This window comes from Nonomuraea jiangxiensis (genome assembly GCF_900099965.1).
Lineage (GTDB): Bacteria > Actinomycetota > Actinomycetes > Streptosporangiales > Streptosporangiaceae > Nonomuraea > Nonomuraea jiangxiensis.
This window is the reverse complement of the sequence record NZ_FNDJ01000009.1, coordinates 321,601-377,993: the sequence shown is the minus strand read 5'-3', so window position 1 is coordinate 377,993 and position 56,393 is coordinate 321,601. Positions and strand designations below refer to the sequence as shown.

Below are 56,393 nucleotides of genomic sequence, written 5' to 3'. Positions count from 1 at the left end.
GCCGCCCGTCAGGGAACCGGCCCGCGACCTGGTGGGCGACGTGCACGGCCAGCGCCGATTTGCCCACCCCCGCGGCGCCCGTGATCGCCGAGATGGCGGTCGCGCCGGAGGCCGAGGTCAGCACCGTGCGCAGGCGGGCGATCTCGGCGGCCCGGCCGGTGAAGGCGGCCGAGCCGATGGGTAACTCGGCCGGTACCCGGCGGGCGGCGACCGCCGGCGGCGGCGTCAGCGCGGGGTCGTCGGCGAGGATGCGCTGGTGCATGCGGATCAGGTCCGGGCCGGGGTCGATGCCGACCTCGGCGGCCAGCGTCAGCCGCGCGTTCTGGTAGACCGTCAGCGCGTCGGCCCTGCGGCCGGAACGGTACAAGGCCAGCATGAGCTGTGCCCGCAGCCGCTCGTTCAGCGGGTCCCTGGACGTCAGGGCCTCCAGGTCGGCGAGCATCTCGCCGTGCAGGCCGAGCGCCAGCCGGGCCTCCAGCGAGGCGTCCACGACGGTCGCCCGCAGCCGCTCCAGCCGCGCAGCCTCGCAGCGCAGCGGCGCGGGCAGGGGGAGCTCCTCCAGGACGGACTCGCCGCGCCACAGGCAGAGGGCCCGGGTCAGCCGTTCGAGCGCGACGTCGTGGCGCCCTTCGGACAGCGCCCGCTGCCCCTGCGCGGCGAGGTCCTCGAACAACGTGACGTCGACCTCGCCGGGCGTGACATGCAGCACGTATCCGTTGGAGCCCGCCTCGATGCGGGAGGGGGAGCCGAGCACCTTGCGGAGTGCGGAGATATAGGTGTAGAGGTTCGACTCGGCAGTGGCCGGAGCGCGCTCGCCCCACAACCAGTCGAGCATGCGCCGGCTGGGGATCGCCTTGCCCGGGTTGAGCAGCAGGGCCGCCAGCAGGATCCGCTGTTTTCGGCGTCCGAGCGCGATCGGCCTCCCCAGAGAGGTGCGAACCTCGATCGGCCCGAGGATCTTGAAATCCATACGACCACCCTGCAGTGCGCGGCTTTTCACCAACAGGAACCGTACGATTGCCCACAGATCTTGATTTGCCGCGACCAATGATCGACGGAAGCCGCCTTGGAACGGTACTTCCTGGAACGGAATAAGAAGATTACGCGTCCGGAATGGCTGGGGCCAGTGCGGTGAGAGCGGTTCCAGGCGTGCTGAAATTTACTTCCGCGTGATATGCGGGATGCGAGAAATTCGCCTCGACCGGCGCGAGCAGGTCCTTAACCCCGGGTGCCGGGCGTGAATCGCCATACGGCCCTCATGCCATTCTCGTGCGGTACAGCACCTACCTGTCATGCTCGCCGAAACCCGCGCCCCCGCGGGGGCACGGGAGCGCGGGTGCTACTGCTGGAACTGGCCCGGGCCGAAGACCTGCCAGGTCGGGGTGTCCGGGTCGCTGATCGACCGGAACGGAACGGTGAAGCTCAGCGCCTGCGAGGTGGACCGCTTGATCGCCCAGAGCTCGGGCGTGTGGTCCGAGCGGTCCCAGGCGATGCCCTGGCCCTCGACGCTCGGCAGGGCGACGGTGGCCACCCACTGGAGCTCCGCGCCCGCGGAGGGCGGCTTCATCACGTACGCCTCACCGAGGTCGTGGCCGGTGAGCCAGAGCCGGCCGTCGGGACCCCACGATCCGCCGGAGTTGCTCATCGGCTTGAAGCGGTCGAGGATCGCCTTCGGGATGTTCCACGACTCGACGACCTGGAAGTCGTCGTTCAGCTTGACGATCTGGGTGTTGTCGGTCCCGCCGTACGGCTCGGTCTCGCCGTCGGGCACCACGTCGTAGTTGGCGAAGCCCGCCCACCACGCGCCGTCGTGGCGGTCCAGCCAGGTCAGCGAGCCGCGGTAGACGCCGAAGCTGTAGGTGTCGATGTGCTTCAACGTCCTGGTGTCGAACACCTCGATCGAGCTCTGCATCGGCGACCGGTCGTAGTTGGAGTGCGCCGCGTACAGCTTGTCGCCGACCACGACGGCGCTGTCCATGTGGATCATGGGGCCGGCGGGGTCGGACACGAACTGCAGCAAGGGCTTGCCGGTCTCCTTGTCGTGCTTGGTGATCTTACGGTTGTCGACCACGTAGAAGTACTTCTTGTCGACGGCGACCGCCTGGTTCGCGTCGAACGTGTCGTACGACCTGGCAAGGGTGGCGGTGAAGGCCGGCGGCTCGGCGACGGCGGCCACGCCGGCGGCGGAGCGCGCCTGCGCCGGCTGAGCCGCCTGCGCGGGGGCGACCATGCTCAACGCCAGGGCTCCGACGGCGATCGACGCCGCCACACCTGCTGCGACACTGACACGGGTCATCATCATTTCCCTCCAAGGGCACACACAGGTTGGGAAAGGCGCGCGGATCCGGGTGCGCTGGACGCCCTTCCCAACTCCCGTGGAGACTCTGGCCGTCGTGGAGATCATTCACGCGAACTCGACCGAACGTACCGATGAACCAGACCCTAAGGGCGAAAGATCCCATAACACCTGATCGGATTCGCCCCGGTGCATCGTCTCCTGCGGCACCGAAGACGCGTGGACCATGGACCTGTGAACGCGCCCTCGCCATGGTGCCGCCGTCTGGCTTAGTAGACGCCGGTGCCTTCGACACCGATCCGGTTCAGCTGTCCGAAGGCGCGCATCCGACCCGGCCGACCGGGTCGATCACCGCTGCGGTGTGGGTGTCCTGGTGGGTGTCCACGCCGCCGGCGACTTCGGTGAGCGGCGCGGTCTGGGGTGTAATGGAGGTCATCGTCGTCCTGTCGTCTTGACCGGGGGCAGGGCGGCACGCACCAGCCGGGCAAGGCGGACATGACAGTGATGGGGCCTCTGGCCAGGCTCCTATGAAGTCACAGGCGCGGGAAGCGCTCATCTACATCATCACTGTCAGCCGCAGGACGCCGGAGACCGCCTCCAGCACCTGGTCGGAAACGTTGCCGACCCGCCCCTGCTCCAGGCGGGTGTAGTAGTCGACGCTGACCCCGGCGGCCAGTGCGAGCGCCTCGCGGCGCAGGCCGGCCACCCGGCGGCCGTCGGATCGCCGGGGCAGACCCACGTCCGGCGGGGTCAGGAGGCGGGGGCCAGGGGGAGCCGGAGCAGGAGACGCGAGCCGCCGCACGGCGTGCCCTGAACGGTGAACGCGCCATCCAGCGCGTGCGCGATGCCCCAGACGCTCCCCAGACCGAGGCACCTGTCGGTCCTCGCCGTGTCCAGCCGGCAGGTGTCCGACGGCATCCGTCCCTCCGGGGCAGGTCCGGCGGCGAGGCTGAGCTCGGCGATGCCGCCGGACTGACGCACCCGTACGTAAATCGCGCCTCCGGTGTGCCGCCTGGCGTGTCGCAGCATGATCGCCAGCGCCCTCCGCAGCCGGCAACGGTCGGCGGTGACGAAGACGCCGGTGCCGCCCGACAGCACCAACGGCCGGGTGCTCACGCAGCGTGAAAGCTCGGTTTCGACCAGTGCCGCCAGATCGACGGCGTCCCCGTCGCCGCTCGGCTTCGGCGGGTCGGCGAGCAGCCGCAACTCCCTGATGACCTCCTGGAGCCGGTCCACGGCGCCGAGCGTACGGCTCAGCAGGCCGTCCAGGTCGGTGCGGCCGGGGTTCATGCGGGCTTCCTCCAGCTCCGCGCGCAGCGCGGCGACCGGCGTACGCAGTGCGTGCGCGGCATCCGCCCCGACCCGGCGCTGCTCCTCCAGCGCGGTCCTGGTGCACCTTTCGGCATCGTCCAACCGGCCGAGCACAATGTTGATCTCGCGGGCCAGCCGGGACACAGCGGCATCCGCCGTCTCCGTCATCCGTCCACCGGCACCGCCGATATTGATCAGTTCAAGCTCGTCCGACATGGCATCGAGCAGGACCATGTCCGAACGCGGCTCCGGCGTGGCCATGATGCTCACTGCTGTACCTCCTTTCAGCGGCCCGCGACGACTTTCCAGCGGCCGTACACCAGCCAACCGCCGGACGGGCGAGAGCACGAGGTCCCAGCCGGCCCTGTCAAAAACTAGGTCTCGCCAGTACCACCTTCATCAGTTCACCCCCGCGCGCAGACCCTCCTGTACGCCGGACCCCCAGGCAGGAGGCGCGACCACTCCTCCCGGGTCAGGGGCCTGGCCGAGGCCGCGCATACCGCTCGGTCGGGATGCGAAGGAATCGAGACCTCCCACAGGCGAACCGTTCCCTCCCGACCGGCGGAGGCGAGCACCGTGCCGTCCGGACTGAACTCAAGGGACAGGACCATCTCGCCATGATCGGTGAAGGGTGTGCCGATCTGCCGGCGTGCCTCGACGTCCCACAGGCGGACCGTCCCGTCGGCGGAACCGGAGGCCAGCAGGGAGCCGTCGGGGCTGAACGCGAGCGAGAGGACCGAGTCGCGGTGACCGGTGAGGGCGCTGCCCTTTTCCCGGCCCGTCCGCACGTCCCACAACCGCACCGCGCCGTAGTCGGCGCCGATGGCCAGGATCTGTCCGTCAGGGCTGAACGTCACCGCGCTGCCGGGGCCGTAGGGAAGAGGGTTACCTACCTGTTTGCGCGCGCGCACGTCCCACAGCCGTACCGTCGCGTCAGAGCCCCCGCCGGCGAGCGTCATGCCGTCAGGGCTGAACGCCAGAGCGGTGACCACGTCGCCGTGGCCGGTCAGCGGAGGGCCGGAGCGCCGCAGGGTTCTGGTGTCCCACAGCAGCACCGCGTGGTCGACCCGTCCGAGCGCGAGCATCGTGCTGTCGGGGCTGAACGCCATTCCGTAGATCTCGCCCGTGTCGAAGCCGTTCTCGCGCAGCGGCCCGACCCGCTCATGCGCCGTCATGTCCCACAACACCGTCGTGCCCCTGGCACTGGCCGCCATCAGCCGGCCGCCGGCGTCGAGGTCCATCACGTCGACCCGGTCGGGCAGGCCGATGATCCGGTGGGAGCTGACCTGCCGGTAGGTCGGCCGGTCCCAGACACGCGCGGTGCGATCGGACCCGCCACTCCTCAGCGTCCGTCCGCCGGGGCCGAACCGGACCGCCAGGACCGGGCCGGTGTGGCCGGTGAACGGGCCGCCGATCTGCCGGTGGGTTCGCACGTCCCACAGCCGCGCGGTGCCGTCGTCGCTTCCGGTGGCCAGCATCCCGCCGTCAGCGATGAAGGTCAGGGCCTGGACGGTGCCCGTGTGGCCGGTGAGCGGGTCGCCGACCTGGCTCTGCGTCCGCACGTCCCACAACCGTGCCGTCCCGTCGTCACCGGAGGTCGCCAGGACCTGCCCGTCGGGACTGAAAGCCAGGGCCACGACCTTCCCGGTGTGGCCGGCCATCGGCTCGCCGATCCGCGTGCGGGTGCGGACGTCCCACAGCCGGGTCTTCTTGTCGGAGTCGGCGGTGGCCAAGGCGTCGCCATCGGGCGAGAAGACGGCGGCCAGGCAACCGTCATCTCCCACTTTCACCCGCTCGCGGGATCTCACCTTCCACACGTAGGCGGAGCCCTCGCCACAGGACGCCAACCGGGTGCCGTCGGGGCTGAACGCCAGGGAAACGGGTGCGTCGTCTCCGCCGCTCAGAGGCGCTCCGATCTGGCGCCCGGTCCTCAGGTCCCACAGTCGGGCGTCGGTGCTGTACCTGATGCCGGTCGCCACGGTGCTGCCGTCGGGGCTGAGCGCGAGATCGCTGACCACGGCGAAGTCGGAGTCGTTCAGGGGTACGAAGAGCGGCTCGCCGATCCGACGGCGGGTGCTCACGTCGTACACGCGAACCGCGCCGTCCCCGCCCCCGGTGACGAGCATGCGACCATCCGGGCTGAACGCCACCGCCTTGACCGACCCCATCTCCTCGTCGATCATTCGCCCGGTGACGGTCAGCGGAGCACCGACCTGGCGGCGCGTGGCCAGGTCCCAGAACCGTACCGTGCCGTCCTCGCCGCCGGTGGCCAGCAGCCTGCCGTCCGGGCTGCCCGCCACCGAGACGACGGCACCGGTGTGGCCGGCGAGCACCGCCCTGGCCGGTGTCGCGAGGACGTCCAGCAGTTGGGCTCGGCTCTCCGGGGACGGGTCGAGCTGCCAGGCCGCGACGGCCACTCCTCCGGAAAGGGCCGGGTCGCTGCGGTGGAGCCTGCTCAGGGCGTGGAACTCGCGTGCGGCGGCCAGGTCGCGTTGACGGTCGGTGTCGCGCTGGCGTTGAGCGGCGAGACCGGCCGCGCCCAGCGCGGCGACCAGGAGGAGCGCGAGGGCGGCGACGATCGTCCTGTTCCGCCGGGCGGCCCTGATCCTGGCACGGCCGCTCATGAGGAGGAAGTGACGCTCGGTGTCGTTCAGCGCGGTGTGGTGCCGGGCCGCGGTCCAGCGGGTGGCGGCGTGGAGCTCTTCGCGGTTGAGCAGCTCGCGCGGCTGGGCCCCGCCCTGCCAGGCGTGGGCGGCGAGCCTGATCGTGTTGAACTCCAGGAGGTCGAGGCCCTCGTCGTGCAGCCAGGCCCGCAGCCTCGGCCACGTCGCCAGGACGGCCGAGTTGATCCGCATCGTGGGCCCGCCGACGACGAGGCCCTCGTCCGACATGTGGCGTAGCAGGTCATCCAGGGCGAGGGCGTCGAGGCCGACCGTGCCGTCGAAGTCCTGGCGGGTGACCGATGCCGTCCCGTAGTCGAGGTCGCCGCCGCCCGCGCGCCCGCTGGGCACCCAGGTGGGGGTCACCATGCGTAACAGGATCGCGGGCAGCGCGTCCTGCTGGCCGGGGCTGAGTGCGTCGTACACGCGGTCCGCGGTCGCGGGCGGGGCCGTCCATCCTCCGGAGTCGGCGTACGGGCCTGCGCCCTGGAGGGTGTTCATGAGCAGCGCGGACGTGGGACGATCGCGCGGCGACTTCGCCAGGGCCGACTCGACCCACGGACGTAGGGAAGCGGGCAAGGCGGACAAGTCAGGGTTGTGAGACCGGAGGGCGTCGATGATCGCGGCGGGCCGGTCACGGTCGAAGACGTGCCGTCCGGTGGCGGCGAAGAGCACCAGGGCTCCCCAGGCGAACACGTCGGCGGCGGGTCCCTGCCGCCCCTGGCCGGGGGTGAGGAGCTCGGGGGCGAGGTAGGCGAGGGTGCCGGGCTGCCCGTGCCCGTCCGTCTGCTGGTGGTCCACCATGCGGGCGAGGCCGAAGTCCACCACCCTGGGGCCGTCCGGGCCGATGATCACGTTCTCCGGTTTGAGGTCACGGTGCACCACTCCGGCGCCGTGGATCGCGGCGAGCGCGGACGCGACGGCGGACGCGACACCTTCCAGGTGGGCGCCGGTGAGCACGCCGTCGCGGGCGACCGCCTCGGCCAGGCTCGGCCCTGCGATCAGCTCGCTGGCGATGTACGCGGGCGATCCCGCCAGATCGAAGGCCAGGACCTTCGCGACCCAGGGGCCACCGATCCTGCTCGCCGCCTCCACCTCGCGTCTTGGCGGCGGTGTCACGCCATCGGCGCGCAGCACCTTCAACGCGACCGGCGTTCCGGAGGCCGGGTACGCCTCGTAGACGACGCCCTGCGCTCCGGCGCCCAACCGCCGCCACAGGTGGTAGGCCCCGATCCGCGAAGGGTCCCGCGCGGTGAGACGTTCCTGGGCCATGCGCGACTCCGTTCAGGACGGTGACCACCACGTTAGCGATTGCCGACAACGCTGTTGTCCGGCTTACCGGAGTGCAACATGATGGGAAGGTGCCCGAGCTGATCTACCTGTCCGCGGCCAAGCTCCGCAATTTCCAGCCGCGGGGTCCGAAACCGTGGTGGAAACGGCTGTGGTCCGCGCGTGGAATCACCATCAAGGCGCCTTTCGTGGAGCTGGCGACCGAGGCCCAGGGCGCGGTGCCGGAGCGGCGCCTTCCCCTGATCGACGAGGTCATCGCCGATCTGACGAGGTCAGGAAGGAAGCCGAGGCCGGTCACCGAGCCCGGCCTCACGGCGGGACAATGGATCGAATTCAGGACCAGGTTCAATGTCGTCGTGCCGCGGGACGAAATCTTCCATTCGGCGGTCTTCTTTCTGCAGACCGCTGACAACGTACCGGACAATGGACCGTCCACCAGACTTCTTCTGCACGGTTCCACGCACAACATGAACACCGGCGTGCCGGACGACGAAAGCGGCCTCCCGCGGCTGGCGTCGAGCGCGAATCTGTTCGAGCGGATCGCCGCGGACGTGGCCGGCGGTGCCCGGGTGCAAACCGTGGCAAAGGATATGAACCAACTTGAGGGCTCGTCGACGGGGGCCGACGGCGTCGCCGGGTTCGGCCTCGCCCACCGGGCGCACGACTGGTTCACGGCCGTGGTCCTGGAGATCGTACGCGGCTTGGAGCGCCAAGTAAGCCCGGCCACGGCGGTGTGGATGAGCGGCTACGCGCGGATTACCGCGGTCTGCGGACACGGACCCGGACAGGCACAGCGCCTGCTACTGGCCAGCCCCCTGTCCGTCGAGTACGTCGAGCCTCTCCCGTACACGCTCTGACCCCCGCCGGCGAGTGCGGCGGTGGGTGATGAACGGCACCGGGGGCGGGAACCTCGGGCGCGGGCGCCACGGTGTCGCCGCCGGGCCGGCGGTCAGCGCTTGACGGCGATACCGCCGAACATCAGGCGCTGCCCCACGGTCAGCTCCTCGGGAACGGCCGTCTCGGGGCGCCACAGCGGCAACGGTACGACGCCCGGCTCGACCAGGTCGCACCCGTGGAAGAAGGCGGTGATCTCGGCGACGGTGCGGAACCGGCCGGTGCCGAGGAGCGCGAGATATTTCTGCTCCGCCTCACGGGATTCGGGGCTGGAGTCGCAGAAGTGGGTGATGAAGAGGTGGCTGCCGGACGGGACCGCGGCCATGTACGCCTCGACGATGCCCTGCGGGTCCTCGTCGTCGTGCAGGTGGTGCAGGATGCCGACCAGCAGCACGCCGACCGGGCGGTCGAGGTCGATGAGCTCCTGCACGGCCTTGTCGGCGAGGATCGCCGCCGGGTCACGCAGGTCGGAGGCGACCACCGCGGTGCGCTCGTTCTCGGCCAGCAGGGCGCGGCCGTGCGCCAGCACCATCGGGTCGTTGTCGACGTAGACCACGCGCGATGCGGGGTCCACCTCCTGCGCGACCTGGTGGGTGTTCTGCACGGTCGGCAACCCCGAGCCGAGGTCGAGGAACTGCGTGACACCCTGATCGACCAGGAACCGGACGCCCCGGCCCAGCATCTGCCGGTTGTAGGCCGCCACGTCGTAGATCTCCGGCACGACCTTGGTGATCTCCGCGACGAAGGCGCGATCGACCTCGAAGTTGTCCTTGCCGTGCAGGACGACGTCGTAGGCCCTGGCGATGCTCGGCCGGGTCGTGTCGATCGCACTCGTCCACTTGTCTGTCTGCTCGGCCACAGGGGTCCTTCCTCGCGGAGTTGATCACCCAAGATCCTAGACGCTCGGCATGGACCGAGGCCGCTTCCTTGAAAATGATCGCCCGGGCGACGAGGTGCCGCTGTCCTGTCAGGGCTTGCGGCCCCATGCCTGCACCAGCAGGCTTTCGCGCACGACGGTGGCGGGGTGGGCGAGATGGTCGCCAAGTTCGCGGGTCAGGGTGGCCAGAGTGTGCGGGTCGAGGCCGCGGCCGTGGAGCCTCTCGCCGAACAGGCCGGCGAAGTGCAACAGCAGCCTCTGGTACGGATTGACGGCGCGCCAGTAGAAGGTGTGTGCCATGGTGTGGACGTACGGGCAGCCCGCGACGTCGCGCAGCAGGCTCGGCAGCCGGGCTCCGATGTGCACGTCCCCGCCGAACACCGAGGCGAGCAGGGTCTTGAGCGTGTCCCAGGCCGGGTGGGGCGGGTCGCACTGCCAGGTGGCCCAGTCATATTCCTGCACGGCGATCCAGCCGCCGGGGCGAGTGGCCGCCGCCATCGAGGCGACGATCGCCTCCGGGTCGGCGCTGTTGATCAGCAGGAGCCGGCAGTGCGTCAGGTCGAAGGCCGGCTCGCTGTCGCCGGAGAGGGTGCCCAGCGTGGTGGAGACGTTGGGCAGGCTCAGGTTCGCGATGGACTCCCGCGCCCAGGTGATCATCTGCTCGTCGTTGTCGAGGCCGACGACGGTGCCACGCGGGCCGACCTTGTCGCTGAGCAGGTCCAGAATGCCCTGGGGGCCGCAGCCCACGTCGATCGCGCGCGCCTGGTCGGGGAGCGGAAGGCGGCTGAGCAGGCTGCGCGCGGCCTCGCGCAGGAGGTCACCCTGGGCCAGCAGCCGCCGGTGTTCCGCGGTCGAGGAGCCGAGCAGGTAGGTGGAGCTGTGTGGCGCTGGAGCAGATCGGGTCACCTGGGTCCCCTCGCTGTGGTCGGGCTGGTCGTCGCGGATGGACAGCCACCTGTCGATTACTTAGAGTATCCATACCATTACTTTGAGCGAGGGGCCGGGTGGCGGAAAGGGTGTGCGGCCCTGACCACCTCCCTGGCCACTCCTTCCTGTCTCAGGAGGAGACACGACATGTCGATGGACGCCACGTCCCGCCTGACCCGCCTTCGGGCCCGCTTCTCGCTGCTGGACGCCAACGGCGACGGCCAGCTGCAGGCGGACGACTTCGACCTGCTAGCCGACCGCGTTCTCAACGCCGTCAAGGCGGACCCGGCCAAGGCCCACGCCCTGAGGGAGGGATGCCGCGCCTACTGGCAGGGCCTGGCCGCGGACACCGACCGTGACGGCGACCGCGTCGTCACCTTCGAGGAATACGCGGCGGCCATCCCCGACGCCGTTCACTTCGACCAGTACGGTTCGCCCTACGCCCACGCGCTGGCCGCCGTGGCCGACCCCGACGACGACGGGGAGGTCGAACGGGCCGACTTCGTCGCCTGCATGACGGCCATCGGCTTCGCGCCACCGCAGGTGGCACAGCTCTTCGCCGAGCTGGCAGGCGACAACGACCGAGTCGCCACCCGAGACTGGGCGGCGGCCATCAGGGACTACTACGTCAGCGCCTCGGCGGACATCCCCGGGCAACTGCTGGCCCCGCGGTCGGCGTGACCCATAGCCGATCAGGGCTGCTTCGCCCCGGCCAAGCTCCCGGCGGTGCGCCCGGTCCGCAGGACGCGCCCGCCGGGCAGCAAACCCGGACGGACCGGCCGCAACCCTCCCTTCCGGCCTACCGGCCCGAGGGTCTGCGGCCGGTGCCGGTCGGCTCCTTCACCAGTGCGCTCACCCGCATGCTGCTGGCCGGCGACGGCTCGACCACGCTGCTGCTCCAGGCGCTGACGGGCGGCCCGATCAGCGTCGGCCCGCAGCACGTGGCCGACCAGCGGGCCGACCGCATGCCCGCCGACGTGCGCGCCCTGCTGCAGCTCGCCGACGGCGCCACCGTAGCCGTCCGCAGTTCGCTGCTGCTCGATCGGCACGGCACGCCGGTCTCCCGCAACAAGGTGATCGTCTCGCTGGGCGTCCCCCTCATGCAGCGCATCGCCGCCGACCCCGCCCGCCCGCTCGGGCTCGCCCTCATCGCCCACGACATCGATCACGAACGCCGCCGGCGCTCCAGCGGCCTGGCCCGATGGAGCACGCGCCAGCGCGATGCCGCGTCCAAGGCCTACCTCATCCGCGCTGCCGCCACACCCCTCATGCTCGTCTGGGAAACCTTCAACCCAGACGTCGTCCCGCCCGGCATCATGACCTGAACCGGCCTCGCGCACGGCCCGCCTTCCCTGAACAAGGTCTTGGGGCCTCGCCACGCCCATCGCACAACTCAGACCCGCTGAGGCCGGTAACGATGCACGGCTGTGTGGTCGTGGTCGCGGTCACCAAGCGGCCACGAGCCGCTGGCCCGCCTTGAGCGGGGGTGTCCTGATCGGGGTCAGCCGTGAGCCGTCCAGCCGGGCGAGCCCCGTACGGGTGGCGCCCAGCAGCGCCTTTCCCTTCGCGTCGTACCCGATGGGGTCGAACCAGCCGCCGACCGTCAGTTCGCGCAGCCGCTTGCCCGTTTTGGCCGAGAACTCCCCAAGGAGGGTACGGCCCTCCGTCCTCGACGTGACCACCACGAAGGCCGCCGCCCCCCGCCTGCCGGCGAGCGAGCCCCCGGACTGTGTGACCACGCGGCTGGATCGCAGGTCGCCGGTGCGCTCCTTGCTGAGGTCGAGCGCCCTGGCCTGCAGGGTCGTCCGTTCATACAGGCTGAGCGCCAGCGTGTGACCGTCGCCCAGCCACGACATGCCCACCACGGGCGGGAACTTGTCGACAGGAGCGGTATAAAGCGCGCTCGCCCGCGACCTGACCACGTCCCAGACCCTGAGCTCCCGCCACGACGCACAGGCGCGGGCGCAATCGACCTGGGTCGACTTCATGCTGAACGCGAACGAACGTCCGTCCGGTGCGGCGGCCATGGACTCGATGGGCTCCCAGGACGGGAGGGCCATGATCTTGTCAGCGGAAGCCTGTCCCCGGTCGTTCAGGGTGATCCGGTAGAACGTCGTCCTCTTGTGCCTGGCATCGGTGTTACGTCCGGCCAGGAAGAACGTGCGACCGTCTCCCACACCCGCGACACGGGCGTGTGACAGCTGGGGCAGGGTCGTGGCCACCCGTGCGCCGGTGGCGGTGGCGTACACCTCCCACGGCCCGTAGGACACGTCCGCGTAGTCCGTGACGACGGAGCCCACGTAGAAGGGCGGAGTGGCCGGGATGGAGGCCGGCTGTGGGTCCGCCATACGCTGCTGGACGACCACGGCGATCCCCGCGATCAGGGCCGCGATCATCGCCGCGACGGCCACCGGCGCCAGCCGGCGCCCGCGCCGGGGTGGTTCGGGCAGGGACAGGTCGGACAGGTCGGGTGGCAGGTGGTCCGGCACGATGGCGGCGCGGGCGGTCAGTGTCTCGCGGAGGCGTTCCTCGATGGTGTTCATGCGTTGCCCTCCAGCTCCTTCTGCAAGCGCGCCAGCGCCCGCGCCACCGTGGATCGCACGGTGCCTTCGCGGATCCGCATGACCTGCGAGATCTCGGCGTCGGAAAGGTCGAGGTAGTAGCGGAGCACCAGGGTCTCGCGCTGCCTGCGGGGCAGTCGGCCCAGTGCCGTGAGCATCTCCCGCCGCTCCTCGCCGAGCAGCGTGGAGACCTCCGCCGACTCGGCCCGCGCGCCGCCGTCCCGTTCCATCGATCTCGACACCATCTTGCGGCGGCGCAGCAGCGAACGGGAGCCGTTGAGCACGCACGTCCTGACGTAGGCGAGGGATATCTCCTCCGGGGCGCGGCCGCCGTACAGGCGGGCGAAGACGTCCTGGACGACGTCCTCGGCGGCCTCCTGGTCGCCGAGCAGCAGCACGGCGAGCCGTACCAGGCTGAGGCGGTGATCTCGATACAGGCGGCCGAGTTCGACCTCGGCGGACGCCTTCCAGGCCGTGGCGGGCGAACCGGAGATCCGCTCCTTCGGCCGAAGCACTTCAGCTTCCATGCCCAATGAACGCGCGCACCCGCCGATCCGCAGCTTCCTGTGGCCGAAAATTTCACGACCGGCCCGCCCTCTGGTTCAGCGGAGCAGGCGGAACGGCTCCCGCTCGGGCGGCCGTCCGCTCGTGGAGGGCCGCCCGTTCAGACTGCTCTCATCGGGAGTACGAGGGCTCCAGCTTGTCGTCGTGGCAGCCGCGCGGCGCGGCCACCGGGTTGCAGCGGACCGGGCCGCCGTCGGGGAGTTCGGCCACGAAGTCGCTGTCGTAGCGGGCGGTCATGCCGACGCTGGGGAAGTCGGTCGTCACCATCTGGGCGCCGCTGGCCAGGGCGGTCTGGACCCGGGCGAAGTCCTTCTCGGTGATCGTCTTGAGCGGCTCGTCCGAGCGGGTGCGGACGATGTAGCCGCGCTTGACCAGGTCCCGGATGGTCGCCTCGTTACCGCCGCGCGGGTCGTTCACCATAGTGATCGCAGCGTCGGCGTCGCCGGGGTTGCCTCGGGTGAAGACCGCGCGGCCCTGGAGGCTGGGGTGTCCGTCGAGGTACATGTCGCGAATCGTGCCGGGGCCGCCGTTGTCGAAGAAGAACATCACCTTGCCGCGCGCCCAGTCGAGGTCCGGCCAGCCGTACTTGAGGATCGACTGCTCCAGCGTCAGACCGGGCCGGCGCAGGTCGTCGGCGGTGATCAGCTGCGACTCGGAGAACACCGAGCGGATCTCCTGGTCGATGCCGTCCAGCAGCGCGCGGTCCCAGGGCGGGCTGACCGCGCCACCCAGCCGCTCCCAGCGGTCGTCGGTCTGCTTGAGCTCCAGCTGCAGGATGACCGGCACGTGCTCGGGGTGAGCCTTCGACCAGGTCTTCACCTGCTGGAGGCAGAGCACCAGAGTACGGCAGGTGGAGTTGTAGTCCTGGTCGGCGACGTGCATGACCTTCATGCCGGGAGCGGCCATGGCCGGGTCCTCGATCGGGCCGAGTCCGGCCTGCTTGCGGGCGAGCGGATGCCGGTAGAGGCCGCCGTCGGGGTCGGGCAGCAGGTCGAATTCGAGGGCGCGAACGTTCTGCCGGCCAAGGAGGGTGTCGATGGAGGCGTGTGAGTAGAACCCCCACGACGGGTAACCGGGGTCGATCTTGAGCGACTCGACCAGCTCGGCGCCCTGCATCTCACGATGGAACGCGTTGTGGGCGCCCATGAACTGGATCTCGTTCATCCGGATCTTGCCGGAGTGCGTGGTGGCACTCGCCGACGTCTCGGCCTGGTTCGACTGCTGAGCCAGGACCGCGGCGGGGACGACGGCGCTGGTGAAGACCGTGGCGAAGGCGGCGGCGAGTAAGATGCCCACGCGGGCGCGAGTGATCATGAATCCTCCGTAGGTGAACAACCCGCCGCAGGTTAGAGAGGCGCTGTGTCCCCCCAGTGCCTTTCACCCTCCGAAAGATCACCGGCAGCATGAACCTTGCCTGAATCAGGCGAAGTCGGCGCTATTCGGGTCCGGCGGTGCTCTGGTCGAACAGGTGAACAGGGTTGCCGTCCGGGTCCAGGAAGGTCGCACCCTTGCCACCCGGCACCTCGATCTCGCCCTGCCAGTCGAGCTCCGGATGCGACTGCCGGAAGGCGTCCACGCTGTCGACGGCGTAGAAACCGCCGAAGCTCGGTCTCTACTTGACCGTCCGCGAGGACATGGAGAAGCGGATCGTCGAGCGGATGGAGGGAGCCGCCGCGGCGGCGGGAAACCGGGGGCGCCCCGCGGTGCGCGCCGCGCTCCTGGCCGTCGCCGCGGGAGCTCCCTCAGCGGCGGTCCGGGCGTCCCTCGTGTACGTCCTCGATCCCGACAGGTAAGCGGCCGCCGACGATCCTGGCCGGTGCGGACGCCCGGGCACCCGACGAGGGTTCACGACATTCGCCGGCGATCACCTGGTGGTCTGGAGCAGGGCGGCCAGGTCGTCGGGCAGCGGCATCGGCTGGGTGAGACCGACGCGGGCGCGGCCGGTGTTGCCCTCGGGGTAGCGGCCGAGCGCGGAGCCGGGCGCGGCCACGATGATGCGGACGACCTGGCCGAACGCCTCGCGCCGGTCACGCTGACGCACGGCCAGGGCGAACATGGCGATGTGGTTGGCGGTGTGCGGCCAGGGCCAGGGCTGGGAGAGAATGTGCGCCCGTTCGAGGTGCCGCCAGCGGGCCACGTTGTCCGTCGCGGTACGGGCGGCGCGCATCTCCGCACGCAAGGCGGTGCGTACCGGGGCGGGCATCGGGCGGCCGATCATCGCGACTCCCCGGCGGCCGGTGCGCGGCAGCTTCCGTCCGCGCAGCCGCAGGTTCCGCCGGTCCGGCCGGTCTCGTTCTGAACGGTGGCGCCGATGGTGACGGGCAGGAGCGTTCTGCCCGCCGGCCGCCGGAGGGCGGCTGCGTCGTGCGCGCGGGTGGTGGCGTGCGGCGCGGCGTGGTGGGGCAGGCGGGTGCGGCGGCCGGCGCGGATGCCGTTGGCGATGACCAGGACCTCGGCCAGTTCGTGCGCCGCCACCACGGCGGCCAGGCCGAGGACCCCGGTGGCGGCCAGCGGGACGAGGGTGATGAGGATGCCGCCGGACAGCAGCAGGTTCTGGGTGAAGATGGCGCGGGCGGCGCGGGTGTGGGCGATGGCGTCGGGCACCCGGCGCAGGTCCTCGCCCATGAGCGCGACGTCGGCGGCCTCGATGGCCACGTCGCTGCCCATGACGCCCATCGCGATGCCGGCCTCGGCGGTGGCCAGGGCGGGGGCGTCGTTGATGCCGTCGCCGACCATGGCCACCGCGCCGCGGGCTTTGAGCTCGGTGACGATGCGGGCCTTGTCGGCGGGCAGCAGTTCGGCGCGCACGTCGGTGATGCCCGCGGCGGTGGCGATCGCGGCGGCGGTACGGGCGTTGTCGCCGGTGAGCATGACCACCTCGACACCCTGCCGCGTGAGCCGGGCCACCGCCTCGGCCGCCGCGGGGCGGATCTCGTCGCGTACGGCGACCGCGCCGAGCAGGGTGCCGTCGTGTTCGACGAGGACCACGGTGGCGCCGGCGTCCTGCAACCTGGTCACCTCGGAGACGAGCGGGCCGGGGTCGACGAAGCCGGGCTTGCCCAGCCGGGCGGGACGACCGCCGATGGTCCCGCGTAACCCGTTGCCGGGCACGGCCTCGACCCCGCCGGCCGCCTCGGGAGCCGGGCAGGCGGCCAGGACGGCCGCGGCGAGGGGGTGCTCGCTGCGTGCCTCCAGGGCGGCGGCCACCGCCAGGACCTGGTCGCGGTCGTTGCCGGGGGCGGGCACGACGTCGATGACGGCGGGTTCGTTGCGGGTCAGGGTGCCCGTCTTGTCCAGCGCGACGATCTTGACCTTGCCCAGCGCCTCGACCGCGGCGCCGCCCTTGATCAGTACGCCGGCCTTGGAGGCGGCGCCGATCGCGGCGACCACGGCGACCGGTACGGACAGGGCGAACGCGCACGGGGCGGCGGCGACCAGGACCACCAGCGCGCGCTCGATCCATACGCCGGGGTCGTCCAGCAGGCTGCCGGCGGCGGCGATCAGCGCGGCGAGCACCAGCACGCCCGGCACCAGCGGGCGGGCGAAGCGCTCGGCCAGGCGCTGGCCGGCGCCCTTGCGTTCCTGGGCCTCGTGCACGATGTGGACCAGCCGGGCCAGCGAGTTGTCGCGTGCGGTGGCGGTGACGGTGATCTCCAGCGCTCCGGCGCCGTTGACCGTGCCGGCGAAGACGTCCGTGCCGGGGCCGGCCTCGACCGGTACCGACTCGCCGGTGACGACCGAGGTGTCGAGCGCGCTGCGGCCGGAGGTGACCACGCCGTCGGTGGCGATCCTCTCCCCGGGCCGTACCGTCAGCACGTCGCCGACGCGCAGGCCGGCGACGGCAACCTCGGACTCGGTGCCGCCGGGGAGCAGCACGCGGGCGGTGGGAGGCACCAGGTCCAGCAGGGCGCGCAGGCCGTGCCGGGTGCGGGCCACGGCGTGGCCTTCGAGCCCTTCCGCGATGGCGAACAGGAACGCCAGCGTGGCGGCCTCGCCGTACTCGCCCAGGGCCACCGCGCCGGCGGCGGCGATCGTCATCAGCAGGCCGACGCCGAGCCTGCCGCGCCGCAGCGCGCGCAGGGTGCCGGGGACGAACGCGGCCGCGCCAGTGAGCAGGGCGGCCAGCTCCAGCCCGGTGCCCCAGAGGCCGGGGGACAGGAGACCCGCGAGCAGGAGCGCTCCCGACAGGGCCGCCAGCCGGAGTTCGGGCACCTGCCAGATCGCGGCCGGCGGGGCCGCCCCGGTCTCCGGTGCGGCGGTGGGCGCGTCAGGGGCGCAGCAGGCGTCAGACATCGCGTTCGGCGTAGTCGCCGGGTGCGCAGTGCTCGCCTTCGGGGGTGTGCTCGCCCTGGTCGACCAGCAGCACCAGGGAGGCCAGCTCGGCCAGGGCGTGTGCGAGCTTGGCGTCGGCCAGCTCGTAGCGCACCCGGCGGCCCACCGCGACGGTGCGCACCAGCCCGCAACCGCGCAGGCAAGCCAGGTGGTTCGACACGTTGCCGCGCGTCATGCCGAGCCGCTCGGCGAGGTCGGCGGGGTAGGCCGGTTCGTTCAGCAGCTCCAGCAGCAGCCGTCGCCGGTTCTCGTCGGCCAGTGCGGTGCCGACCCGGGCCAGCGCCTCGGCGTTCACCGCCACCGCGAGACCGTGGGGGTTGGGCGTCTCCATGCCTCCCGACGGTACAGCCATCGCTGAATCAAGCCAAGGGTTAATTCAGCAGTGGCTTTATCATTCTTGGATTCCGCCCGCGCGGCTCCCGTTCAGAGGGACGAACGCCGTCCCACCCGGGGCCAGAACTTCCGCTGGATCAGGAGCGTCGCGGTGCCCGCGATCACCATGCCGAGGATGTTGACCGCGAGCTGCGAGACCGAGCCGGCGACCTCTGGCCAGTCGGCCAGGGCCAGCGCGACGGCCACGTAACCGGCCGCCGGGACCGTGGTGACCGAGATGAACACACCGACCAGCGCCGACGACTTTCCCGCCGTGACCGACAGCACCCCGGCCGCGCCGGCCAGCAGCGCCACGATGAACGACCAGCGGTCCGGCTTGACGATGAACTGGACCTCCTCGTTCCTGGTGAGGTTGCCGAGGTCGATCCAACCCAGCCAGACGGAGACGAGCGCGCACGCGTACGTGATCGCGATGGCCACCATGAACCCGAGGACCAGCGTCTTGAACGAGCCGGCGATCAGGCGCCACTGGCGGTGCAGTAACCCGAAGCAGATGGCCGCGACGGCGCCGAACTCGGGCCCGAGCACCATGGCGCCGACGATCAGGATGGGGGAGTTCTGCAGGATGCCGATGCCCGCGATCTGGGTGGCGATGGCGAGGAAGGCCAGGAACGCCCACGTCATGCGGGAGTCGGCCTGCACCTTCTGGGAGAGCTCTTCCCAGACCACCGCGTCATCGGGCTCGCCCGGCGCCTCCTCCACCGCGTCGTCCGCCGCCTTCGACAGCGCCAGATCGACCTGCTCGACGGCGATGGACCCTTCGTCCTTCAGCCACCTGAGCCTGCTCAGCACCTCGTTGGCCGACTCCCTGGCCGCATCGCACAGGAGCACGTCGCCCTTCGGCTCGCGGGCCGCACCGGGCAGCACCACGATGTTGGTGATCCCGGGGCACTCCTCCAACACCGTCGTCACCTCGTCGGTGCGCGCGGCCGGACTGATCAGTCGCAGATGTAGCACGCGGCCATTGTCGTCCATCGGACGTTGACGTGGTTGTGACGCCGGTACGCGAACCGCCTGCTGGGCTTCAGCGGCACCGGTCAGGGACGCAGGACCAGGCGGATCGGATCGCCGTCTTTGCGGGCCAGCCGGTCGAGGGCGGCCGGCGCCTCCGCGAGCGGCAGCACGTCGCTGATCGAGGCGGCCAGGTCGAGCCGCCCGCGCACGACGAGCTTGACGAGCTGCTGCAGGTGCTCGGGATGCGAGCCGTAGCTGCCACGCACGGACTGCCCGAAGTACGCCAGCGCTAGGTCGTTCGGCACGGCCAGCGGCTCGTTGGCCAGCCCGACCACGACCAGCCGCCCGCCCCTGCCGAGCAGCGACATGGCCTGCTCGCGCACCGAGCCGACGCCCGCGAAGTCGAAGGAGGCGTCCACCCCGAGACCTCCCGTCAGTCCCCTGACGGTGTCGCGCAGCCCGGGGTCGGCCGGGTCGAGCGCGGCGTCGGCGCCGAGCCCGAGCGCCCGCTTCCTGGCCGCGGGGAGAGGGTCGATCGCAATCACCGGGGCCGCGCCGACGAGGCGCAGAAGCTGCACCGCGTGCGCGCCCAGCCCGCCGACGCCCCAGACCGCCGCCGCATCGCCCGGCCGCGTGGCCGCCGTGGCGGTAATGGCCGCCCAGGGCGTGGAGACGGCGTCGGGAATGATGCAGGCCTGCTCGAACGGCAGGCTGTCGGGGATCGGCACCATCGAGTGGGGCGTGGCCAGCGTCAACTGGGCGTAGCCGCCGTCGTAGTCGACGCCGCGGGTGTGGACGGTGCCGAACCGGTCGGCCTCGCCGGCCTGCAACAGGACCCGGTCCCCCACCGCCCAGTCGGTCACACCCGCGCCGAGGGCGTCCACGACACCGGCCACCTCGTGACCGAGTGTCACCACGTCACCCTTCAGCAGGAGTGGCGTGAGGGTGCCATCGGCGAGGTGCACGTCGGACAGGCAGACGCCGGCCGCGCGCACCTCGACACGAACCTCTCCCGGGCCGGGCTCCGGTAACGGCACCTTCTCCACGCGCACCTCGCGGGAGGGTATGTGGAGCCGGGCCGCGAGCATCTCCGCCATGGTCACCTACCTTCGATCCGTACCTGTTCGACCAACAGTAAGCCCCGTCGAGGCGGTGCTGCCGGTTCGGCCGATCGGTGAAGGTGTCATGAACCCATGGGGTGAGCTGTCAGGGCTTCTTGCCCATCACCTGGCGGATGACGTCACGAACCCGGTCCATCATCGCGACCGGCGTGCCCACCAGGACGTTCTTCGCGGCCGACTCCGTGCCCGGGTGCGGATGCGTAGGAGCCATGGCCTCGGCGGCCTTGACGCCGACGGCCATGGCCCGGCGTTCCGCATCGCTGGTGTGAGCGCGCAGTTGAGGGAACTCGTACCGCTCCTCGCTGCGGGCGTGGGCCTCCACCGCGGTACGCAGAACGGCGAGTTTGTCGAAGAAGTCGGCCGCGTCCGGGCCCGCCGCGTCCATCTCCGACAGCAGCTGTTTGGCCTGGTTCTCCTCCGCCAGCCGGTCTTCGATGATGGCGTCCCCGCCGTCGATCTTCCGGCGGGCGAAGGGGTGGACGATCTCCTCCTCGGCGGTCTCGTGCACCGCCAGCAGCCGTACCAGCCGGGTGAACGCCTCCCCGCACCGGTCGGCCGGCGCCTGCTCGACCTCGTCGAACAGGTTACGGATCATCCCGTGCTGGGCTATCAGCAGGTCGATGACGTCCGTCTCTTCCATCGTCTCCGGCCTCGTGCCCTTGTCAGCCATGGCGAGTCCTCCTTCTCGTAACGGCCCGCCGCTACCCGGCGGAAGAGGGGGCACGCCAGGAAGGCCGAAGGCTGCCCTGCTCCTTACCGAATGCTGGGAATCGAGTGGGGGCCCGCAGAGGCCGGCCCGGGAAGCCTCAAAAAGGACAACGTGTACGAGATCAGCGCGAAGGAGCGCAGGCATATGACCTTCAACCCACTCCAGGAGCGGGGCATCCCGCTGGACAGGCAACTGCGCAACTGGCGCGAGCTGAACGTCACGCCCATCGATCCCGATCACGCGGACCCGTACACCAGGTGCCGGATCATCACCATGAACGGCATCGAGACCGAGGCGATCTTCTTCAGCCACCACCTCGCCCGCCACTGCCCCGACATGGAGCTGAAGCAGCAGCTCGCCCGGGTGCGCTACATCGAGGCCCAGCAGCAGAAAGCGGTCAACTGGCTGCTGCCTGGCGTGGCCTCGGTCCTGGAGACCACCCTCGCCTACGAACAGGTCGCGGTCGACCTGACCGCGTGGGTGGCGCGCATGGAGCCGGACCCCTACCTGCAGCAGGCCTACCAGTTCGGCGTGCTGGAGGACTTCGACCACCTCTACCGCTACGCCAACCTGTACGAGATGATCGAGCGCCGCAAGGCCGAGAAGGTCGTCGACCAGCTCACCGAGGTCATGCCGGGACGCCCGACCTACCTGCACCACCGCAACCCCATCGACAACGTACGCGAGCCCTACGACAGGAGCTCCGCCGCGCCGATCTCCAAGCTGCACGCCCTGACCATCATGGCGGCCGAGCAGCAGACCATGAACTTCTACATGAACGTCGGCCCCACCTACATGGAGCCGATCGCCCGCCAGCTCTACCAGGAGATCGGCATGGTCGAGGAGGAGCACGTCACCCACTACGAGTCCCTCGTCGATCCGGGCGAGAGCTGGTGGGAGATGCTGCTCAACCACGAGTACAACGAGTGCTACCTGTACCACTCGTTCATGGAGACCGAGTCCGACCCCAAGGTGAAGAGCATCTGGGAGCTGCACCTCAACATGGAGCTGGAGCACCTGCGGCTGGCCGCCGAGCTGTTCAAGCGGCACGACGGCCGCGAGCCCGAGCAGGTGTGCGCCCCCGAACTGCCCGTCCCGGTCACCTTCGAGCCGAACAAGGGCTACCTGCGCGAGCTGATCGCCACCCAGATCGACTACACCACCCTGGGCACCGGCTACGTTCAGGAGGCCCACGAACGCTTCGAGAAGATGCAAGAGGCGGTCATGGGCGGCGAGAAGGCCCCGTCCGAACGGGTCATCGACGACAACCGCGCCAAGTCCGGACGCGAATACCGGCTGCAGACCGACGGCGAGCACCCGATCCACAGCCTGGCCTACAACCGCTGACTCCCCACCGAGGCATTCCATGGAAGGTGGCCGGGCAGGTGACAGGGCCCGGCCACCGGCCCCTGGCCTTCGCCGGAAACGCTACGACGCGGGGGTGTCGCGGCTGCTTCGACGTCCCGAGGTGAGCCGATTCATCGTGTACGCCAGCGCGGCGCCGTACACCACGTGACCCACCGCCAGCACCGATTGACGGCCGGGCCGGTCGCGAGAGATCGGCGGGAGAATGCCCAGACGCGGCACCCAACCGGCGTAGCTGCCGATCCAGATGGCCAGACCGTAGGCCGCGCCGAGCGGGACGGGAGCATGCCGGCCGCCGGTCATGAGACCGAACAGGCCGCCGGACACGGAGCCGAAGCCGACATGGGCGGCGGCTCCCAGGACTCCTTCTCCCGGTTTGGGGCGGTGTTTGCGACCGGGTAAGGCGGCGCGGGTGATGCGCTTCGGCGGCTGGTCGGCCATCAGCCCGGCCCTCTGTCCCGCGACCATCGCCAAGCTCATCGCGGCGGTGGCCACGGCTCCGCTGACCGCGCCCTGAACGAGGTTGCGAATCATGGCGATCCGGCTGCCCCCGGCATCCTCGCCCGAAACGAAGGCCCCCTCGACGCAGGCGGCTCGCCTCATCACCTGGGTATCAGTGACGGTCCGGTCGTGGGCGCAGCAGTCGCCGCACGACGCCGACCAGCAGGACGAGACGGACCGCTGCTTCGAGCAGGCGGTGGATGCCCGCCTGGTCCTCCGGAGCATCGAGCGTCCGGACCGGCACGCCGGGATAGGCGGCGGTCGCGCTGCGGCGGCGCGCTCGTGGTCCTGGGCGCCGGCCACGAGCAGCAGGCCGGTGAAGGAGAGCCCCCACACGCCGACGGCCACCCGTGCCGGCGCTTAGCGCGGCCGGTCGAGCAGGTGGTGGGCCGCGCGGTCGCCGGTGATCAGCCGGTCCAGCCACGGCCAGGCGTAGAGCACCAGGAACGTCAGGCCGGGCAGGACGACACCCGGCTCGCCCTCCTCGCGCTGGCCGCCGTCGCGGCGGGCGTCCTCGCCGGGACCCTGGGATACCGGGCGAGCTCGCCGGAGCCCACAGCCGGCGACCACCTCGCGCGGGGCCGCGCGCGCCGGGGGACGCGGACCTGCTCCTCGTGCTGGGGCACCCGCCGAGTACGCCCTCGACCGAGGCCAGGCGACACTGCGGCGCCTTCTCGACGTCGCCCCGGCCGAGCACGCGGCGCGGGTCCAGGTGAGCCGGCTCCTCGGCCGGTGAATCCTTGACCGGTCAATGGCGTAAACATCCCCAGAATTCGGGCATTGCGCATCAGGGAGGTGGCGATGCCGACGAAAGAACAGGTGCTGCGGTTGCTGTCGCGGGGACACGACTACGCGGAGATTGCCGAGCTGCTCGGCATCCCCGCCGGCCAGGCCTACCTCATCGCGACCGGCGTGGCGGCCGACGGCGGGGACACCGTCACCCGCGCCCAGCGGGACCGGGCCGGCATGCTGCCCTCGCGCAGCCAGCGGCTGGTGAACCCGCGCGAGGTCAGCCCCTCCGCCCGCGGCGACGTCCATGAATGGATCCGCAGGCGGGCATGGGGTGATTCGCCCATGCAGGCCGCCGCAGAGGCCGGCTCGTGAATCCCCTGGACCGGCTGCGGTCGTGGCCGGTGCTGCGCCAGCTGGCCGACACCGACCCGCTGGGCCGTGGAGCCGCCGTCAAATCCTCAGGAAGCAGGGCTCTCCAGCCCCGCACGGCGACCGCCGACCGCGTCGTCAAGTCGATCTGTCCCTACTGCGCGGTCGGCTGCGCGCAGAACGTCTACGTGAAAGACGAGAAGGTGGTGCAGGTCGAGGGCGACCCCGACTCGCCGGTCAGCCGGGGCAGGCTCTGCCCCAAGGGCGCGGCCAGCCTGCAGCTCACCACCGGCTCCGGCCGCTTGCACAAGGTGCTGTACCGGCCGCCGTACGGGCGGGACTGGCAGGAACTCGACCTGGACCGGGCGCTGGACATGGTGGCCGACCGGATCATCGCCACCCGCCGGGACACCTGGGAGTGGGAGTCCGCCGGCCGGCGCACCGCGCGCACCCTGGGCATCGCCGCCCTGGGCGGCGCCACCCTGGACAACGAGGAGAACTACCTCATCAAGAAGCTGCTGACCGCGCTGGGCGTGGTGCAGATCGAGAACCAGGCCCGGGTCTGCCACAGCTCGACGGTCGTCGCGCTGGGCACGTCGTTCGGGCGGGGCGGCGCCACCACGTTCATGCAGGACCTGCAGCACTCCGACTGCATCGTCATCGAAGGGTCCAACTTCGCCGAGGCGCACCCGGTGGGCTTCCAGTGGGTGATGGAGGCCAAGGCGAGAGGCGCGGTCGTCATCCACGTCGACCCCCGCTTCACCCGTACCAGCGCGCTGGCAGACCTGCACGTGCCCATCCGCGCCGGGACCGACGTGGCCTTCATCGGCGGCATCATCAACCACGTTCTGAGCAACGACCTGTACTTCCGCGAGTTCGTGGTCAACTACACCAACGCGACGACCCTCATCAACGAGGACTACCGCGACACCGAGGACCTCGACGGGCTGTTCTCCGGGTTCGACCCCGGCACCGGCCACTACGACTTCGACACCTGGCAGTACGAGGGCATGCGGGCGGTGCCGGTCTCGGGCGAGCGCGACGTGGACCACGAGCGCCGCACGCGGGGCGGCGCATCCATCCGCCGGTCGGGACACGGCGAGACGCACGGCAGCGGCGGACCCTCGCTGGAGGGCACCCCGCACACCGACCCCACGATGCGGGACCCGCGCTGCGTCCTGCAGATCCTCAAGCGGCACTACGCCCGCTACACCCCCGAGATGGTCGAGCGCACCTGCGGGATCCCGCAGGACCTGTTCGCGCAGGTCTGCCGGCACCTGGTGGAGAACTCCGGCCCGGAACGGACCGCGGAGTTCGTCTACGCGGTCGGCTGGACCCAGCACACCGACGGCTCCCAGTTCATCCGCGCGGCCTGCGTCCTGCAGCTGCTGCTGGGCAACATGGGCCGGCCCGGCGGCGGCATCCAGGCGTTGCGCGGGCACGCCAACATCCAGGGCTCCAGCGACATCCCGACCCTGTTCAACCTGCTGCCCGGCTACATCCCGATGCCGCACGCCCACCAGCACGAGAACATCGACGACTTCCTGCGGGCCGACGCCGCGCACAAGGGGTTCTGGGCCGACATGCCGGCCTACCTGGTCAGCCTGCTCAAGGCGTGGTGGGGACCGGCGGCCCGGCCCGACAACGAGTTCTGCTTCGGCCACCTTCCCCGGCTCACGGGCGGTCACTCGACGTACGACACCGTCATGGAGCAGCTGAAGGGCGTGTGCAAGGGATACCTGCTGTTCGGCGAGAACCCCGCGGTCGGGTCGGCCAACGCCAAGATGCAGCGCCTGGGCATGGCCAACCTGGACTGGCTGGTCGTACGCGACTTCAGCCTGATCGAGAGCGCCACCTGGTGGCAGGACGGCCCGGAGATCGAGACGGGCGAATTGAAGACCGAGGACATCGGCACGGAGGTCTTCTTCTTCCCCGCGGCCGCGCACACCGAGAAGACGGGCAGCTTCACCAACACCAACCGCATGGTCCAGTGGCACTACCAGGCCGTCGAACCCGAGGGCGAGGCCCGCAGCGACCTGTGGTTCCTCTACCACCTGGGCCGCGTCATCCGCCGCAAGCTGAGCGGGTCGCAGGACCCCATGGACGCCCCCATCCTCGACCTGACCTGGGACTATCCCACGGAGGGCAGCCTCGGCGAGCCGGTCGCCGAGGCCGTGCTGGCCGAGGTCAACGGCTGGGACGCCACCGGGCGCCCGCTGTCGGCCTACACCGAGCTCAAGGACGACGGCTCGACGGCCTGCGGCTGCTGGATCTACTGCGGCATCTACGCGGGCGGCGTCAACCAGGCGGCCCGCCGCAAGCCCGCCGAGGAGCAGAACTGGATCGCGGGTGAATGGGCCTGGTCGTGGCCGGCGAACCGGCGGCTGCTCTACAACCGCGCGTCGGCCGACCCGGAGGGCAGGCCGTGGAGCGCGCGCAAGGCACTGGTCTGGTGGGACGCGGCGGAGGGACGGTGGACGGGCTACGACGTGCCCGACTTCCCGCCGGACAAGGCGCCGGGCTACCGGCCGGCCGAGGACGCGACCGGCAGCGACGCGCTGTCCGGCACCGACCCGTTCATCATGCAGGCCGACGGCAAGGGCTGGCTGTACGCCCCCGCCGGGCTGGTGGACGGCCCGCTGCCGACGCACTACGAGCCGCAGGACTCCCCGGTCGCCAACCCGCTGCACGGCCGCCAGCGCAGCCCCGCCCGGCTCGTCTACGCGCACGAGCACAACCGCTACCACCCCAGCGGCTCCGAGCCGGGCGCGGACGTCTATCCGTACGTCGTCACCACCTACCGGCTGACCGAGCACTTCACCGCCGGCGGGATGAGCCGCAACACGCCGTACCTCGCCGAGTTGCAGCCGGAGATGTTCTGCGAGGTCTCGCCGGAGCTCGCGGCCGAGCGCGGCCTCATCCACGGCGGCTGGGCCACCATCATCACCGCGCGCAACGCCATCGAGGCAAGGGTGCTGGTCACCCACCGCATCGCGCCGCTGCGCGGCGACGGCAAGGTGGTGCACCACATCGGCCTGCCGTTCCACTGGGGGCCCAACGGCCACGTCCGGGGGGACGCCGCGAACGAGCTGTCCTCGATCATCCTGGACCCGAACTCCCACATCCAGGAGGTCAAGGCCATGTCCGCGGACATCCGCCCGGGCCGCCGGCCGCGCGGGCCCGCACTCGTCGACCTGGTCCGCGCCTACCAGCGCCGGGCCGGCATCACCGACCACACCGGTACGGAGAAGTGAGCCGATGACCCTTCTGGAACCCGACGATCCGGCCACCTCCTCCGGCTACGCCGACCATCCCGAGCGCATGGGGTTCTTCACCGACACCAGCGTGTGCATCGGCTGCAAGGCGTGCGAGGTGGCCTGCAAGGAGTGGAACCACGTACCCGAGGACCTGCTCGGCTTCACCGGCATGTCGTTCGACAACACCGCCGGGCTGGGCGCGAACACCTGGCGCCACGTGGCCTTCGTCGAGCAGCCCCGGCGCCTGGGCCGGCAGGAGTCCGGGCTCGTCGCCGCCGACCTGCCGGCCGGGACCGTCGAGGCGGCGCGCGACCGCACGCCGGCCTCGCTCGGCCTGCCGTCGCACGACGGGGCCACGGGGAGCGCCTCGGACATGGAGTTCCGCTGGCTGATGGCCTCCGACGTCTGCAAGCACTGCACGCACGCCGCCTGCCTGGACGTCTGCCCGACCGGCTCGCTGTTCCGCACCGAGTTCGGCACGGTGGTGGTGCAGGAGGATATCTGCAACGGGTGCGGCTACTGCGTGCCCGCCTGCCCGTACGGCGTCATCGCCAAGCGGGAGGACGACGGCCGGGTCTGGAAGTGCACGCTCTGCTACGACCGGCTGACCGTCGGGCAGGAGCCGGCCTGCGCCAAGAGCTGCCCGACCGACTCCATCCAGTTCGGCGAGCTCGGCGAACTGCGCGAGCGGGCGGCCCGCAGGGTCGAGCAGCTCCACGAGGCGGGCGTGGAGTCCGCGCGGCTCTACGGCCACGACCCGGGCGACGGCGTCGGCGGCACCGGGGCGTTCTTCCTGCTGCTGGATGAGCCCGAGGTGTACGGCCTGCCGCCCGACCCCGTGGTGACGACCCGTGACCTGCCCGCCATGTGGCGGCACGTCGCCGTCGCCGCCACCGCGCTGCTGACCGTCGCCGCCGCCGTCACCTGGGGGAGCCGGACATGAACGCCCACGACAGCAGCCAGACCGACGTCCGCCTGGACGACTCGCCCGAGCTGCGCCCCGAACGGGAGGCCACCGTCGGGTCGGCCGGCCGCCGGCGGCGCCCGCAACGCGGCGAGCGTCTCATGGTGCCCGACGCCGAGTTCCGGTCCTACTACGGCCGGCCGGTCCTGCAGGAGACCCCGTGGCAGGCACCCGACATCGCCGGATACCTGTTCCTCGGCGGCCTGGCCGGGGCGTCGTCCGTACTGGCCGCCACCGCCGAGCTTTCCGGCAGGCCCAGGCTGGCGCGGGCGTGCAAGACCGGCGCGTTGTGCGCGCTCGGCGGTTCCCTGTACGCCCTGATCCACGATCTCGGACGGCCGCAACGGTTCCTCTACATGCTGCGCACGTTCAAGGTCACCTCGCCGATGAGCGTCGGCACCTGGATCCTCACCGCGTACGGCCCGCAGGCCGGCCTGGCCGCGGCGACCGCCGTGACCGGGCTGTTCCCGCGCCTGGGCCGCGCCGCCACCATGGGAGCCGGCCTGACCGGCGGCGCCGTCGCCACCTACACGGCCGCCCTGGTCGCCAACACCGCCGTGCCCGCCTGGCATGACGGCCACCGGGAGCTGCCGTACCTGTTCGCCGGGTCGGCCGCGGCCTCGGCGGGTGGCCTCGGCATGCTCGCGGCACCGCTCGCCGAGGCCGGCCCCGCCCGCCGCCTGGCCCTGGCCGGCGCGGTCGCCGAATACGCCGCCGCCAAGCGCATGGAACGCCGCATGGGGCCGGTCGCCGAACCGTTGAAGCGCGGCCCGGGCGGCCTGCTGCTGCGCCTCGGGACGGGGCTGTCCCTGTCCGGCGCGGCTGCCGGGATCCTCCTCGGCCGCCGCGACCGGAGAGCGGCGGTGGCCGCCGGCGCGGCCCTGCTGGCGGGCGCGATCTGCACCAGGTTCGGCATCTTCCACGCGGGCCTGGACTCCTCGCGCGACCCCGCCTACACCGTCGAACCCCAGCGCGCCCGGCTCAGTCACCCTTCGCAGGCCCCGTCCTGACTCGCAGGCCCCGTCCTGACGTCCTGATCGGCCGCCTGGAGATCACGTCCCCGGTCCGTGGTCAGCGGAGGCTGCTCGTGTGGAGCAGGACGTCAAGGTGCTGTTGCACGACGGGCCGGGCGTCGTAGGCGACCTTCTTCACATCCGCGTTCGTGCCTTCACGCAACTGCTTCTCGATGGCTTCGAGGGTCTGGCGGTGGCCGGTGATCTGAGAGGCCACCCATGCCTTGTCGAAGCTCTCGCCGCTCTTGGTCGTCACCTGGGCGAGTGCGGAGCGCTGCTGGGGGTTCGGTTCGCCCGGCAGCTCCACGCCGGCTCGGTCGGCCTCCTGCATGACGGCGCTGTCGAGGTTGGTATGGTCCCTGACCAGCATCGCGGCCACGGCGCGGACCTCTTGCTTGGTGGCGTTGGCGGCGGCGTGTCCGGCCTGGATCTCGGCCAGGTTGCCTTGGTGCGCCTGCACCAGGAAGGCGCGGTCCTGATCGCTGACCTTGGGTGCGGTGACCGCGCCCGCGGCCACGAGAGGCGCTACCGCTGCGACCGCGATCGTGATCATCATTCGTCTGGCCATCGAACCCTCCACCAGTCAGTTCATCAGGGCCCTCAAGTGCCCTGGGCCGGTGAGGTGAATCGCCGTGCCGACCGGCTGGGAGCTTTCGTGGCGGAGTCTTGGAAATGAGCAGCCGACGCTCGGGAAAAATCACACTGTGCTAGAGACTGTGCCAAGCGGTAACCGTTCGCCGGTGCACGACGCCACAGCCGAACTTTGTTACACGAAATCAGATTCGTCACAGAATCTTCGGGTAAGAGGATGAAGAGTTGGAGAATCCAAGAGCATGTCCGCATCGGAAGATCGCCCATCGACGTGGACGTTCCTCACCCATCACGCCCGCGTGCTGGTGGAGATCGCCCGCGACCCAGCCGTACGGCTCCGTGACATCGCCGACAAGATCGGCATCACCGAGCGGGCGGTGCAGAACATCGTCTCCGATCTCTACGAGGCGGGCTACCTGGCTCGGGAACGGATCGGCCGGCGCAACCGCTACAGCCTCAACCTGGACCAGCACTTCCGCTATCCGACCGAGGCCGATCTGCCCATCGGCCTGCTGATCGGCATCCTCATCGGCCGCGACCTGCCGGGCACTCCCGGTGGCCTGGAGCCGACACCGGCAGGAGAGCAGGGCACCCGAAGTGACGTACGAAACGGACCCGGAGAAACCTGAACGCGGGTTTCACTAGGAGGGAGGCGAAGTGTGAGCTTGGCGATCGAAGTCATCCCCGTGACCGACGCCGTCATCGAGATCAAGGTGGCCGGCGAACTCGACGCCACCAACGCTTCCGAGCTGGCCGCCATCTTGCAGCGGCTGCAGGAGGGCGGGCACCACTACGCCATCATGGGGACAGCGCACCTGGAGTTCTGCGATGTGGCCGGCATGCGGACCCTGGTGACCGCCCATCGGGCGCTGGAGGCCGCAGGGGGCGGCCTGGTCATCGTCGAACCCCGGCCCTACCTGCGCCGGTTGATCAGCTTGGCGGAGCGGTTCGGCGCGATCGGGTTGCGCTCGTATCCGACGCTCGGGCAGGCCGTCGCCGCGTACCACTACCCTGGCGCCGGCCCGCCGGCACCGGTGGCGCGGCACCTGCCGCGCCTGCGCGCCCTGCGCCGTCCCGGCCAGCAGTCCCTTAGCACCGCGCGCCGCGCCGGCGGCACTCCGGCCTCGCGGATGCGCGAATCCGTGGTCGTCGTCCCGCCCGGCGTAGCCCTGGACGATGCGCTGCTGCGGGCCGGCCGGTTGCGCGAGCGGGCGGCCGCGCTGCTCGGCAGCCTTGAACACCAGCTCGACCTGGCACGCCGGTCAATCGCGCGGCTTGCCCAGAACCGCCGCAGCATCACCCGGTTGCGCGGCGCGCGGGCCTCCGCCGTTCCGTTCGTGGAGACGGCACCGGGGAACGACGGCGATCGCTGACCGACCGGGGTTCAGCCGAAGGTCGGTGGGCCCCCATCGGATCTGGAACGCCGCACGCTGAACACCACCAGGTACGCGCCAGAAGCCAGCGCCACGACGGCGGGCAGGATGGCCAGCGGCAGCTGACCGGCCACCACGGCCAGCACGGCCAGGACGACTCCGACCAGCAACCCCAAGGCCGCCGCCAGCAGGCGGACACCCATCATCGTCGGGGGTGGCGGCGCCTTCGACCACCTGGCCGGGCCACCACCACGGACGCCCGGTACGCCGGTGTCGCTCACCGGCCCGTCCTCATCGGCACGCGGCGGATTCCGCAGCACGGGAGCGAAGAACTCGTCGTCAGGATCGTCATGTCGAGCGTTCATCGCGTTCACCTCTCAACCACGAGCCCTGCCCCGCGAACTCCGCGTCTCTTCCGCCAGGCGGCTACGCCGGTGGTTCGGGCTCGCTGGTGGCGCGGAAGCCGGCGGTCTTGTGGGAACCGTCACAGTACGGCTTGACCGACGACAAGCCGCAACGGCACAGCGCCACCGTCGCCCGGCCGGCGTCGATCCGCTCCCCGCTCTGGGTGAGCAACTCGAAAGGTCCGCGCAGAAGCAGCGGGCCGTCCTCGCAGGGTGTCACGGTGACCACTTCTCGCATGCCTCCCACCTGCCCGTGACACGGCCTGCCTATCCTCCCGCCGCCATCGGGATGATCGCCGTTTACTCATCCCGTCGCGGGTATGGGGGGTGAACCGTATCGAACCGATCACTGCGTGGAGGCCGCCGTATGCGGGCCGTTGTCGTCAATTGCACGCTGAAGTCGGCGCCCGAACCGTCGAACACGGAGACGCCGGCCGATGTGGTCGCCGGCGAACCACGCGCGCGGGGAGTCGGGATCACGACATACCGGGTAGTGGACGAGAACATCCTGCCCGGGGTGCAGACCGACATGGGGCAGGGCGACGGCTGGCCGAGGATCCACCGCAGCCTGCTCGATGCCGAGATCCCCATTGTCGCCACCCCCACCTGGGTGGGACACCCGTCGTCGCCGGCCCAGCGGGTGATCGAGCGGATGGACGCGATCCTGGACTCCGAACAGGGGCGCGACTGGTCCCACAAGACCGCCCGCGCGATGGCCTCCAACCTGTACGCCGTCGCGGAGGCGCTGGCAGCCCAGCCGGTGCCGGCCCCGCCGGAGTAGGCCGCCGTGGTTCACCTCAAGGCTTCACAGCCCGGAAGCCCCCGCGTGAGCGTGGTCGTGGCCACCCGCGACCGCCGGGCTGACCTCGCCCGCTCACTGCCGCGCCATGAGGGTCCGGTCATCCTGGTCGACAACGGCTCCACCGACGGGACCCCGGAATTCGTCCGCCGGAGCTTCCCCGACGTCACCGTCGTCACAGCCGGCAGGAACCTGGGCGCCCCGGCACGCAACCTCGGAGTGGAGCTGGCGACGACGCCGTACGTGGCCTTCGCCGACGACGACTCCTGGTGGGCGCCGGGTGCGTTGCGGCGCGCCGCCGAGGTGCTGGACGCGCATCCCCGCCTGGCGGTGCTTGCCGCACGCATGCTGGTCGGCCCGGAAGAGCGGCTCGACCCGATCTGCACCGCCATGGCCACCGCCCCGCTCGGCACGGCTCCCACCCTGCCCGGCCCCGCCATCCTGGGCTTCCTCGCCTGCGGCGCGGTGGTCAGGCGGGAGGCGTTCCTGGCGGCCGGGGGGTTCGACGAGGTGGTCTTCTTCCAGGGTGAAGAGGAACGCCTGGCGCTCGACCTGGCCGCGGCGGGCTGGGGACTGGCCTACGTCGAGGAGATCGTCGCCCACCATCACCCGTCCCCGGTCCGGGACGGGAGCCACCGGCAGGCACTTTCCGCCCGTAACGCGGTGCTCACCGCGGTGTTGCGCAGGCCATGGCCGATGGTGGCTCGCGCGGTGCTGCACGCCGTACGTGCTGGCAAGCACAGCCGCCGGGGCCTGCGCGACACGCTTCCCCGGCTGCCTCGTGCCCTGGCGAACCGGCGTCGCCTTCCCAAGGCCGTCGAGACCGCCCGCAGATCCCTGGACCTCCCGCGACCGTCACCGGCTCCCATCGACTAGCCATACGTACGACGCCGCCGCGCCGCGTGTGCGGAGCGTGGGAGCCGTCCCGGCGGACGTGGTGCTCATGGGCCGATGCGATAGGGGCGCATCATCTCGTTGTCCTCGTGTTCGAGGATGTGGCAGTGCCAGACGAACAGGCCGGGCCGGTCGAAGGTGGCCTTGATCCGGGTGATCTGATTCGGGTAGGCGATGACGGTGTCCTTGAAGCCGCGTTCCCAGGTCTCCGGCGGCCGGGCGGAGCCGTGGAACGGCCGGCGGTCGACGACCTGGAACGGCACCTCGTGAACGTGGATCGGATGGGCGTCCATGGTGAAGTTGTGGATCTCCCACGTCTCGGTGGCGCCGACGGCCGGGTTCTCGGTGATGGGATCGGACCACATTTTCGCCGTGCCGCCTTTCTCCAGGGTGCCCAGGAGCGCGACCGCCGGTCCCACGCCGGCCACGCTCTTCGAGGCCCGCTCCAGCAGCGCCACCTGACGGGTCACACTCGCCGTACCGAACGGGGTGAGGGTGGGCAGCGTGAGCTCTGCCGGTGGCACCGTGCGGTCCGGTGCCGTCAACGGGCCGACCGCGAACTTCAGGACCTGCCCTGTGGTCGCGGGGTCGGCCGGGGTCGCGGCGCGCTGGCCGCGGAAGGGTCCGTCGGGGGCTTCGTTGACCAGGTACAGCTCCGTCCCCGGACGTACGCCGGTGAAGTCGGCGATCACGTCGGCGCGTTCCGCCGGGGCCAGCAGGATCTCCCCGAGTTCGATCGGCGCGGGCAGGAACCCTCCGTCTGATCCGAGCTGCCAGAAGGGCAGGGCGGCGGACGCGGGCCGGCGAGCCAGCGGATTCGTGACGATCTTCAAGGCGAGGAAGCGGCTGTTGCACCCGTTGAGGAACCGGAACCGGTAGCGGCGTGGCTGGACCGCCAGATACGGCCAGGTACGGCCGTTGACCATCATGGTGGTGCCGTAGAACTCGGGGTTCCAGATGGGCGATATATCACTGTGGGGAATGTACGGTCCGGCGAACCGGTCGAACTGCCTGCGACTCGCCGGGTAGAAGAGCGAGCCGTCGGCCGCGAACGTCCTGTCCTGGATGACTATCGGTATCTCGTATACGCCTTGGCCGCCCGCCGCTCCAGAGGCGGTGGCGGGACCCGGTAGGAGGCCCGGCGCGAGGTCGCCCGGCCCGCCGCGCAGCAGGTAGAAGCCGGCCAGCCCGGCGTAGACGTTCAGCCGGGTGATGCCGAGCGTGTGGTCGTGGAACCACATGGTCGCGGCCCGTTGGTCGTTGTCGTAGTGGAAGACCGCCGATCCCGGGCTCCAGGAGCGCTCGTGCTGGTCGGTGAAGGAAGCGGCGAAATCGGCGTACTGCGATCCCTCGGTGGCATACCCGTCCGGGATGTCGCGTGCCGCGGGCAGGAACCACGCCTCGGGATGGCCGTCGCTGTGGTCGAAGTTGTGTCCGCCGTGCAGGTGCGTGACGATCGGGACCGGCCCGGGGTAACGGCCCGGTGTGGTGGTGAAGGCGGGACGCGAGTCGCGTCTGGCCCTTCCGCCGGGTGGGTTGGCCCAGTGCAGTGTCGGGTCCACCGGCAGGGGATGGGGAAGGGCCCTCTGCCGGCCGTCGACCAGCTCGTTCACCCACTTGACCCGTACCGGACGGCCGACTCTGGCCTCCATGGTGAGGGCCGGGCTGCCGAAGCTCCGTGGTCTCCCCACCGCTCCATAGCCCAGTACCGTCGTGGCCGGGCTGCCGGGCGGCAGGATCTGCAGCCGGAGCCGCCGTACGCCGATCACGTACCGGTCGGCCGGGCCCTCCTTGGAGGCGGCCGGCATGACGGAGGGCACCGGCAGGGGGACGACGTACTTGGCGATGGACGCGGGATTCATCAGGCCGCTTCGGAGCACCGGGCGAGAGGTGAGGAGGACGACTCCACCGGCCCCGGCCCTCAGGAACCCCCGTCTCGTGACCATCCCTACCTCCTGCTCAAGGCGGGGGCCAAGAGAACTCCGCTCGCGGCAGGCAAAGCGCCTGACAGGTGCTATATGCCCCGCGTGAGCGGTCAGTGGGGCCCTTTGCGGTGATTGGGACTTTTCTGGCCCTTGGAGAGAACAACCCGAAGGGGTGACATCTTTGGGAGACGGCAGGCCGGGGAGATCATGTCAGGAACGCCGATCCCCACCAGCACAATCCAGCGGCACGCCAGGAGCCCGGGTCACGCTTATTCGAAGAGGGATGGGTCGCCCGTGCCCCGGCGCAGGATCTCGGGCTCGTCCTGCGAGAGGTCGATGACGGTCGTCGGGGTGGCGCCGCATTCGCCGGCGTCGATGACGGCGTCCACCACGTAGTCGAGCCTTTCCTTGATCTCCCAGCCCTGGGTCATGGCTTCGGTCTCGTCGGGGAGCAGCAGGGTGCTCGACAGCAGCGGCTCGCCGAGTTCGTCCAGCAGCGCCTGCGGGACAACATGATCAGGAATCCGGACGCCGACCGTCTTCTTCCGGGGATGCAGCAACCGCCGCGGCACCTCCTTGGTCGCGGGCAGAATGAACGTGTAACCGCCCGGAGTCGCCGCCTTGACCAGCCGGAACACCGCATTGCTCACATGAACGAACTGGCCGATCTGGGCGAAGTCCCTGCAGATCAGAGTGAAGTGGTGGTCGCTGCCGAGCCTGCGGATCTCCCTGATCCGCTCGATGCCCTCCTTGTTGCCCAGCCGGCACCCCAGGGCGTAGCACGAGTCGGTCGGATATGCGATCAGCCCGTCCGAACGCAGGAGATCGACGACCTGACTGATCAGGCGAGGCTGGGGATTGTCCGGATGCAAATCAAAGTACTTGGCCACACCTGGGATCTTAGGAGCGAACCACCTCAGCACATGACACGCGCCCTACTCGCCGGGATGCCACCATGCGGATCATGTGTACCCGGCTGCGCGCGATCGCACGAGACACGGTCGCCACCGTCCAACGCGGTGGTTACACGTTGCCAGGCGGCCGGTGGGTATATCTCGCGGACGACGTGGCGCATGCCGTGGCGAGCACTCGGCTCTACCTTCCCGAGGAGGACCTCGGCACGGGGCATCGGCGTTGTACGCCGACCTACACCGCATTCGCCCGCGTCTTTCCAACGAGGAGAGCGCAGCCTCGTGGTAACGAAACGGCGCTGCCACAGGAGTTTCATAGCCTCCCGGTGGTTGGAAGGGACGTGCACGCCGGAGCCTCAGTCGCGCCCCCGGCCGACGCGGGGCAGGATCGGTATGGCGGCGAGCACCAGGAGGCCGCCCGCCAGCGGGATGCCCGCCGCGCCCACCGTGGCCAGCAGCACGCCGCCCAGCACCCCGCCGAGCGAGGCGCCGATGAACATCGCGCAGGTGGCCAGCGCCATCGCCTGCGCGGCGGCCCCGGGGGCTAAGGTGTACATCATCGACTGCAGAGGCGGGTTGACCGCCCACCCGGCCAGCGCCAAGAGGATCGCCGCGGCGCCGAGGACAGCGATGGGCATGCCGCCGGCCCAGGTCACCGCCGCGGTCGCCACGAGGAACACCGCGTATCCGGCGAAGGCGAGCAGGAGGGTACGGTGAGGGCCGATCCGGTCGGATCCGCGCCCGCCGAGCCAGGCCGCGACCGTGCCCGCGATGCCGTGAATCGTGAACAGCACCGACATCGCCTGGTAGTCGACGCCGCCCGCGGTACGGAAGATCGGGAACATGTAGGCGAGGAGCATCAGCCCGCCCGTACCGCTGATGATCAGGGCGATGACCACGCGCAGCACCGAGCTCTGGGTGAGCGGCGCGAGCTGGGCCCGCAGCCCCTCCCACGGCGGTGCCCCCACCTTGGGCACGGCGAAGGTCCCGACCAGCGCGATCAGCGCCAGCCCCGCGACGAACAGCATCGTGGCACGCCAGCCGTACTGACCGCCGATCCACGTCCCGATCGGCACGCCGAGCACGAGGGCGGCGGTGATGCCGGTGGTGACCAGGCTCAGGTAGCGCCCACGCCTGTCCTCGGGCGCGATCATCGCGGCGGAGGCCATCGCCGCGGGGGTGCTCGCCGCGGCGGCGAGCCCGCCGACGACCCGGAGCACGATCAGGATCCCGTACGAGGGGGCGAAGGCCGCGAGAACGTTCGCCACGACGAAGACGGCCAGCCCGGCGAACAACACGGGACGGCGGGGCAGCCGGGCCGTGGCCACCGCCATCAGCAGCGAGCCGAGGCCGAAGGCGATGGCGTAGGCCGTGACGAGCTGCCCGGCCAGCGGTTCGCCGACGCGCAGGTCGGTGGCGATGTCGGGCAGGACACCGGCGATCACCATGTCGCCGGTGGCGCCCGCGAACGTGGCCAGGGCCAGCGGCAGGGCACGGCTGATCGACGCGGTACCGGAGCCGGCCCGCGTGACGGATACGGCCATCAGACCGCCTTGCCCAGACCGAGGCCGCGTTCGATCTCCTCACCGTGCGCGGCAAGGCGCTCGCGCAGCCGGCTCAGCCGCTCGATGCGCTCGTCCAGGCTCTCCAGCCGGGCGCGTACGGTGGACAACGCCGACGCACAGGGAGGCTGGCGGCTCAGGGGCCGGTCCAGGCAGCCACGTTCCTTGAACTCCCGGATGTCTTCCACGGTGAGCGCGAGGTCCATCAGATCCTTGATGTTCACCGCGTGGATAGCGGCGAGTTCGTCGTACTCTCGGTAGCCGTTCTCGGCGCGGGCAGGCGACAACAGGCCCTGCTGCTCGTAGTAGCGCAAAGAGCGGGCGCTGACCCCGGTACGACGGGTGAGCTCGCCGATCCTCATCTCCAACTCCATGGGCATGAGACGACGCTACGAGCCTGACATTAGCGTCAAGGTCAAGCACCCGCGCATCCCTTGATGAGCCCAGCGTTGCCAGGCTGCTCTGCTGTCGCCGCCTCCGGCGGTCGCCATGCTCTTGTGGCGTGTTACAGCAGCCGTTCACTTCGGTTGGCTGCTTCTTCCCGGGTGGCGGTGAGGAATGCCTGGCGGAGCTGGTCTTGCTGCGCGACTTCCATGTTTGCGGGGTGGGGGCGTCGGGGGTCGCTGTGGTGCTGGTAGAGGTCCCAGCAGGCGTGGATGCCGTGAAGCAGGTTGTCGAGCAGGTCTGGGGCGGGCCGGGCGGGGTTGAGTGAGGTGAGCGGCAGGTGAACGGTGTCAGGGCCGAGGTCGAGTTCGGGGTGGTCGGCGTGGGCGGCGTGGATGAGTTCTTGGGCGGCGGTGATGCGGTGTTGAATCTCGATGATGCCGCGTAGGTGGCCTTCGACGACGTGGAGGGCGTTGCGGATGAGGGGCATGACCACGTGCCGGGCCCGGGCGCCGGCGTTGATGGCGGTGGTGATGTCGGTGAGGCTTTCGATGGCGAGTGGTTTGTCGGGCTGCTCGGCGACGGCGACGACCTGGATGGGGTGCAGGCCGGTGTGCTGGGCGGTGATGGTGACGGCGGCGTAGAACCAGTGGGCGGCGGCGATGGCGGCCGCGGTGGGATCCACCTCGGTGAAGAGTGGCTGACTGCCGAAGGGATTCTGGTGCAGCAGGCCGTCGGCTTGGGAGATCTGCAGGGGTGAGGCGTCTTCGCGGCTGAGGACGACGGCTTGCTGGGCGCGTTCGGACAGGTCGCCGCGTTCGGCTTGTTCGATGGCGGCCAGTTCGGCGGCGACGTCGGTGGTGACCTGCGTGGTGAGCTGGGAGGTGTCGAGCACATGCAGGATACGGGCGACGGCGTGGGCGGCGTGCTCGACCTTGGTGTCGACCCGCTGGTTGGTGACTCGCGTGGTGGCGATCAGGGCGGGGAGGACCTTGGCGAAGGCGTCACGTTCTTGCTGCCGGTGCCAGCCGAGGCTGTGAAGGCCGTGCCGGTCAGCGGCGGTGGCCGGGTGCGTGTACGAGCGCCAGCAGACGTCGGACAGGCGGGTCAGCTCGGCAGCGAGCCGGCGCGTGTTCTGGTGGAGCTGGTCGTGTGTAAGCCGGGCCACGACGGTGGCGGTGTCGCCGATGCCGGTGCTCCACTGCGCGAGAAGCGTGTTATGGGCGCGGTCGATGGCATACCGAGTCACGAAGACCTCTTCAAGGAGAAGGGGGAACCAGTGAGTATGAGGGCCATGCTCGGGCCAGTTGCTGGCCACGCCTAGAATGCTGGATCTGCCGCTCACGTGAAGCCCTTTTGACGCTGTCACGAGTCGCTGATCAGTGCTTTTCCTGCGGGATGCGGCATAATTCCCCTCCTCTTTCGCCGGTCGCGGCACGATACTGAGCCGATCGAGCAGTGCTGGCCGCGCGCACCCGCGAGTAACCCAACATCGCAAGATCAGCCCACCGGTTCTCAAGCACTGGACACATTTCGCCAATCGCGGCGATATAGGCAGATACCGGGTGGAGCGACCCTGATCACAGTGGGAGGGAAACGTCACATCCAAGCCCTCACCGCTGCCCGAAGTGGCAGAAAATTGCTTGCAATGGAGTCACCTGCTCACGGTCCATCTTCACGGTTTGATTCATCCCTCGCCTATCGAAAGGAGTGGGGAGCAGGGTTTACCTCAAAAGCTTCTCGGTCAGCGGATTCCGCTCACTTAGGTCAGTTCGGGACATTCCTGTCAGTAAGCCAACGATCTTGGCGGGTCACAATGACAGCCGGAAGAGCGCCACGATCGGGGCCTTCACTCCTGCATCGCATCTCAAGGCGGATACAGCCATCAGCATTGGAAGCATCGAATGGGCGACCGTGCAGCGTACGGGTAAAGGGCCTCGAGATCGTGGTGCCTGATCGCGAACATCTTCGTCCGCGGACGTCCCTTCCGGAACGCTGCCTTGTCGCTCGTCTCGTCGCGCCGTCCTCCGATCGTTGCCCCTGCGGCTTCGCAGGTGCGAGGTCCCTTGTGAGCGACGCAGTGCCGGCCGCGGAGACGAATGGGAGCGTTGCATATTGTGCAACGCTGTAGACGTGATATGCAATCGGCTATTGACATCGTTGCATATGTTTCTACGATCGTTGCAAATGCGAAAACGGTCGGACCGAATGTCCGGCTACCTCTCGTCCCCTGGAGGGAAGCAGCATGCCCGTGGCAAATCCCCGTCCTTCGTCGAGATCCCGGCGGCGTGGACGGTTACGATCGGTCCTGGCCGGACTGACGATCGCGGCAGGGGTCGCGACCGTCGCGTTAGCGGCTCCGGCGTCGGCGGCTCCGGCTGCCCCCCTGGGGCCGAGCGTGGTCAAGACCGATGCCCCGCCGAGCGGGTACGCCGTGAAGTTCCGGTACCAGGCCCCCGCCGGCGTCAATGCCGTTCACGTCTACGGCGACTGGTTCTTCTCCCGGCCGGAGAACGTCCAGTGCGCCGACTGCGGCGACGGCCGTCCCCCCTCGGAGTGGCAGCCGGGCGACATCCAGGCGACTCCGTGGCGCATTCTTCCCATGGAGAAGGGGGCCGACGGGGTATGGGAGATCACGGTCCCCCTGCCCGCCGGCACGTTCCGCTACGCCTTCACACACGACTGCACGAGCCCGGTGGCCACGGGCTGTGCCTTGTATGACGACCCGGCCAACCGGTGGGAGGTGCCGCCGCCGTATCCGGACGCTCCGGGCGCGGTGCGAAGCCGGGTGTACGTACCGGTCAGCAAGAAGTTCCCCACCTACGACACCGGATACCAGGCGCCGGTCAGTGCCGGCAAGCTCGGCAAGCTGGAGCCCCGGCGCTATCCGTCGCCGCTGTCGACCAACCCGGCCGGGGTGCACGACATCGTCGTCTACACGCCGCACGGCTACGACCCGAACCGGGCCACGCCGTACCCGACCCTTTATCTGAGCCATGGTTCCGGTGACCACTCGACGGCCTGGACGATGCAGGGCGTGGCGCACCACATCCTGGAGAACGCGATCCGGGACGGTGCGGCGCAGCCGATGGTGGTGGTGTCGACCGACTTCAACGGCCTGCCCGGTGGCAACCAGGGTTACGCCGACGAACTGCGGAACAACGTCATCCCGTTCGTGGAGCAGAACTATCACGTCTCCACCCGTTCGCGGGACCGCGCGTTCGGCGGGTTCTCGGCGGGCGGGAGCCGCGCCTTCACCATCATGTACGACAACACCGACCTGTTCGCCTACCACGCCGCCTGGAGCTCGGGTGGACCGGCGGCCTCCCAGGCGCAGATCGACCGGCTGAAGGCGGTGCCCGGCGGCATCTACATCGGCACCGGCCTCCAGGACCGCCTGGGCAACATCGCGCAGAACTCGCAGCTGCGGGCCGCCGCCCTCAAGGCCGCCGGTGTCAACGTCACCGAACACAACGTCGACGGCGTCCACACGTGGCACGTCTGGCGCCCTCTGCTGAACTTCTACCTGCGGAACCTGGCGTTCCGCACGACCACGACCGGCGTGGACGTCAACGCCGAGCCCGCGGGGGAGTCCGGCAAGGTCAGGCTCACCGCGACGGCGACGGTGGACGGCGTGACCGCCAACGTCGCCTCACCGAAGGGCAAGGTGGAGTTCTACGCGGGTGACGCCTACCTCGGATCCGCGCCGGTCACGAATGGTGTCGCCACCTTCGACAAGGCCGTCGATGGCGCACTTCTCGACAATCCCGTGGTCGCCCGCTACCAGGGTGACAAATTGTTCAACGCATCGCAGAGCGCACAGGTGGACGCCGGCTGACCCGGTCCCTCGCTGATCCGGCGGGGCCTTGCCGTGGCACCTCCTGCTCAGAGGTGCCACGGCAAGGTGCCGGACGATCTGCGGCGGCCGCCGCGAAGGGCGTGCTCGTGCGGAGAAGGGGCACCGGCCGAAGGGCGCGTCTCAGCTCGCCGATGGCGCAGGTGAGGACTCGGGGGTGAATCCGAGTTCCTGCGAGATCAGTGCCGAGGTCTCCAGCAGGAGCGGAAGCTTCTCCTTCAGTTGGTCCAAGCTCGCGATCACCTCGATCGCGGTCAGGGAGACGGCCGCGATGACCTGTCCGCGCGAATCCCTGATCGGTGCGGCGACGCACATGACATAGGCGTCGTGCTCGCCGTCGTCGATGGCCCAGCCACGCTCGGCGACGCGGGTGAGTTCGGCGTCGAGGGATTCGCGGTCGGCGAAGGTCGTGCTGGTGTACCGCTCGAAGGTGACGTGCGAGAGCAGGCGGTCGCGTTCCTCCTGGGAGAGGTGGGCAAGGATCACCTTGCCCACGGCGCTCGCGTAGATCGAGACGGCACGGCCGATCCGTGACGGCAGCTTCACCGCGTCGAACGCGGGACTGTCCACCTTGTCGACGTAGACGATCTCGTCTCCGGCCAACTGTGCCAGGTGCACGGTATGGCCCGTCTGCCGCTGAAGCACCCGCAGGTGCGCGGACGCGAACTGACGTAGGTCCATCGAGCCGAGCGCGAGTTCCGACAGTTCGATGAGCCCGCTGCCGAACACGTACGTCCCCGCTCCCGTCTTGCGCACGAACCGTGCGGCCTCCAGCGTCTGGAGGATCCGGAGGGCCGTGGATTTGTGGACGCCGAGCACGTCCGCGGCCTCCGAGAGTGTCAGCGGATGTTCCGCCACCAAGCGGATCAGGTTGATCGCACGCTGGATCGATTGCGCCACTTACCGTCCTCCTTGCGTTGCGTATATTGCAATGTAGCTCATGAAGGGCGCAACTGCCACTTGACATCGTTGCACATGTCGCTACGATCGTTGCAATTCCGACCACGGTGTCGGGGAAGTAACCGGTCATAACTCTGGAGTAACTAATGAGGCTGCATCGAGTTCGCCGCAGCATGGTCGCGGCGGCCAGCGTCACATGTATGGCCGTCGCCCTCTTGACCGGCTGCGGCTCCGACGGTGGATCCGAAGGCGGCGTGACCAAGCTGACGTTCGCCGCCTCGACCCTCGGCGATCCGGGCCGTGGGCCGCTGCTCACGAAGTGGCTCGAGGAGTTCAACAAGAGCCAGAGCAAAGTACAGGTCTCCGCCGCGGCGGTGCCGTACCCGACCTTCGGCCAGACCATCCTGACCCAGATGGGCAGCGGAAAAGGGCCCGATCTCATCCGCTTCGACATGCCGGAGTTCGAGGCCGCCTCGGACGCCGGCCTCATCGCACCGCTCAACGACCTGATCGACGTCAGCAAGTATGACCTGCTCAAGCAGCCGGACCAGTTCATGGTCCACGACGGCCAGCGTCACGGGATCATCTTCGAGGCGTCGAACTACGCGATGTTCTACAACGCCGACCTGATCCCGAAGCCGCCGACCAACTATGAGGAGTTCTTCAACACGGCCAAGTCGCTGACCAAGGGCGACACCTACGGCCTCGCGTTCCGTCAGACGGAGGCCGAGGAAGCCGGTGTGTGGCAGGACATCTTCAATTACGTCTACGGCTTCGGCGGCGCGTGGTCGGACGGCCAGAAGCTGACGATCAACTCGCCCGCGAACCTCAAGGGCCTGCAGGCGTTCAAGGACCTGTACGACGCCAAGGTGATCCCGCGTGGCGCGGACGCGGCGACGTTCCGCCGCATGTTCGCCGAGGGCAAGGTCGGCATGGAGCTCAACAACGGCGGCTATGTGACGGCGACTCGCGGTCAGAACGCCGATCTGAACTTCAACGTCGCACCCATCCCGTTCCCGGTCCGCAAGCAGGGCGCGATCCTCGCACCCATCGTCATCAACGAGGCGAGTCCGGCGAAGGAGGCGGCGGCCACCTTCATCAAGTGGGCGCTCGAGCCGAACAACCAGGTCAAGCTGCAGGAGATCCTCGGCGCCAGCAGTGTGGCGACGGTCACCAAGCGAAGCCCTGAGCAGCTCCAGAAGACGCCCTTCCTGACCGTCTTCGACGACCTCACCGAGTCGAGCCTGCCGCAGATCGTCCAGGGGTTCGAGGCGAAGACGCCGGACATCCGCAAGATCGTCGTGCAGAACGTCGTCGCGGCGCTCCAGGGCACGGTCGACCTCAAGACCGCGCTGGACCGCGCCCAGCAACAAGCTTCCCAACTGGTTGGCTGACCGGACGACGCCGTCGGCGAGGACCCTCTCGCCGGCGGCGTCCTACTTTCGAAGGACCGAACTCGATGACCGTGCTGGAACAACAGCAGATCACAGGGCCTCGATCCGGGACCCGGCGTCGAGGCAGCCCGCTGGGGAGCAAGTGGACGCCCTACTTCTTCCTGGCCCCCGCAGCCCTCTTCATCCTCGTGTTCCAGGTCGTTCCGCTGGCGCAGGAAATCTTTCTGAGCTTCACACGAACCTCGCTGCTGAACCCCACACACAGCACCTGGGTGGGGCTCGACAACTTCACCCGTATCTTCGGCGATGAGGACTTCCGCCGCACCCTCCTCATCACCCTCGTCTACGTCGTGGTGTGTGTCGTCGCCGCCGTGGGAAGCGGGCTCGCGGTCGCCCTGCTCCTCAACAAGGGCTTCCGCGGCCGGGGGCTGGCGCGGGCACTGGTGACCATTCCGTGGGCGGCGCCCGGTATCGCGGTCGCGCTCATCGCGATCTGGATGCTCAACCCGGACTACGGGATCGTGAACCGGTTCCTGGACGCGGTCGGCCTCGGCGTCCCGGGCGGCGCCATCCTCGACAGCCCGCGATACGCCCTCCCGGCGGTCCTCGCGACGACCATCTGGCAACTGTTCCCGTTCACCTCGGTGGTGCTGCTGTCCGCACTGCAGTCCGTCCCCCCGCACCTCACCGAGGCCGCGACGATGGACGGTGCGGGAAGGTGGTGGACCTTCCGCGCCGTCACCTGGCAGGTCATCAAACCGACCGTCGGCCTGCTCGCCGTCCTCATGACCATCTGGTCGCTGCGGCGATTCGAGCTCATCTGGCTCATGACGAAGGGGGGACCGGTCGGCGCGACCGAGACGCTGGTCATCGACCTCTACTCGCAGGCCTTCGACTCCAAACAACTCGGCTCGGCGGCGGCGGTCGGCATGGTCGGCGTCGTCATCTCGCTCATCGTCATCGCCGGTAGCCGGTTCGTCGCCCGTGCCGCCGAGAGGGAGGCCCGCTGATGAGACCGCCCCACGTCGGTCTGACCCTGCGCATCATCGCTGTTCTCGTCGTGCTCGGGATCGCCGTCTTCCCGCTGTACTGGATGTTCGTCACCGCACTGACGAATAATTCTGAGCTCTTCGCCGATAAGGCCCGGCTCGTCCCCGACTTCTCGCAGTTCGGGGTCTTCATCGACGCGCTGGCCGAAGGCAAGGCGACAACCTGGCTGCGCAACAGCCTGGTGATCGCCGCAGGAACGACGGTCCTCTCGATCGGCCTCGGCATCCCGCTCGGCTACGCGCTCTCGCGGTTCTCGTTCCGGGGCAAGGCCCTCGTGGCCGTCGTGCTGCTGTTCACGCAGATGCTTCCCGAGGCTCTCATGGTCGTGCCGCTGTTCGCGCTCTTCCGGCGATTCGACCTCCTCGACTCCCTCGGCGGGCTCATCCTGGTCAACTCCGCCTTCGTCCTGCCGATCGTCGCCCTCATCCTCAAGGGCGCGATCGACGGCCTACCTCGTGAACTGGAGGAGTCCGCGCGGGTCGACGGAGCACGACCGCTCACCGTGCTCACCCGCATCAACGTGCCGCTGATCGCTCCGTCGCTCGCCGCCACCGCGGTCATCGCGTTCTTCCACGCCTGGAACGAGTACGTGTTCGCCGTGACGTTCATCTTCACCCCCGGAATGCAGCCGGCATCGGTCGGCATCGCCAACTTCATCGGCGAACTCGGCACGCCGATCCAGACGGTCATGGCGGTCGCCTTCATGTTCACGGCGCCCGCCGTCGTCTTCTACCTGTTCGTACAGAAGTATGTGGTGGCCGGCATGACCGCCGGCGCAGTGAAGGGCTGAGCCGGAGTATGAAGATCACCTCGGTCGACACCCTTGTCGTCGACTTCTACCGCACCAACCTGGTGATCGTCCGCGTCTCGACGGACGAAGGAATCGTCGGACTGGGCGAGGCGACCCTGGAGGGCAAGGAACGCGCCGTCCAAGGCGCCATCGCCGAACTGGCCGAAGCCGTGACCGGGATGGACCCCACCCGCATATCCGGCATCCTGTACGAGCTGGCGAGGGACTGGTACTGGCGAGGCGGCCCGGTCATCATGACCGCGCTGAGCTCGCTCGAGATGGCACTGTGGGACATCTCGGCACGAGAGCTCGGCGTCCCGGTCTCCCGCTTGCTCGGCGGCGCCACCCGCGACCGGGTGCGCGCTTATGCCAACGGCTGGTTCTCCGGAGCCGTCACGCCCGAGGACTACGCGGCCGCCGCGAGGAGGACCGTCGAGAGCGGCTTTCGCGGTCTCAAATGGGATCCCTTCGAGAACTACGACCTCACGATCACCTCCCGGCAACTGGACCGCGTGCTCGCGCAGATCGACGCCGTCCGCTCCGCCGTCGGGCGCGACGTCGAACTGTTCATCGAGGGCCACGGCCGGTTCGACGTCACCCACGCCGTCAAGATCGCGCGGGAGATCGCCCAGTTCGACCCGGTGTGGTTCGAGGAACCCTGCCCCCCGGACAACCTCGACGCCCTCGTCGACATCCGCCGGGCGTCGCCGGTGCCCATCGCCGCCGGGGAGCGATGGTTCGGCCGGCAGGGTTTCGCGCCGGCGCTCGCCCGCCAGGCGGTCGACTTCGTCCAGCCCGACGTGACGCACGCCGGCGGCATCGCCGAGCTGGCCTTCATCTCGACGCTCGCCGCGACCAGCTACGTCGGTTTCGCCCCGCACAATCCCAGCGGACCGCTGAGCACCGCGGCGACGCTGCAGCTCGGGGCCACCCTGCCCAACTTCCGATACCTGGAGATCATGGCAACCGACGTCCCATGGCGCCCGGAGATCACCAACGAGAGACTCGTACTGACGGAGGAGGGTGACATCCTCATCCCGACCGGGGCCGGTCTCGGCATCGAGCTCGACCTCGAGGCGATCGCACGGCATCCCTTCACACCCCACCCCTTGCGGATGTTCCGGGACGCCGTCTTCGACATCCGGCCCGCGGACGAGCGGTCCTTCTTCAATCTGGGAGACGGCAAATGATCCAGTCATCGCCCGATGAGCTCGCCGCCGAGGCCGCCTGGTTCGGGACGGCCGCGGACGCGCTGCCGGACGATGCCGCGGACAGTGTCCTGATCGGCCGGATCTGGGATCCCCTCGTCGAAGGGCCCTCACCCGTGGTGGTCCGCGACGGAGAGGTCATCGACATCAGCGCGGAGTTCCCGACGGTCCGCGACATCTGCGAGCTGCCGGAACCCGCTGCCGTGATCTCCGGGCTCGATGGCCGGCATGTCGGCGGCTTCGGGGACGTGCTCGCCAACACCGGGGCCGCGGACCGGGACCGTACCCGGCCCTGGCTGCTCGCACCGGTCGACCTCCAGGCGCTCAAGGCCGCCGGGGTGACCTTCGCCGTCTCGATGATCGAGCGCGTCATCGAGGAGCGGGCCGGTGGCGACATGGCACTCGCCGCGGACATCCGCCGGCGGATGCTCGCCGGCGTCGGTGCCGACCTTCACGACCTGTCGCCAGGTTCCGAGGAGGCGGCGCGGTTGAAGACTCTGCTCGTCGCCGAGGGCGTCTGGAGCCAGTACCTGGAGGTCGGGATCGGCCCGGATGCCGAGATCTTCACCAAGGGCCAGATCCTCTCCGCTGTGGGAACGGCGGTGCCCGTCGGGGTGCTCGCCGCCTCGACCTGGAACAACCCGGAACCCGAGGTGTCGCTCATCGTCCAGTCGAGTGGCCGGATCGTGGGGGCGACGCTCGCCAACGACGTCAACCTCCGGGATGTCGAGGGCCGATCCGCGCTCCTGCTGCCGATGGCGAAGGACAATAACGCGTCGTGCGCGCTCGGCCCCCTCATCCGGCTCTTCGACGACCGGTTCGACCTGGAACAGGTACGCGGCCTCGTGGTGCGGCTGGACATCGAAGGCGAGGACGGCTTCCACCTGGAGGCGGTCTCGGAGATGGCGCAGATGTCACGCGATCCGGAAGCGCTGGTGCGGCAACTGATCGGCCCGCACCATCACTATCCCGACGGCGCGGTCCTCATGCTCGGTACGATGTTCGCGCCCATCCAGGACCGCGACCACCCTGGCGAGGGGTTCACCCACAAGACCGGTGATGTGGTGAGGATCAGTTCCCCCGCGCTCGGCACCCTGGTCAACCGCGTCCGGCACGCGGAGGACTGTGCACCTTGGGGCTTCGGAGTCCGCGATCTCATGGGAAATCTCATGAAGAGAGGACTGTTGTGAGCCCTGCCGTCACGGTCGATCCAAGGGAGGCCGGCGCCGCGAGACCGACCTCAAGCCGCTGAGGCGGATGCCGATGATCGCGCCACGCAAGTCCGGCGCGGTCATCGGCCCTTATAGCCGCCGGGTCGCAGGGCCAGTGGTGGGTTCAGCCGGATTGCGCGGACGGCGGCGCGATGGACTCGCGGCTGCGCACCGGCATGGGAACTCGGTGCACTTCGCCTTGTCGATCAGGAGCTGCGTGGTCGCCGCCGATCTCGGTGAAAAGCACGTCGACGGCCTTGCGGCCGAGTTCGTAGTGCGGCAGTGCCACGGTCGTCAGCTTGGGCCGGATCCACGAGGCGATGGGATGGTCGTCGAAGGAGACGACGGACACGTCGTCAGGAACGTTGAGCCCCGCATCGTCGAGTGCCTGGTAAGCGCCCATGGCGATCCGGTCGTTGAAGCAGATCAGCGCCCGCGGACGCGCCGTCTCCAGGAGGTCCCGCGTCGCGGCGAGGCCCTCTTCCGGCTGCCAGTCGGGGCAGAGACGACCGCCCGCCACCTTGACGCCCGCCTCGGCGAGCGCCTCCCGGATGCCGACGAGCCGTTCCACCGCCGCGACACTTGCCGGGGGTACATCGCCCATGCCGGGGCCGGCGCCGATCAAGTAGATGTCATCGCGGTGGCCGGCGTCGAGCAGGACGCGGGCCGCGCGGCGGCCTGCCTCCACCTCGTCGGGGAGGACGGCGGGCAGGGGAGTGGGCTGGTCGGGCAGCGCGTTGAGCAGGACGGCGGGTGCGGCCGTCATGGACCCGGGCACCTTGATGGTCCTGGTGAACATCGAGGCCAGGATGAGCCCGTCCACCTGCCGGTCATGCATCGCCTGCAGCAGGAGCCGCTCGAGCTCGGCGTCTCCCTCCGTCTCACCGATGAACAGCATGAAGCCGCGCTCACGGGCGGCCTCAAGGGCGCCCTTGATCATGTCGCCGGCCAGACGCGAGGTGGCGACGGTGTCGGAGACGAAGCCGATCGTCCGGGAGGTGCCCGTACGCAGGTTCACGGAGACGATGTTGGGCCGGTACTGCAATTCGTCGGCGGCTCGCAGAACACGCTGCTCGACATCTCGAGAGATCCGCAATTCGCGTCCGCGGCCCGACAGCACCAGTGAGGCGGTCGTCCTGGAGACGCCTGCGGCTTTGGCCACATCGGCCAGCGTGACCCGGCGAGGGCTCACCCAGGGCCTCCGATCGTCAAGAGTGTGTTACGGGGGGTTGACATTGTACGAGGTGCGCGGTGAGACTATCGGGCGCTAACCCGATTTAGCAACGGACGTGGGGCATCAGCCGGGTGCGCGTGTCCCAAGCAGCAGAGGAGATGCACATGGCTCGTCGAGTTCGACCCGGCAGGGCCGGAGCCGCGCTTGTGATCGCCATGGGGACGCTGGCCGCCGCCTGCGCTGCTCCCGGCAGCAACAGCTCGCAACCCACCGCCGCCGGCACGTCGTCTCAGTCGGCCGCTCCCACCTGCGGTACGGCGCCGATAACGATGAGCGGCTACTTCGAGACCGGCTTCCCGCTGGCCAAGGACTTGACCACCGAGTTCTCCAAGCAGCACCCGAACGTGACCTGGAACATCCGCGAGGACCAGTTCGCGGTGATCACCCAGAACGCCCCCCGCGTCCTGGCGGACAATCCGCCCGACCTGATGCGCCTGCCCCAGGTCTCCGAGCTCGTCAAGGACAACCTGCTGAAGAACCTCGACGGCTACGCGCAGTCCTTCGGCTGGGACAAGTGGCCGGCCTCGCAACTCGAGCAACTCCGCCTGGGGCCGGGCGGACGGCCGCGCGGCGAAGGTTCCCTGTACGCCCTGGGACTCAACATGAGCATGACGGGCCTCTTCTACAACAAGAAGCTCGCCGCCCGGATCGGGATGACCACTCCACCCACCACGCTGGCCGAGCTCGACCAGGCGCTGGCCAAGGCCAAGAACGCGGGCCTCACACCGATCGTGCAGTTCAACGGTGGTGCCACCGGCGGGCTGGCGTTCCCGCTGCAGAACCTCATGGCCTCCTACGGCCCGGCCGCGCCCATCAACGACTGGATCTTCCAGAAGCCGGGCGCCACCATCGACACCCCGTCGAACCTGCAGGCCGCCCAGCATCTGGAGAAATGGATCAAGGCGGGCTACTTCCAGAAGGACGTGAACGCGGTCGACTACGCGACGATGATGAGCCGCTTCATCGACGGTCAGGGCCTGTTCATGTTCAACGGAGACTGGGAGTCGGGCAACCTCGACAAGCAGATGCCGGGCAACGCCGGCTTCTCCTTGATGCCGCCGGCCCAGCAGGGCGGCAAGCTCGCCGCCATGTCGGCGCCCCTGGCCTTCGGGATCGCGGCGAACGCCAAGAACGCCGACTGCGCCGCCTTCTTCCTCAACTGGGTGGCCACCGACAAGCAGGCCCGCACGATCGGCGTCGACGTCGGCGGATCGCGTCCGATGGGACCGGCCGATGCGTACATGCCTGAGGTGGCCGCGGACAAGGTCACCGCCGGCACGCTGGCAGCCGGGGCGGACATCGCCAAGAACAACGGCGCGATGGACTTCATCGCCAATGCCACCGGCGCCATCTACGCCAAGAGCTGGACCCCCAACCTGCAGAAGCTGGTGGCCGGAGAGCAGACGCCGCAAGGGCTGCTGAAGACGGTCCAAGCCGACTACGCCGGCCAGCTCGCAGGGAACTGAGCGCGTCGATGGCCCGGTCTGTCACCGCCCGGTCCGCACACCGGCGGCCGGCCACCACCAAACTGCGCGCCTTGGTCGGCTGGCTGTTCATCATCCCGGCGCTCTCCTTCTACGCGGTCTTCGTCCTGCGCCCGATCGCCCTGACGTTTCAGTACTCGCTGTACGAGTGGGACGGCATCGGGCCGTCCACCTGGGTGGGGACGGCCAACTACGGCAAGGTGTTCACCGACCCCGACCTGTTCGACTCCCTGATCAACGCCTTCAAACTGATCGTCTTCTTCAGCGCGGTCCCGGTCGTGCTCGGCCTGGCGATCGCCGCCACCATCAGGCGCATCACCGAGAGCCGGCTCGCCCTCGTGGCGCGAACCGTGCTCTTCCTGCCACAGGTCATCCCGCTGGTGGCCGCCGGTATCGCGTGGAGCTGGCTGCTGGCCTCCACCGGAGTGATCAACCAGCTCCTCTCGCTCATCGGCCTCGGCGGGGTGACCCGGGCCTGGCTGGGCGACTTCGCCACCGCCCTCCCGGCGGTCGGCATGATCGGCGCGTGGGTGCTGCTCGGCCTCTGCACGCTGTTGCTCCTGGCCGGCATGAGCAAGATCGACCCCGCGCTGTACGAGGCAGCCCGGCTGGACGGCGCCGGGCCGTGGCGGGAGTTCGTCTCCATCACGGTTCCCAGCCTGCGACAGGAGATCGCGGTCTGCGTCACCGTGACCGTCATCGCGGCCCTGGCGAGCTTCGACATCATCTACATTTCCACCCAGGGCGGCCCGGGCAACACGACGATGGTGCCCGGCCTGCAGATCTTCTACCTGGCCTTCTCCGAACGCGAGGTAGGGACGGCCTCGGCCCTGGCCATGGTGCTCATGCTCCTGGTGATCGCCTGCGCCCTTCCCATCCAGTGGTTCGCAAAGGACGGCAACCGATGATCAGCTCGCGGCGGGAGGCCTGGATCGGCAGGCTGCTGCTCGTCGTGATGATGGCGGTCACGCTCCTGCCGTTCCTCAGCCTGTTCGTCACCGCCCTGCATCCCTCGGGCACCTACCCGGCCGGGCTCGCCTGGCCCGGCGACCCGCAGTGGGGCAACTTCCTGCGGGCCTTCGAGGCCGCGAACATGGGCGCGCTGTTGTGGTCGAGCGTCCTCATCGTGCTGGGCGTGGTGCCGATCTCGATCCTGCTGGGGACGATGGCCGGTTTCGCCATCGGTCACCTGCGCGTGATCGGCAGCCGCGTGGTCTTCCTGCTGTTCGTGCTCGGTCTGACCCTGCCCTTCGAAGGCATCATCACGCCGCTGTACTACCAGGTCCGCGACCTGGGCCTGCTGAACACCCGATGGGCGATCATCCTGCCGCTCATCGGTCTGTTCATGCCGTTCAGCGTCTTCTGGATGCGCGCCCACTTCGTCAACATGCCCGCGGAGCTGTCCGAAAGCGCACGCATGGACGGCGCCAACGTATGGCAGTTGTTCCGGCGCATCCACATCCCCCTCGCCATGCCGGCGATCTCGTCCCTGGGCATTCTGCTGTTCCTGTGGACGTGGAACCAGTTTCTGCTGGCGATCGTCCTCGTCGACGACCCGACCAAGCGCACGATGTCCGGAGCTCTGGGCGCCTTTCAGGGTCAGTGGGGAACCGACATTCCGCTGCTGTGCGCCGGATCCCTGCTGATCCTGACCCCCACGCTCGCGATCTTCCTCATCTTCCAGCGGCACTTCGTCAAGGCCCTGCTCCAGGGCTCCCTGAAGGGCTGACGGGCGATGAGCGCCCTGCACATCACATCCCACGAGTGAAAGCCGAGGTTGTTCATGGCCCTACGAGAACGGCCAGGCGGGGCACGGAATCCGGCGAGGTCCGGCCCGTTCCCACGGCATGCCGCAGGCAGGGCGGCGCGTGAGCAGTAGCCGACCGGCGCTCTGGACCAGCCGGCATCTCGACCTGCTCGTCGAGACCGACGCGACCACGGCGCCCACCTTCGACCCCACGGCCGTACCTCGGCTTCTGCCGGACCACGATCTCTGGGACCTGTGGCCGATTCAGCTCGAGGACGGCTCGACAGCCTCGATCGGCGGTGGCGAGATGTGGATGGCACTGTCGGCTCCGGCCCTCGGCCACCCCGAAGAGCGTCACGACCAGGCCCGGATCCGCCTGCTCGCCAAGTACGGCGGCGGATGGAAGGATCTCGGGAACGCCTTCGCCGACGACGCCTCGCCCGGTAGTCGCGAGTGGTCGGGATCGGCGGTCCGCCGGCCCGACGGAACGGTGTCGGTGTTCTACACGGCCGCTGGGCGACGAGGAGAAGCACACCCCACATTCCGGCAGAGCGTCATCGAGACGCGCCTTCCCCGGATCCTCGACGGCGACGGGCCTCTGCCACATGAAGAACACCGGGAGATCCTTCGCTCCGACGGCCTGATGTACCTGCCTGCCGATGAGGCCACCGGGTCACCGGGGAACATCAGGGCATTTCGCGATCCCGGCTGGTTCCGCGACCCTGCCGACGGGCGAGACTACCTGCTCATCGCCGCGTCCACCGCCTGGGACGACCGTTTCACCGGCGCTATCGCCCTGGCCGAGTCACGGGCCGGCGCCTGGTCGCTGCTCCGGCCTCTCCTCGTGGCCGAGGGCATCAACCACGAGCTGGAACGGCCGCACCTTGTCGTTCACCAGTCGTGGTACTACCTCTTCTTCACCACCCAGCGCCACTCCTTCCACCCGGCCGATCGCGCACCCACCGGGCTCTACGGCTTCGCCGCACGCACACTGACCGGACCGTACCGGCCGCTCAACGGGTCCGGGCTCGTGATCCAGAACCCTTCCCGCCAGCCAGATCAGGCCTATGCGTGGCTGGTGCTGCCCGACCTCCACGTGGTCAGCTTCGCCAACTATCGATCAGAAGGCAGGGATCTCCGGCATGCGGAGGCGGGGCAGGCGCGGGCCAATTTCGGCGGGACCGTCGCGCCGATGCTCAAGTTGACCCTGGACGGGATGACCACGTCCGTCGTCCCGTGCTCGGAGGTTCCAGCGGAACACCGCCCCTGATGGGGGCCACCCGATGAGCTGACCATGGGCGTGCTCATGCGAAGCAGCTCATCGTGCCGACTCCGGAGCCCGCCCTTCGGCTTCAGACGGGCGGAAGGGCGGGGGCGCGGTGCTCTCACGCACGACGAGCTCGGTGGCCAATTCGACGCGGCTCTGTAGCGGCTGCTCGCCTTGGGCCAGCGTCAGCAGCATCGAGGTGGCCGCGGCGGCCATCTCGGCGAGGGGCTGGCGGATGGTGGTCAGTGGTGGGATGGCCCACCGTACGGAAGGCAGGTCGTCGAAACCGATCACACTGAGATCGTCCGGAATGCGTAGACCGAGCCGGTGAGCCGCGTGGTAGACGCCTATGGCCTGACCGTCATTCGTGGCGAAAATCGCGGTCGGCCGGTCGGGCAGGCGCAGCATGCGGTGCGCCTCGGCCAGACCGCCCTCGATGAGAAAATCCCCCCGGCCGACCAGCTCTGGATCAACGGTCACGCCGGCCATGTCCAGGGCGGTCCGGTAGCCGTCGAGACGGGCCCGGCCGGACAGCGCGGAGTCGGGTCCGGTGATGATACCGATGCGACGATGCCCGAGCTCCAGCAGGTGACAGGTGGCCGTGAGCCCGCCGTTCCAGTTGCCGGCGCCGACCGATGGAATGTTCTTGTGAGGAGCGTCGGCCGGATCCAGCAGGACCAGCGGGATCTCGCGGCGGGCGAGCTGCTCGTGCTGAGCCTCGGTCAGGCCGGAGAACACCGCGATCACGCCGCTCGGGCGGCGCCGCAGCACACCCTCCAGCCAGGCGTCCGCGGCGGTGTGGCCGCGGTGCAGGTCCGATATCCCCACCGTGAGCTCGTGCGCACGAGCGACCTCCGCCACGCCTTTGGTGATCTCGACGGGATAATCGCCCTCCAACGCGTGGAAGACCAACTCCACCAGGGCCGTCGGCGTGGAACGGCGGCGTTGTCGCCGGTAGCCGTGCTGGCGGATGAGCTCTTCCACCGCGGCCCGGGTTGCGGAGGACACCTCAGAACGGCCGTTCACGACCTTGGAGACCGTCGCGGTGGAAACCCCGGCCAGCTCGGCGAGCTGGGCGATGGTGAGGGGGGACTCCATGGTCATGGCGGCAGTCTAGCCATGGAGCGCCGACAGACGGGCAGGCGCCGGCCGGCGGCAAGGTGCCCTGGTGCATGACCCGGGCGGGCTCGGCCTTGCGCCGAGCCCGCCACGCCGTGTCACGCCATCAGCGCTGCAGGGTCAGCAGGCCCGGCCGGTAGGGCAGGAGGCCGTAGTCGCCGCCGGAGTTGGGGCTGCGTCCCTGGTAGAGGAGTTGCAGGTTGCAGGGGTCGATGGTGAAGGTCTGGTCGGCGCTGGTGCGGATGAGTTCGCCGTGGCTGATGTCGTTGGTCCAGGTGGCGCCGCTGTTGGCTTTGCCGGCGAAGGGGTTGCTCTCGGTGGCGGCTTGGGGGGTCCAGGAGCCGTTGAGGCTGGTGGCGGTGAATGAGCGGAAGTAGCGGCCTTGGGAGCCGATCGCTTCGACGATCATGAGGTACTTGTTCTGGTTCTGGAGTTTGTAGACCTGGACGGCTTCGAACAGGTTGTTGGTGGTGTCGCTCATGATCACGGTCGAGGTGGTGCCGAAGCTGCCGGGGAAGTTGCCGATGGGCATGCTGGCCCGGTAGATCTTGCCGTTGTCGCCGGCGAAGAACAGGTACATGTTGGTGCTGTCGCCGATGAGTGTCTGGTCGATGGGGCCTGTGCCGGAGCCGGAGATGCTTCCGGAGAAGAGCACCTGCTGGGATGACCAGCCGTTCGGGTTGGTGGGGTCGCTGGAGGTGCGGTAGGAGAAGGCGGTGCCGCCCCATTGGTAGGCGAGCACCCAGATGTTCCTGGGGGCGAAGTAGAAGAGCGTGGGCGCGACCGTGGAGTTGGACATCGCGTTCTGGCTCGCCGAGGCCATCTCCGACCAGTTGGTGAACAGGCTGAAGTTCATCGAGCCCCACCGGGTGCCGGTGTCGTGGGTGGTGGCGTAGACGAGATGGCGGCCGTTGTAGGGGGCGACGGTGAAGTCCTTGAGCGAGACCCAGCCCGCCTTCGGGGTCGCCAGCACGCCCGTCGATGTCCAGCGGTACGACGACGGGAGGTCGCACTGGCCGGGGTTGCCGCCGTCCACCCGGACGAGTTGCCACTGCTGGTTGTTGCCGTTCCAGTCGTCGTACTGGACGATGTTGGCTCCGTCGGCGGTGGAGGCGCCTTGCACTTCGAGGGCCTTGTTGCTGTGGCGGGAGATGAAGCGTACGTAGCCGTCGGAGCTGTCGGCCAGCCGCCACTGCTGGT

At 69.5% G+C, this 56,393-nt stretch carries 56 protein-coding genes and 1 pseudogene (1 of these 57 running past the window's edge); 25 read left to right on the top strand and 32 right to left on the bottom strand.

The features are described 5' to 3' along the window. The 6 genes from BLS95_RS21795 to BLS95_RS21775 form a co-directional block, all read right to left on the bottom strand. Positions 1-970, bottom strand: partial view of an AfsR/SARP family transcriptional regulator gene (locus BLS95_RS21795; protein WP_090934020.1) — the 5' portion only. 887 nt of this gene lie to the left of the window's left edge; the window shows 970 of its 1,857 coding nt (coding positions 1-970); its start codon is at positions 968-970; its stop codon lies beyond the left edge, outside the window. A gap of 369 nt (positions 971-1,339) precedes the next feature. Further along, positions 1,340-2,296, bottom strand: a complete 957-nt coding sequence (locus tag BLS95_RS21790) for a hypothetical protein (RefSeq protein ID WP_218135907.1) — start codon at positions 2,294-2,296, stop codon at positions 1,340-1,342. Between the two features lie 304 nt (positions 2,297-2,600). Then, the gene (locus BLS95_RS59080; protein WP_281250021.1) at positions 2,601-2,732 is read right to left on the bottom strand and encodes a hypothetical protein; all 132 of its coding nucleotides are present in this window, start codon (positions 2,730-2,732) and stop codon (positions 2,601-2,603) included. 120 nt (positions 2,733-2,852) lie between these two features. Continuing rightward, positions 2,853-3,035, bottom strand: coding sequence for a helix-turn-helix domain-containing protein (locus BLS95_RS21785; RefSeq protein WP_090934019.1), 183 nt, complete (start codon positions 3,033-3,035; stop codon positions 2,853-2,855). 11 nt (positions 3,036-3,046) lie between these two features. Continuing rightward, the gene (locus BLS95_RS21780) at positions 3,047-3,868 is read right to left on the bottom strand and encodes a sensor histidine kinase (protein WP_342742747.1); all 822 of its coding nucleotides are present in this window, start codon (positions 3,866-3,868) and stop codon (positions 3,047-3,049) included. Positions 3,869-4,011: 143 nt separating this feature from the next. Then, positions 4,012-7,539, bottom strand: a complete 3,528-nt coding sequence (locus BLS95_RS21775) for a WD40 repeat domain-containing serine/threonine protein kinase (RefSeq protein WP_090934017.1) — start codon at positions 7,537-7,539, stop codon at positions 4,012-4,014. 89 nt (positions 7,540-7,628) lie between these two features. Between BLS95_RS21775 and BLS95_RS21770 the strand changes: the two genes are divergently transcribed. Further along, a complete protein-coding gene (locus tag BLS95_RS21770; protein ID WP_090934016.1) occupies positions 7,629-8,414 on the top strand; it encodes an SAVMC3_10250 family protein in 786 nt (261 codons plus the stop codon). Between the two features lie 92 nt (positions 8,415-8,506). Here BLS95_RS21770 and BLS95_RS21765 read toward each other — a convergent pair whose 3' ends face one another. Together BLS95_RS21765 and BLS95_RS21760 are read right to left on the bottom strand one after the other, a co-directional pair. Further along, complete coding sequence (locus tag BLS95_RS21765) at positions 8,507-9,310, bottom strand: SAM-dependent methyltransferase (RefSeq protein WP_090934015.1); 804 nt, start codon at positions 9,308-9,310, stop codon at positions 8,507-8,509. 108 nt (positions 9,311-9,418) lie between these two features. After that, positions 9,419-10,234 carry a methyltransferase domain-containing protein gene (locus BLS95_RS21760; RefSeq protein ID WP_176993311.1) on the bottom strand — a complete coding sequence of 272 codons (816 nt, stop codon included), beginning with the start codon at positions 10,232-10,234 and terminating at the stop codon, positions 9,419-9,421. Positions 10,235-10,402: 168 nt separating this feature from the next. Here BLS95_RS21760 and BLS95_RS21755 point away from each other — a divergent pair, with 168 nt between their 5' ends. Both BLS95_RS21755 and BLS95_RS21750 read left to right on the top strand, forming a co-directional pair. Continuing rightward, complete coding sequence (locus BLS95_RS21755; protein ID WP_090934012.1) at positions 10,403-10,936, top strand: EF-hand domain-containing protein; 534 nt, start codon at positions 10,403-10,405, stop codon at positions 10,934-10,936. Positions 10,937-11,079: 143 nt separating this feature from the next. Continuing rightward, positions 11,080-11,580 (top strand): chorismate--pyruvate lyase family protein, encoded by a 501-nt coding sequence (locus tag BLS95_RS21750; RefSeq protein ID WP_090934011.1) that lies wholly within the window; start codon positions 11,080-11,082, stop codon positions 11,578-11,580. Between the two features lie 120 nt (positions 11,581-11,700). Here the strand turns inward: BLS95_RS21750 and BLS95_RS21745 are convergent, their stop codons facing one another. From BLS95_RS21745 to BLS95_RS55795, 4 genes are all read right to left on the bottom strand, one after another. Continuing rightward, on the bottom strand, positions 11,701-12,798 hold the full coding sequence (locus BLS95_RS21745) for a hypothetical protein (RefSeq protein WP_090934009.1): 1,098 nt from the start codon (positions 12,796-12,798) through the stop codon (positions 11,701-11,703). Beyond that, positions 12,795-13,331 carry an RNA polymerase sigma factor gene (locus BLS95_RS21740; RefSeq protein WP_245765196.1) on the bottom strand — a complete coding sequence of 179 codons (537 nt, stop codon included), beginning with the start codon at positions 13,329-13,331 and terminating at the stop codon, positions 12,795-12,797. Before BLS95_RS21740 ends, BLS95_RS21745 begins: the two co-directional genes overlap by 4 nt. A 160-nt stretch (positions 13,332-13,491) precedes the next feature. After that, positions 13,492-14,694, bottom strand: coding sequence for a phosphatidylinositol-specific phospholipase C1-like protein (locus BLS95_RS21735; protein WP_090934106.1), 1,203 nt, complete (start codon positions 14,692-14,694; stop codon positions 13,492-13,494). A 121-nt stretch (positions 14,695-14,815) separates the two neighbouring features. Next, complete coding sequence (locus tag BLS95_RS55795; protein ID WP_176993310.1) at positions 14,816-14,956, bottom strand: hypothetical protein; 141 nt, start codon at positions 14,954-14,956, stop codon at positions 14,816-14,818. A gap of 40 nt (positions 14,957-14,996) precedes the next feature. Here BLS95_RS55795 and BLS95_RS55790 point away from each other — a divergent pair, with 40 nt between their 5' ends. Next, positions 14,997-15,173 carry a hypothetical protein gene (locus BLS95_RS55790; RefSeq protein ID WP_176993309.1) on the top strand — a complete coding sequence of 59 codons (177 nt, stop codon included), beginning with the start codon at positions 14,997-14,999 and terminating at the stop codon, positions 15,171-15,173. A gap of 71 nt (positions 15,174-15,244) precedes the next feature. Here BLS95_RS55790 and BLS95_RS21725 read toward each other — a convergent pair whose 3' ends face one another. The 6 genes from BLS95_RS21725 to BLS95_RS21700 all read right to left on the bottom strand — a co-directional run bounded on the left by BLS95_RS21725 (position 15,245) and on the right by BLS95_RS21700 (position 20,850). Then, a complete protein-coding gene (locus BLS95_RS21725; protein WP_090934006.1) occupies positions 15,245-15,598 on the bottom strand; it encodes a DUF3703 domain-containing protein in 354 nt (117 codons plus the stop codon). Next, a complete protein-coding gene (locus BLS95_RS21720) occupies positions 15,595-17,673 on the bottom strand; it encodes a heavy metal translocating P-type ATPase (RefSeq protein WP_143043821.1) in 2,079 nt (692 codons plus the stop codon). The genes BLS95_RS21725 and BLS95_RS21720 overlap by 4 nt, the downstream gene beginning before the upstream one ends. Continuing rightward, positions 17,666-18,043: an ArsR/SmtB family transcription factor gene (locus BLS95_RS21715; RefSeq protein WP_090934004.1), complete on the bottom strand. Its 378-nt coding sequence runs from the start codon at positions 18,041-18,043 to the stop codon at positions 17,666-17,668. Before BLS95_RS21715 ends, BLS95_RS21720 begins: the two co-directional genes overlap by 8 nt. A gap of 92 nt (positions 18,044-18,135) precedes the next feature. Then, a complete protein-coding gene (locus BLS95_RS21710; RefSeq protein ID WP_090934104.1) occupies positions 18,136-19,062 on the bottom strand; it encodes a DUF389 domain-containing protein in 927 nt (308 codons plus the stop codon). An 80-nt stretch (positions 19,063-19,142) separates the two neighbouring features. Next, positions 19,143-20,156, bottom strand: coding sequence for a zinc-binding dehydrogenase (locus BLS95_RS21705; protein ID WP_090934102.1), 1,014 nt, complete (start codon positions 20,154-20,156; stop codon positions 19,143-19,145). 109 nt (positions 20,157-20,265) lie between these two features. Continuing rightward, entirely contained in the window at positions 20,266-20,850 is a 585-nt protein-coding gene (locus BLS95_RS21700) for a hemerythrin domain-containing protein (RefSeq protein ID WP_245765195.1), read from the bottom strand. A gap of 183 nt (positions 20,851-21,033) precedes the next feature. Here BLS95_RS21700 and BLS95_RS21695 point away from each other — a divergent pair, with 183 nt between their 5' ends. Beyond that, a complete protein-coding gene (locus tag BLS95_RS21695) occupies positions 21,034-22,236 on the top strand; it encodes a hypothetical protein (protein ID WP_090934099.1) in 1,203 nt (400 codons plus the stop codon). Positions 22,237-22,317: 81 nt separating this feature from the next. On the opposite strand, the gene BLS95_RS21690 is transcribed toward BLS95_RS21695, so the two are convergent. After that, positions 22,318-22,788: a DUF6789 family protein gene (locus BLS95_RS21690; RefSeq protein ID WP_090934002.1), complete on the bottom strand. Its 471-nt coding sequence runs from the start codon at positions 22,786-22,788 to the stop codon at positions 22,318-22,320. Here BLS95_RS21690 and BLS95_RS21685 point away from each other — a divergent pair. Beyond that, positions 22,787-23,119 carry a hypothetical protein gene (locus BLS95_RS21685; RefSeq protein ID WP_090934000.1) on the top strand — a complete coding sequence of 111 codons (333 nt, stop codon included), beginning with the start codon at positions 22,787-22,789 and terminating at the stop codon, positions 23,117-23,119. The two genes, BLS95_RS21690 and BLS95_RS21685, sit on opposite strands and share 2 nt — an antisense overlap. Here BLS95_RS21685 and BLS95_RS21680 read toward each other — a convergent pair. Then, entirely contained in the window at positions 23,116-23,325 is a 210-nt protein-coding gene (locus tag BLS95_RS21680) for a hypothetical protein (protein ID WP_090933998.1), read from the bottom strand. The genes BLS95_RS21685 and BLS95_RS21680 overlap by 4 nt on opposite strands. Positions 23,326-23,556: 231 nt before the next feature. On the opposite strand from BLS95_RS21680, the gene BLS95_RS21675 reads away from it, so the two are divergent. Genes BLS95_RS21675 through nrfD form a run of 4 tightly spaced genes read left to right on the top strand, consistent with a single transcriptional unit; the run spans position 23,557 to position 29,087 of the window. Next, positions 23,557-23,859 (top strand): helix-turn-helix domain-containing protein, encoded by a 303-nt coding sequence (locus BLS95_RS21675; RefSeq protein WP_143043820.1) that lies wholly within the window; start codon positions 23,557-23,559, stop codon positions 23,857-23,859. Further along, positions 23,856-27,110: a formate dehydrogenase gene (gene fdh / locus BLS95_RS21670; protein ID WP_090933994.1), complete on the top strand. Its 3,255-nt coding sequence runs from the start codon at positions 23,856-23,858 to the stop codon at positions 27,108-27,110. The genes BLS95_RS21675 and fdh overlap by 4 nt, the downstream gene beginning before the upstream one ends. Positions 27,111-27,114: 4 nt before the next feature. Continuing rightward, positions 27,115-28,056 (top strand): 4Fe-4S dicluster domain-containing protein, encoded by a 942-nt coding sequence (locus BLS95_RS21665; protein WP_090933992.1) that lies wholly within the window; start codon positions 27,115-27,117, stop codon positions 28,054-28,056. Next, positions 28,053-29,087 (top strand): NrfD/PsrC family molybdoenzyme membrane anchor subunit, encoded by a 1,035-nt coding sequence (gene nrfD, locus BLS95_RS21660; protein ID WP_090933990.1) that lies wholly within the window; start codon positions 28,053-28,055, stop codon positions 29,085-29,087. The genes BLS95_RS21665 and nrfD overlap by 4 nt, the downstream gene beginning before the upstream one ends. 61 nt (positions 29,088-29,148) lie before the next feature. Here the strand turns inward: nrfD and BLS95_RS21655 are convergent, their stop codons facing one another. Then, positions 29,149-29,658 carry a DUF4142 domain-containing protein gene (locus BLS95_RS21655; RefSeq protein WP_143043819.1) on the bottom strand — a complete coding sequence of 170 codons (510 nt, stop codon included), beginning with the start codon at positions 29,656-29,658 and terminating at the stop codon, positions 29,149-29,151. Positions 29,659-29,923: 265 nt separating this feature from the next. Here BLS95_RS21655 and BLS95_RS21650 point away from each other — a divergent pair, with 265 nt between their 5' ends. After that, positions 29,924-30,310, top strand: a complete 387-nt coding sequence (locus BLS95_RS21650) for a helix-turn-helix transcriptional regulator (RefSeq protein WP_090933986.1) — start codon at positions 29,924-29,926, stop codon at positions 30,308-30,310. Positions 30,311-30,340: 30 nt separating this feature from the next. Next, on the top strand, positions 30,341-31,054 hold the full coding sequence (locus BLS95_RS21645) for an STAS domain-containing protein (protein ID WP_090933984.1): 714 nt from the start codon (positions 30,341-30,343) through the stop codon (positions 31,052-31,054). 11 nt (positions 31,055-31,065) lie between these two features. Here the strand turns inward: BLS95_RS21645 and BLS95_RS21640 are convergent, their stop codons facing one another. Together BLS95_RS21640 and BLS95_RS21635 are read right to left on the bottom strand one after the other, a co-directional pair. Beyond that, positions 31,066-31,419: a hypothetical protein gene (locus BLS95_RS21640; RefSeq protein WP_090933982.1), complete on the bottom strand. Its 354-nt coding sequence runs from the start codon at positions 31,417-31,419 to the stop codon at positions 31,066-31,068. 61 nt (positions 31,420-31,480) lie between these two features. Next, positions 31,481-31,696, bottom strand: coding sequence for a CDGSH iron-sulfur domain-containing protein (locus tag BLS95_RS21635; RefSeq protein ID WP_090933980.1), 216 nt, complete (start codon positions 31,694-31,696; stop codon positions 31,481-31,483). Between the two features lie 129 nt (positions 31,697-31,825). On the opposite strand from BLS95_RS21635, the gene BLS95_RS21630 reads away from it, so the two are divergent. Next, a complete protein-coding gene (locus tag BLS95_RS21630; protein ID WP_090933978.1) occupies positions 31,826-32,239 on the top strand; it encodes a flavodoxin family protein in 414 nt (137 codons plus the stop codon). Positions 32,240-32,284: 45 nt separating this feature from the next. Then, complete coding sequence (locus BLS95_RS21625; RefSeq protein WP_245765194.1) at positions 32,285-33,133, top strand: glycosyltransferase family 2 protein; 849 nt, start codon at positions 32,285-32,287, stop codon at positions 33,131-33,133. Between the two features lie 65 nt (positions 33,134-33,198). Here the strand turns inward: BLS95_RS21625 and BLS95_RS21620 are convergent, their stop codons facing one another. Both BLS95_RS21620 and BLS95_RS21615 read right to left on the bottom strand, forming a co-directional pair. Further along, positions 33,199-35,097 carry a multicopper oxidase family protein gene (locus BLS95_RS21620; protein WP_090933974.1) on the bottom strand — a complete coding sequence of 633 codons (1,899 nt, stop codon included), beginning with the start codon at positions 35,095-35,097 and terminating at the stop codon, positions 33,199-33,201. A gap of 248 nt (positions 35,098-35,345) precedes the next feature. Continuing rightward, complete coding sequence (locus BLS95_RS21615; protein ID WP_090933972.1) at positions 35,346-35,966, bottom strand: L-threonylcarbamoyladenylate synthase; 621 nt, start codon at positions 35,964-35,966, stop codon at positions 35,346-35,348. 65 nt (positions 35,967-36,031) lie between these two features. Here BLS95_RS21615 and BLS95_RS60190 point away from each other — a divergent pair. After that, positions 36,032-36,181: pseudogene (locus BLS95_RS60190) on the top strand (poly(ADP-ribose) glycohydrolase domain-containing protein); the annotation flags it as partial. Between the two features lie 162 nt (positions 36,182-36,343). Here BLS95_RS60190 and BLS95_RS21610 read toward each other — a convergent pair. The 3 genes from BLS95_RS21610 to BLS95_RS21600 form a co-directional block, all read right to left on the bottom strand. Continuing rightward, positions 36,344-37,531, bottom strand: a complete 1,188-nt coding sequence (locus BLS95_RS21610) for an MFS transporter (RefSeq protein WP_090933971.1) — start codon at positions 37,529-37,531, stop codon at positions 36,344-36,346. Then, a complete protein-coding gene (locus BLS95_RS21605; protein WP_090934097.1) occupies positions 37,531-37,911 on the bottom strand; it encodes a MerR family DNA-binding transcriptional regulator in 381 nt (126 codons plus the stop codon). Before BLS95_RS21605 ends, BLS95_RS21610 begins: the two co-directional genes overlap by 1 nt. Before the next feature lie 143 nt (positions 37,912-38,054). Continuing rightward, entirely contained in the window at positions 38,055-39,182 is a 1,128-nt protein-coding gene (locus tag BLS95_RS21600) for a hypothetical protein (RefSeq protein ID WP_090933969.1), read from the bottom strand. Between the two features lie 1,149 nt (positions 39,183-40,331). Here BLS95_RS21600 and BLS95_RS21590 point away from each other — a divergent pair. Beyond that, positions 40,332-41,771 carry an alpha/beta hydrolase-fold protein gene (locus tag BLS95_RS21590; protein ID WP_176993308.1) on the top strand — a complete coding sequence of 480 codons (1,440 nt, stop codon included), beginning with the start codon at positions 40,332-40,334 and terminating at the stop codon, positions 41,769-41,771. A gap of 141 nt (positions 41,772-41,912) precedes the next feature. On the opposite strand, the gene BLS95_RS21585 is transcribed toward BLS95_RS21590, so the two are convergent. After that, positions 41,913-42,689, bottom strand: coding sequence for an IclR family transcriptional regulator (locus BLS95_RS21585; protein WP_090933963.1), 777 nt, complete (start codon positions 42,687-42,689; stop codon positions 41,913-41,915). Positions 42,690-42,862: 173 nt separating this feature from the next. Here BLS95_RS21585 and BLS95_RS21580 point away from each other — a divergent pair, with 173 nt between their 5' ends. The 5 genes from BLS95_RS21580 to BLS95_RS21560 all read left to right on the top strand — a co-directional run bounded on the left by BLS95_RS21580 (position 42,863) and on the right by BLS95_RS21560 (position 48,321). After that, on the top strand, positions 42,863-44,083 hold the full coding sequence (locus tag BLS95_RS21580; protein WP_176993307.1) for an ABC transporter substrate-binding protein: 1,221 nt from the start codon (positions 42,863-42,865) through the stop codon (positions 44,081-44,083). 65 nt (positions 44,084-44,148) lie between these two features. After that, positions 44,149-45,093, top strand: coding sequence for a carbohydrate ABC transporter permease (locus BLS95_RS21575; RefSeq protein ID WP_090933959.1), 945 nt, complete (start codon positions 44,149-44,151; stop codon positions 45,091-45,093). After that, positions 45,093-45,923, top strand: coding sequence for a carbohydrate ABC transporter permease (locus tag BLS95_RS21570; RefSeq protein ID WP_090933956.1), 831 nt, complete (start codon positions 45,093-45,095; stop codon positions 45,921-45,923). Before BLS95_RS21575 ends, BLS95_RS21570 begins: the two co-directional genes overlap by 1 nt. Before the next feature lie 8 nt (positions 45,924-45,931). Continuing rightward, positions 45,932-47,113, top strand: coding sequence for a mandelate racemase/muconate lactonizing enzyme family protein (locus BLS95_RS21565; RefSeq protein WP_090933954.1), 1,182 nt, complete (start codon positions 45,932-45,934; stop codon positions 47,111-47,113). Next, a complete protein-coding gene (locus BLS95_RS21560) occupies positions 47,110-48,321 on the top strand; it encodes a fumarylacetoacetate hydrolase family protein (RefSeq protein WP_090933951.1) in 1,212 nt (403 codons plus the stop codon). The genes BLS95_RS21565 and BLS95_RS21560 overlap by 4 nt, the downstream gene beginning before the upstream one ends. A 145-nt stretch (positions 48,322-48,466) precedes the next feature. On the opposite strand, the gene BLS95_RS21555 is transcribed toward BLS95_RS21560, so the two are convergent. Continuing rightward, positions 48,467-49,534, bottom strand: coding sequence for a LacI family DNA-binding transcriptional regulator (locus tag BLS95_RS21555; RefSeq protein WP_090933949.1), 1,068 nt, complete (start codon positions 49,532-49,534; stop codon positions 48,467-48,469). 146 nt (positions 49,535-49,680) lie between these two features. Here BLS95_RS21555 and BLS95_RS21550 point away from each other — a divergent pair, with 146 nt between their 5' ends. The 4 genes from BLS95_RS21550 (at position 49,681) to BLS95_RS21535 (ending at position 54,077) form a co-directional block, all read left to right on the top strand. Further along, positions 49,681-51,042 (top strand): ABC transporter substrate-binding protein, encoded by a 1,362-nt coding sequence (locus tag BLS95_RS21550; protein ID WP_176993306.1) that lies wholly within the window; start codon positions 49,681-49,683, stop codon positions 51,040-51,042. A gap of 8 nt (positions 51,043-51,050) precedes the next feature. Beyond that, entirely contained in the window at positions 51,051-51,968 is a 918-nt protein-coding gene (locus BLS95_RS21545) for a carbohydrate ABC transporter permease (protein WP_090933945.1), read from the top strand. Then, positions 51,965-52,789 (top strand): carbohydrate ABC transporter permease, encoded by an 825-nt coding sequence (locus BLS95_RS21540; protein WP_090933943.1) that lies wholly within the window; start codon positions 51,965-51,967, stop codon positions 52,787-52,789. Before BLS95_RS21545 ends, BLS95_RS21540 begins: the two co-directional genes overlap by 4 nt. A 139-nt stretch (positions 52,790-52,928) precedes the next feature. Next, a complete protein-coding gene (locus BLS95_RS21535) occupies positions 52,929-54,077 on the top strand; it encodes a glycoside hydrolase family 68 protein (protein ID WP_176993305.1) in 1,149 nt (382 codons plus the stop codon). Between the two features lie 48 nt (positions 54,078-54,125). On the opposite strand, the gene BLS95_RS21530 is transcribed toward BLS95_RS21535, so the two are convergent. Both BLS95_RS21530 and BLS95_RS21525 read right to left on the bottom strand, forming a co-directional pair. Then, a complete protein-coding gene (locus BLS95_RS21530) occupies positions 54,126-55,178 on the bottom strand; it encodes a LacI family DNA-binding transcriptional regulator (protein WP_090933939.1) in 1,053 nt (350 codons plus the stop codon). 121 nt (positions 55,179-55,299) lie between these two features. Beyond that, positions 55,300-56,393 (bottom strand): non-reducing end alpha-L-arabinofuranosidase family hydrolase (locus BLS95_RS21525; RefSeq protein ID WP_218135906.1); only part of this gene is annotated, 1,094 nt, incomplete at its 5' end.

Coding starts and splice junctions, on each gene's coding strand:
- BLS95_RS21790 (WP_218135907.1), bottom strand. CDS start 2,296: ATGACCCGTGTCAGTGTCGCAGCAGGTGTGGCGGCGTCGATCGCCGTC.
- BLS95_RS59080 (WP_281250021.1), bottom strand. CDS start 2,732: ATGACCTCCATTACACCCCAGACCGCGCCGCTCACCGAAGTCGCCGGC.
- BLS95_RS21780 (WP_342742747.1), bottom strand. CDS start 3,868: ATGGCCACGCCGGAGCCGCGTTCGGACATGGTCCTGCTCGATGCCATG.
- BLS95_RS21775 (WP_090934017.1), bottom strand. CDS start 7,539: ATGGCCCAGGAACGTCTCACCGCGCGGGACCCTTCGCGGATCGGGGCC.
- BLS95_RS21755 (WP_090934012.1), top strand. CDS start 10,403: ATGTCGATGGACGCCACGTCCCGCCTGACCCGCCTTCGGGCCCGCTTC.
- BLS95_RS21745 (WP_090934009.1), bottom strand. CDS start 12,798: ATGAACACCATCGAGGAACGCCTCCGCGAGACACTGACCGCCCGCGCC.
- BLS95_RS21735 (WP_090934106.1), bottom strand. CDS start 14,694: ATGATCACTCGCGCCCGCGTGGGCATCTTACTCGCCGCCGCCTTCGCC.
- BLS95_RS21725 (WP_090934006.1), bottom strand. CDS start 15,598: ATGATCGGCCGCCCGATGCCCGCCCCGGTACGCACCGCCTTGCGTGCG.
- BLS95_RS21720 (WP_143043821.1), bottom strand. CDS start 17,673: ATGTCTGACGCCTGCTGCGCCCCTGACGCGCCCACCGCCGCACCGGAG.
- BLS95_RS21715 (WP_090934004.1), bottom strand. CDS start 18,043: ATGGAGACGCCCAACCCCCACGGTCTCGCGGTGGCGGTGAACGCCGAG.
- BLS95_RS21705 (WP_090934102.1), bottom strand. CDS start 20,156: ATGGCGGAGATGCTCGCGGCCCGGCTCCACATACCCTCCCGCGAGGTG.
- BLS95_RS21700 (WP_245765195.1), bottom strand. CDS start 20,850: ATGGCTGACAAGGGCACGAGGCCGGAGACGATGGAAGAGACGGACGTC.
- BLS95_RS21695 (WP_090934099.1), top strand. CDS start 21,034: ATGACCTTCAACCCACTCCAGGAGCGGGGCATCCCGCTGGACAGGCAA.
- BLS95_RS21685 (WP_090934000.1), top strand. CDS start 22,787: ATGGCGATCCGGCTGCCCCCGGCATCCTCGCCCGAAACGAAGGCCCCC.
- BLS95_RS21690 (WP_090934002.1), bottom strand. CDS start 22,788: ATGATTCGCAACCTCGTTCAGGGCGCGGTCAGCGGAGCCGTGGCCACC.
- BLS95_RS21675 (WP_143043820.1), top strand. CDS start 23,557: ATGCCGACGAAAGAACAGGTGCTGCGGTTGCTGTCGCGGGGACACGAC.
- BLS95_RS21665 (WP_090933992.1), top strand. CDS start 27,115: ATGACCCTTCTGGAACCCGACGATCCGGCCACCTCCTCCGGCTACGCC.
- nrfD (WP_090933990.1), top strand. CDS start 28,053: ATGAACGCCCACGACAGCAGCCAGACCGACGTCCGCCTGGACGACTCG.
- BLS95_RS21655 (WP_143043819.1), bottom strand. CDS start 29,658: ATGGCCAGACGAATGATGATCACGATCGCGGTCGCAGCGGTAGCGCCT.
- BLS95_RS21650 (WP_090933986.1), top strand. CDS start 29,924: ATGTCCGCATCGGAAGATCGCCCATCGACGTGGACGTTCCTCACCCAT.
- BLS95_RS21640 (WP_090933982.1), bottom strand. CDS start 31,419: ATGAACGCTCGACATGACGATCCTGACGACGAGTTCTTCGCTCCCGTG.
- BLS95_RS21635 (WP_090933980.1), bottom strand. CDS start 31,696: ATGCGAGAAGTGGTCACCGTGACACCCTGCGAGGACGGCCCGCTGCTT.
- BLS95_RS21630 (WP_090933978.1), top strand. CDS start 31,826: ATGCGGGCCGTTGTCGTCAATTGCACGCTGAAGTCGGCGCCCGAACCG.
- BLS95_RS21620 (WP_090933974.1), bottom strand. CDS start 35,097: ATGGTCACGAGACGGGGGTTCCTGAGGGCCGGGGCCGGTGGAGTCGTC.
- BLS95_RS21610 (WP_090933971.1), bottom strand. CDS start 37,531: ATGGCCGTATCCGTCACGCGGGCCGGCTCCGGTACCGCGTCGATCAGC.
- BLS95_RS21605 (WP_090934097.1), bottom strand. CDS start 37,911: ATGAGGATCGGCGAGCTCACCCGTCGTACCGGGGTCAGCGCCCGCTCT.
- BLS95_RS21580 (WP_176993307.1), top strand. CDS start 42,863: ATGGTCGCGGCGGCCAGCGTCACATGTATGGCCGTCGCCCTCTTGACC.
- BLS95_RS21575 (WP_090933959.1), top strand. CDS start 44,149: ATGACCGTGCTGGAACAACAGCAGATCACAGGGCCTCGATCCGGGACC.
- BLS95_RS21570 (WP_090933956.1), top strand. CDS start 45,093: ATGAGACCGCCCCACGTCGGTCTGACCCTGCGCATCATCGCTGTTCTC.
- BLS95_RS21565 (WP_090933954.1), top strand. CDS start 45,932: ATGAAGATCACCTCGGTCGACACCCTTGTCGTCGACTTCTACCGCACC.
- BLS95_RS21560 (WP_090933951.1), top strand. CDS start 47,110: ATGATCCAGTCATCGCCCGATGAGCTCGCCGCCGAGGCCGCCTGGTTC.
- BLS95_RS21550 (WP_176993306.1), top strand. CDS start 49,681: ATGGCTCGTCGAGTTCGACCCGGCAGGGCCGGAGCCGCGCTTGTGATC.
- BLS95_RS21545 (WP_090933945.1), top strand. CDS start 51,051: ATGGCCCGGTCTGTCACCGCCCGGTCCGCACACCGGCGGCCGGCCACC.
- BLS95_RS21540 (WP_090933943.1), top strand. CDS start 51,965: ATGATCAGCTCGCGGCGGGAGGCCTGGATCGGCAGGCTGCTGCTCGTC.
- BLS95_RS21530 (WP_090933939.1), bottom strand. CDS start 55,178: ATGACCATGGAGTCCCCCCTCACCATCGCCCAGCTCGCCGAGCTGGCC.